Source organism: Streptomyces sp. NPDC111516, from assembly GCF_055635345.1.
In genome coordinates this window covers 286,018-342,234 of the sequence record NZ_JBVKBV010000005.1, presented here as the reverse complement: position 1 = coordinate 342,234, position 56,217 = coordinate 286,018, and the positions used below count along the sequence as shown (strand labels likewise).

Here is a 56,217-nt window from a genome sequence, read left to right as displayed (position 1 = left end):
CTTCGGCTATATCGCGGACTACAGCGGCTCGGCCGCCCTCGCCGTCGCTGCCAAGCAAGGCCTGTGGCAGAAGGCAGGACTGAGTCCCGACCTCAAGGTGTTCACCAACGGCCCGCTGCAGGTCCAGGCGCTCGGCGCCGGCGACCTCGAATTCGGCTACCTCGGCCCCGGCGCCCTGTGGCTCCCGGCCTCCGGCAAGGCCAAGATCGTCGCAGTCAACATGCTCGGCCAGGCCGACCGTGTCATCGCCCGCCCTGGCACCGGCATCACCAAGCCCGCCGACCTCAAGGGCAAGAAGATCGCCGTGGCCGAGGGCACCTCAGGCGACATGATCCTCAACCTGGCGCTCGGCCAGGCCGGACTGAAGCCGTCCGACGTCACTCGGGTCACCATGGACCCGAGCACCATCGTCACGGCCTTCTCTTCCGGCCAGGTCGACGCGGCGGCTATCTGGTACCCGCTCATCGACACCATCAAGAAGCGGGTGCCCGACCTGACCGAGATCAGCCGCACCGAGGACTACTACCCCAAGCTGACCTTCCCCAACGTCTTCGTGACCCAGCCCGACCTGCCCGACAAGAACCCGACGCTGGTCCGCAAGGTCACCTCCGTGCTGCGGCAGGCGGACGACTGGATCGCCGCCCACCCGGAGGAATCCGAGAAGGTCACCGCTGACTTCCTGAAGCTGCCCGCCGACCAACTCGCCGGCTCCACCAAGTACGTGAAGCTGCTCTCCTCCAAGCAACTGACCGACCTGACCGCCAACGGCACCGTCGACGGCTGGTTCAACGGCCTGACCGACGTCTACACGAACATGGGCAAGATCGAGTCGCCCTCCGACGCGAAGGACTACTACCTGGGCGACCTCTACAAGGCGGCAGGCAGTCCGCGGTAGTTACCTTCCCGGCGGCCCCCGACCCGTCGGCCCACCCAACGCCGCGACGTGCGGCGGAGAAAGGAATCCGCGATGCCCGACACCATCTCGCCGGGCACGCCCCTGCCGTTGGCCGGCGGCGGTGCGTGTTGCGGCCCGCACCGCAGGCCCGCCAAGGCGGACACCTTGATCCCCATCGCCGCGGCGGCGCGCGCGACGGACACGCTCCCCTCCTCCGTTCCCGTAAAGGAGCGTGAGGAGATCCTGCGAGGCATGGTCGCCATCCCCGGCGGCACCTTCTGGATGGGCGGAAACGACCCCGATGCCAACCCCGGCGACGGCGAGGGCCCGGTGCGGCAGGTAACGCTTCGTCCCTTCCACATCGACGCCACCGCCGTCTCCAACACCGAGTTCGCCCGCTTCGTCAAGGCCACCGGATACGTCACGGAGTCCGAGCGGTACGAGTGGTCGTACGTCTTCGCCGGCTTCGTCCATCCCGACGCCGGCAAGCACGTCATCAACGGCAGCGTCCCCGGCGCGCCGTGGTGGCGCGCCGTGCGCGGCGCCTGCTGGCTGGCCCCGGAGGGGCCCGGCTCCTCGATCGCCGACCGCCAGGACCACCCGGTGGTACACGTCTCCTGGCACGACGCCGCCGCCTACGCCGAGTGGGCCGGAAAGCGGCTGCCCACCGAGGCCGAGTGGGAGCGGGCCGCCCGCGGGGGGCTGGAGCACAAACGGTTCCCCTGGGGCGACGGGCTCACCCCCCGAGGCCGCCACCTCTGCAACATCTGGCAGGGCGACTTCCCCCACCGCAACACCGCCGAGGACGGCTACCTCTCGACCGCGCCCGTCAACGCCTTTCCCCCCAACGGCTACGGACTCCACAACATGACAGGCAATGTATGGGAGTGGTGCCTCGACTGGTTCAGCCCCCACTGGCATGCCGCCGATACCCCCCAGACCCGCATCGCCCCGACCGGCCCACCCAGTGGCAGCACCAGGGTGATGCGCGGCGGCTCCCACATGTGCCACCGCTCCTACTGCAACCGCTACCGGGTCGCCGCCCGCACCTCCAACGCTCCCGACAGCTCCGCCGGCCACACCGGGTTCCGCTGCGCCTACTCCGGCTGACCTGTCTCCTTCCCTGAGTTGTCCGATTCCGCCTCTCGGCGCCGCCGCCCGACCACCGGCGCACCACCCCGCGACACCTCAAGTCGCGGTAGCACCACCTGCCGCACCATCCCCAACGCAACAGGAGGAACCAGCATGTCGCAACGCCCCGCCGGCCTACGCATCGCATCCGTCCTCGCCGCCGGCGTCGGTCTGGTCACCGGCCTTCTCACCGTGCTGCCCGCATCCGCGGCCGAGGACAGCGTTGAGACGCAGCACGGCATCAGTGCGGGCCCCACGCCGGAGCAGGCCTTCTTCGACGACTTCTCCTACACCGGCTCGACCGATCCCCGCCTGGCCGAGCGTGGCTGGAGCATCAAGACCGGCCATGCCCGCCCCGGCGACCCGGGCGCGACATGGTCGGCGAGCGGGGTGACCTTCCCGACCAACGGCAGCCGCCACCTGCTCCAGCTCAGTTCCAGCACCAACGGCACCCCGGCCGGCACCACCCAGGCGCAGCTGAGCCAGCAGCAGAAGTTCTTCTCCGGCACTTACGCCGCACGGGTCCGCTTCAGTGACGCGCCCATCAAGGATGGCCCGGACGGCGACAAGGTGGTGCAGGCCTTCTTCACCCTCTCTCCACTCGCCCGTCCCATGGACCCGAAGTACAGCGAACTGGACTACGAGTACTTGCCCAACGGCGGCTGGGGCTCTCCGGGGAGCACGATGTACACGACCTCCTGGCACACCTACCAGCTGTCGCCCTGGGTCGCCGTCAACACCCACACCGAGCTCGCCCAGAGCTACGAGGGCTGGCACGACCTGGTGATCCAGGTCGGCGACGGGCACGTGAAGTACTACATCGACGGCGCGCTGTTCGCCGACCACAGCGGGAAGTACTACCCGCGCACCCCGATGGCGATCGACTTCAACCAGTGGTTCATCCCTGGCGGCCTCCTGGGTACCAGCACACCCCGTACCTACCGTGAGCAGATCGACTACGCGTACTTCGCGAAGGACACGATCCTGACCCCTCAGCAGGTGCACGCGCAGATCGTCGCCTACCGCAAGGCGAACGTGGACTACACGGACAACGTGACGTCCCCCTGATCTCCCAGGAGTCGAAGGCCGGCGAGCGGCGACCATCTCCGGGAGCTCTTTCCGTGCGCCGAGCGTGGCTGCTCAGGACCGTTCGTGACGTGCGTCCTGGCAGCCGACGCCGGTGCTGCGGCACCAAGAGTGTTTACGCTCAGGTCCGCGCTCAGGTCCGCCTCCGCATGGCGGGAGAAGACGCACTCCAGCCCCAGCGAACGGGCGTTCATCGGCCTGGATGCTCATCGAAACGGCATCGCGGCCGGTGTCCCGCCCGGGGCACCGGCCGCAGTGCGTCGTGCACGCCGGAGGCTCAGCGGGGCGCCACCGCCAGGTGGAGGCCGAGCGAGGCCAGGGCAGGCACGGCCCGCGCCGCGGTGATCCGCACCCGGACACGGGTGGCGGTCACCGGGGCGGGCAGGGCCAGGAGGCGGCTGTACCCGATGGTGGTGCCGGAGCCCGCTTCCTGCCAGCCGGAGCCGGTCCACAGGTCCACCGCGAACCCCTCGACGAGCTGGCCGTGCCGGATGTTCTCGCCGAGGCGGATCCGGTCCAGAGTGCGCGGGCCGGCGAGGTCGACGGTGAGCGCACCGGTGGTGCCGCCGTCCGCCGGGCGCCATGCGGTGGTGAGCGCGGGGCTGGTCAGCGCGAGGACCAAACGGTCGCCCTTGGGGGCCCGCCCACGGCTGTCGGCGCCCTCGGTGACGCGGCCGCCGACCAGCAGGTTGGTGCCGTACGTGGTGCGCACCGCGTCGCCGAAGGAGCGCAGCACGGACACGTCGCCGTCCTCGACCCGCCCGCTGCGCGCCGGCGGGACGTTGAGCAGCAGCACGGCGTTGCGGCCGACCGACCTCTCGTACAGCGACACCAACGCGGCTGCGGACTTGGGCTGCTGCGACGCGTGGTAGAACCAGCCCGGCCGCAGCGAGACATCGCACTCCGCGGGGTACCACTGCAGGAACCGCACGCCCGGCGAGGCCAGCGCCGCCCGCGAGCCGATGTCGGCGGCGTTGGAGCCGCCGAGCAAGGCTGCTCCGCCGTGGGCGGTGTCCGGGTCCAGCTTCTCGGGCGTGACGCTCCACTCCTCGGTGCGGGCGACGCCGTTCTCGTTGCCGACCCAGCGCACTCCCTGCGGGCCGCCGAAGACCACGGTGTCCGGGGAGAGCGTCCTGATCAGGGTGAACCAGGCGGTGAAGTCGTAGGGCTGGCTGATGCCGGAGGAGGCCCAGGGGTTGGCGCCGTCCAGCCACAGCTCGTCAATCGGGCCGTACTCGGTGAACAGCTCGTACAGCTGGTTGAGGTAATAGGCGTTGTAGTCGTCCACCGAGAAGGTGAAGGTCGGCAGGGTGCCAGCGGCCACCGCGGCAGCGCGGTCGTCGCCCTCGACGAGGGTAGGCACGGTGACGGCGCGCCGGGGGCTGCCGTTGCCGTACCGGCCCTGGCCGGAGGGGGAGTGGCCGCCGTCGGCGAGGGTGGCCTGCTCCATGATGCCGAGGTACTGCCCCGCGTCCTGGCGGGCCCGCAGCTGCTCCACGAAGGCGGCGTGCCAGGCGTGGGGGAGCTCGGCGCCGTCGGAGGGGGAGAGGTAGACGCCGGTCTTCAGGCCGGCGGCGCGGGTCCGGTCCAGGTAGCTCCGCAGCAGGTCGCCTTGGGGGTTGGCGCAGCCGCCCGCGTTGCGGATCTTCCAGAAGGCGGCCGGGTCGGTGCTGCGAGCGGCCTGCGCGGCGGCGCGGGCCGCCGCGCACTCCTCCTGCTGCTCCAGGGAGACGTGGCCGTCCCGCACCCACCAGGGGCTGGCGACGACGGAGTGGTTGGTGTACCGGCTCGGGTAGAGCACGAAGCCGTCGTGGTGCTTGGCGGTGAGCATGGCCAGTCGGGCGCCCATCGTGCGGTAGGCGCTGATCCACTGGGAGGTGTCCACTTCGGCCGGGGCGAAGACGGTCTCGTCCTCGGCCCCGGAGCCCCACTCCCGGTCGGTGAAGGTGTTCATGCCGAAGTGGGTGAAGGCGGTGACCTCCAGGCGCTGCCACGCGACCTGGGCCGGGCGCGGGACGACAGCGGCCGCCTTGGCCACGATCCGCTCGGCGCTGTCGCCCGCGTCGACGGGCAGGATCGGGGCCGGTGTGATGCCTCCGTCCCCGCCTCCGCCTGCCGTGGGCGCGACAGCATCGACCGCCGCCGCAGTCGGCATGCCGAGGGCGAGGGCGGGCAGCATCCCGGCGGCCAGCGCCGTGAATGTTCTGCGGGACAGGGTCATCGGGTTCCCCTCAACAAGTTTGGGCAGCTGATACATCGGATGTCTTGTCGTGTGCCGGGCGCCACATTGCGGCCGTTCATACGCAAAAGGTCGCCTCGGCGCCCGTGCGGGCTGGTGTTGGTCGCCCGCCGGCGGGGACGGGGTTCCCGTCGGCGGGCGGCGTGGACGCCGTCTCGGTCGCGGGCGGCACCGCCGACCTGGGTCCGGACAGGTCGATACCTCGGCCGTGTGCCTGAAACAATGCGCCGTGGGCCTGGAGTTGCGGATTCCGAGCCCATGGCCGGTGACTCTCCCGGACATCGACCACAGAGGGATTCCCCGGCGGCATCGGCTACTGCAGACTGCCGATCTCCTTCAGACGGTCGACGTAGTTCTGGGGTATCCGACCGCTGAGGTCAGGACCTACGTTCAGCAGGAAGAGGGAGTTGCCGGCATTGGCCTTGTGCAGGTTGTCGACGATCTCCTGGGCCGAACGCGGTTGCCCTGTGGATGTGGTGTGGAACCAGGTGCGGTTCGTGTCCAGAGTGTCGCTGCTGTCGGTGGGACGCGCATTGGTGGCCGGAGGCATGCCTTGGACGGGAACCTCGTAGACGATGACGTCCGTCGTCTGCAGTGTGCCCAGGTGGTCGTTGTTGGCCACGACGGTGTGCGGCGAGACCTCATGGATCACGTTGCGTACAGGCTGGTAGGGAATCTCGGAGTACGGAACGTGCCAGCCCCAGCCGTCGAACCACAGATAGTCGATCTGACCGTACTTGGTGAGCAGCTCACGCAACTGGTTCTCGATCAGCTCTCTGCTGTTGCCGTTGTGCCGGTCCCAGATGGAGAAGTACAGGCCCACCTTCAGGCCGTTGGCGTGCATGGCGTCGACGTACTCGCGGACGATGTCACCCTTGCCGCCCCGGTACGGGCTGCCCGCGATGTCGTGATCGGAGTAGGCCGTGTCCCACAGGCTGAACCCGTCGTGATGCTTGGCGGTGAGCACGCCGAACTTCATGCCGGCCGACTTCATGGACTTCGCCCACTGATCGGGGTCGAGGTCGGTGGGGTTGAACTTGGCAGGCGAGGCGTTGGGGTCCGCCCACTGTGTGTTGTCATACGTCGACATGTTGAAGTGCATGAACATGCCGAAGTTATTGCGCTGCACCCAATCCTGTGCCTGCTTGGACAACCTGATCACCTGGTTGCCGAACGCCTGGACCTCGGCAAGCGCAAGGTAGTTGGTGCCCTCGAGCTGTACGCGTATGTAGCGGGCCGAACGGTTGAGTGTGACGTCGGCCGACGGGCCGTCCATCGTGCCCACTCTCCAGGAGCTCACGCCCTCCTGTGCGCGAGCCTCGTCGAGCCTTCCGGCCTTGATGGGCTTGTCGGACACCAGCACCCAGAAGTTCGACAACCGGTCGGTGCAGCAGTCGGAGCGATTCCACACGACCACTCTGTTGAGCTTCCGGGTCTCACCGAGATCGGTCTGCCACCAGGGCTGTGTCTCCAGCGCGGTGTGCGAAATCGAATTCCCTCCGTAGTTGCCGTCGTGGTTGCCGTCCGTGGCCCGCTCGGCCGCCCCGCCGTACGCGGTGCTGCTCTGCGTCGCAGGGGCACCGAACGCGAGGTTCCGCGGCTCGCTGCCGGCCGGAGGGGGATCGTCCTGCGTTGTGGCAGCAGCACTGAAGACCGCTGCGGTTAACAAACTCACCGCAGCCAGAACGCTGACCAGAAACGTTTTGAAGGAACGCGTCATACCTACCTCCTGATAGGGATATCTATATGATTCTGAGGTCGTCGCGGGGAAGTCAATGGGCGGGACAGCCCTCGCTCCGACGTGGTCCGAGCTCGCTGCGCAGCAGGGCGGACAGCTGTGACCCCATGCGCCCGAACCCTCTGGAAACTGGACAACTATGCACTAATGCACATTGATTGACGGTGGATTGGCGGCTTGGAGCGCTTCTCGCGTGCGTAATCTGGGCTGCTGGTGCCGGTTCATTCACTATTGGCGCCGCTCGGATCCTTGACGCGGGGGATCGTGCCAGCGCAGCATCTGCGCGAGAAATCCTATCGAATTTTCAGCGAGGTTCGGCGATGAAGCAGCTCAGCTCATGCCCGGCCGGAGCGGTCAACAAGGCCGACTTCTGCCCCTCCATCAACGTGGCACTTGTGGCATACAAGGCGCTCAGGCCGACATCGAGTCAATTGGCGGCAAAGGCACCCCGGTTCATCTGACCGGCAACAACGGGGACTCCGACACCGTTGCGCATCAAAGGTGTCGCCGAGGCTGGCGAGGAGGCCAAGGGGAGGTCACGTTGCTGCAGACCATCACCGACTTCGACATGGGCCTCCAGACGGCGCAGAAGGCGGTGGTGGACCTGCTCGCCGCCAAGGGCAAGGACTCCCAGGGCATCGTCTCCACCGCTCGCATCCCGGAGCCGTCCTCCGGAATGCGAGCGGTGGTTTCACGCCGCTTCTCCGTGGTGCAACGGGGTCGCATGGTCAGCCGCTGGAGTCGGCTCTCCCGTCAGGATGCTCCGTTCTTCCCGCCGGGCACGTCGGAACGGTGGTCATCAGCCCCGTTCCTTGCGGGTCACCGGCCGATACGGCGCCACTGCTGTCCCTTTCCCCCGTTGGCCGCCTGCTGCTCGACCGTCGCGCCGTCGGCCGTGGAATCCCCGGTGACGCCGAGAACCAGGCCGCTGCGGGAGCAGGTGACGGTGACACAGCCGTCGCCGGCTTCGGTGATCTTCCACTGCTGACTGGTGCCGTGTTCGGGCGTCCATTGGACGATCTTCGCGCCGGCGGCCGTGGCGCCGCCCGAGACGGACCAGACCAGGGGTGTGCTGGCATGGGTGGTGTAGATCTCGTACAGTCCCTCGCCGACGGGGATGAACCGGAACTGCTGGTTCACGGCCGAGTTCCGGGTGTACTGGATCAGACCGGTGCCGTTGGCGGTGGAGGCACCCGGGACGTCGACTGCCTTGCCCGTCTTGCGGTTGACCAGTTGGAAGACGGTGTGCTGGGCAGGTGGCGCGACCGTCACGGATCCGGCGGAGGGTATCGTGATCTGGCTGCTCCAGTCGCCGAAGACGACCACGGTGGACCTGCCCACGGCCCCCCGCAGCGTCGCATGGGTGACCTGGCCGTCCTTCCACTTCATGTCGAGCGTGAAGCCGCCGCGCACCCCGATTCCCGTGACGGACCCGGCGGCGGCCCAGGCCCGCGGCAGGGCCGGCAGCAGCTCCACCCGTCCGGGCCGGGACTGCACCAGCATCTGGATCATCGCCACTGGTGTGCCGTAGTTGCCATCGATCTGGAAGACCGAACTGCTGCCGAAGCTGTACATGTTGAACATGTTGATCGCGCTGCCGTGACTGAAGTTCACCGACGGCTTCAGCACGTCGAGGACGAGCTGGTATGCCTTGTCCGGATTCTTCAGCTTCGCCCAGCACATGGCCCGCCAGGCACTGCCCCAGCCGAAGCTGGCCATGCCGCGTGCCTCGAGCAGCTTGGTGGCGCCCGAGACGAGGGCCGTCGGTGAGTGTTCGACGGCGATGCGGTCACCGGGGAAGAGGCCGATGAGCGGTGAAAGGTGGCGATGGGTGGTCTCGCCGAGGTTGTCGTCGCTCATCCACTCCTCGAGCCAGCCGCTGGTGGCGCTGACCTCGGGCATGTACAGCCGGTCCTGAAGCGCGGAGACGGTGGAGGCATAGGTGGAGTCCTTGCCCAGCGCAGCCGCGGTGGACCGGTAGTTCTGGAACAGCTGCCAGACCAGCTCCTGGGTGTAGGTGATGCCCCGGGCGTTCTCAGGTCCGTGCTCGGGAGACCAGTCGTGGTCGTCGACGAGGACCTGTCGCGTGCCGCCGGTCGCGGGGTCGGACACGGTCATGGTGATCAATCGCGACTCCCAGAACTCACAGGCGCCCTTGAGCAGGGGGTAGATCTTGGCCAGGTGGGCCGTGTCCTGGGTGTACTCGTAGTGCTCGTAGAGGGAGTTGCATATCCACGCGTTGCCGGCCGGGTGCCACCACCAGCCGTTTCCGCCCCAGATGTTCGTGGAAATCGCCACGGTCCAGCCGGCCACCTTGCCGGAGGTGTTGCGGAACCGGTTGCGGGAGTCCTGGAAGAGGTTCTTGGTAGTGGCCTGCCAGCCGGGCAGCTGAGTAACGCAGTAGTCGGTGAACGCCTCGAAGCACTCGGGCAGGCCCGCCCGGTCCGGCAGCCAGTAGTTCATCTGGACGTTGATGTCGCTGTGGTAGTCGCTCATCCAGGACGGAGTGTTGCTGTCGATCCACAAGCCCTGAAGGTTGGTGGGAAGACTGCTGCGGGAACCGCAGATCGTCAGATAGCGGCCGAACTGCAGGTAGGTCGCCTCCAGCTCCGGGTCCGGTGTGGAACCGGCCGACGCACGGGCAGCAAGCCGAGCCGGCGTGTCCATCGCTCGCTGCGCGGCGGACGACGTGCCCAGGTTCACCGTCATGTGCTGTTGGAGGCGCCGGAAATCGGATACATGCGTGGCCAGCAACGCCGTACCGGCGACCGCCGACGCCGACGCCTTGGCCTGTGCCGTGTCCAGGGGCACGAGCGAGGTGTCCTTGTACGACTGGGACGCGTCGGCCTTGTAGTTGGTGCCACCCGAGATGATCAACAGCACCTCGGTGCAGTTGCTGAACGTCACCGCCGTACCGGCCGCCGAGACGGTGCCGCCCTTGCCGACGGCCTTCACGACCGTCGCGTACTTCAGGTCGTTCGGCAGCGCCGCCGAGAACGACGCCTCCGCGGCACCCGCATCCACCGTCACGGTCTCGCCGCGGGTCCCCGACAGTGTCATGGACCCGGCGTAGGAGCCGCCGCCGCTCTGCGACAGCCGCACAACGATCACGTCGTCCGGATGGCTGGCGAACACCTCACGCCGGTACGTCGCACCGCCGAGCCGGTAGGACGCGGTCACCAGGCCGTTGCTCAAGTCCAGCGTGCGGCGGTAGTCGCGGACGGCGCCGGCTGTGTGTGCCGGAATCTCGAGAAAGGCCTTGGCCAGCATCCCGAACGTACCGAACTTTCCCGTGTCGTACGGGAACTGCCCGTCCGACTGGAGTGCGGCGTTGGCATGGCCGGTCCACAACGTCGCATCCGCCAGGACCATCACATCACGCGACTGGTCGCCGGTGACGAGGGCACCCAGTCGGCCGTTCCCGATCGGCAGCCCCTCCTCGGTGATCCGGTTCTCCGCGCCCGGCTTGGTGTACCAGAGCGTCATCGCGTCGCGCTCCGGCACCAGCGACAGAGTTGTCGGCCGCGTCACCGCGGCAGCGTTCGTGGTGAACTCCGGCAGCGAGGACAGCGCGAAAAGCGCACCCAGCGATGCCGCCGTGCGCAGTACGCCGCGACGCGACATACCGCCCGCGTCTTCGGCAGGGGGCTGGAAAGGTGTACGAGGGGACATGGGCGTGCGGCTCCTTCTGGGCAGGCGGTACCGGGTGCGAGGGCGTCCGACGGTCTTGAGGTGGCGTCTGGGCAGAAGTGCAGTGGCATGGGGACGTACTGTCAATGACTTCGACAGAATTTCCTATATAATCTTGCGTCTACTCAGGCGAGCGATGTGCCTGACTTGCAAGCCCCCTGCAGGCAACGCCGAGTCGCGGTCACGCGTCGCGACCACCCCAGGGACTGAGCCTTCAACCTGAGGATTTGTTGCTCATGGGTTCCTGGCGCCATCTTCCCTCCATCGACATCAAGGCTCACCGGGAGATGAATCGCGCCACGGGTCTTGACTGGGCTCCCTTGCTGGTCAACCATCACCCTCAGCAATTTCCTATTTGATTATCAGGGCGTGGATGAGATGCGTCTTCGGATCAGAACTGTTCTGCCGGGCGTCCTCGCCGTCGTTGTTCGAGCTCCGTTGCGTGCACCGTGAAGACCTCGGACGATCCCACCGGCGACGGGACCTGAGCCTCTGTCAAGGCCGACGCCCGTACAGCCGAGCTCGCCGACGGATCCGGTACCAAGGTGGCACTCGTGCCTGGTGGCGCCCACCCGTACTTCCAGCCGTGGAAGACAGCAGGGGTAATCGCCCGGAAGACGTACGGCCTCGGAGGCGTGACCTTCGACGAGACCGCCGAGTGGGACCAGCAGAAGCGGAACAACCTGCTGTCCACGCTCGCCGCGCGCGGTGACAACGCTTTCGGTGTGTTCGGGTATCGCCGACCGACGGGACTCGGGGCCGTCTCACGTCCGAGACAATCCCGGGCTCTGTCGTCACCTCGCTAAACTGCGAGTGTCCCGACAAGCCCCGAGCAGCAGGAGAACGGATGCCGCCGCCCGACCGTTCCGCAGGCAGCGCAGGGGAGCCGAGCGGAAATCAGGGCTCGCCTCCTGCCCGGCAGGTGCTCTCGGACAGCGTCTACGAGGACATCAAGGCCAGGGTCATGGACCACGAGATCGCACCAGGTGCCCGGGTCGGCATCGAAGCCCTCTCGCGTATCCTCGGCGTGTCGCCGACCCCGGTGCGCGAAGCCCTGGCCCGGCTCGAGGCCGACGGTCTGGTGGTGAAGCGATCTCTTTCGGGATACCGCGCGACCGAGTTGCTGACCCGCCAGGGGCTTGAGGAACTCTTCGAGATGCGTCTGCTGCTGGAACCGAGGGCCGCAGCGCTGGCCGCGGCCAACGCGACCGAGGAACAGCTCGACGCCATCGAGCGGATCGTGGAGGAGATGCGGGCCCATCCGGGGCCGACCGGTCGGTACGCGGACTACCGTGACTTCGCCGCTCTGGACCAGCGGTTCCACGACGCAATCGCCCAGGCATCGCATAGGCCGCTGCTCGCGGACGCGGTGGAGCGGCTCCACTCGCATCTGCACGTCTTCCGGCTCACCAACGTCAAGGTGGCCGAGGACCCGACGCTGGCGGAACACGAACGAGTCGTACGCGCCATTCTGCGCAGAAAGTCCGATCGCGCCGCGGAAGCCATGGCGGAGCATCTGACACACAGCCTCGAGCGCCAGCTCAGCCAGGAGTCGAGTTCCTGACTCACGCACAGGGGTCACCGTGCCGAAACATCGCCCTGCCTGCCCTGATCCGGGAACAGCTGCGGGAAGAAGCTTGGCGGTGCGGGAGCACTCGAGGGATCCGCGCCAGTCGCACGGGCGACGCCACGACCCGCGCGGATCCTTCGTGATCTCGAAGCCTCGGTGCCCACTCGCGGGTTACGCCGGGTCGGGCTCCGGGCTCATGGAACGAACTTCCAGGCGCCACAGCGAGTAGCCCCAGCCGGTTGTCCGCTTGATGCCTTGCATCCGCACGTACCGGGCGGTCACCGGATCGAAGGTGAGCTCGTCCACGCGGGCGCCGGACGGCTTGCCGCGAACCGAGGCCACCGTCTTCCAGTTGGCGGCGTCGTCGGAGACCTGGATGTCGTAGTCACGACCGGAGGCGTTCTCCCAGTCGAGCAGGACACGCCGGACGGTCTGCGGGGAGCCGAGGTCGACCTGGATCCATTCACCGTCGCGGTAGGCACTGGCCCATCGGGTCCTGCCGTCGCCGTCGGTCGCGTTCTCCGGTCCCAGGCTCGCCACTTCGGCCGAGGACGCGGTGGTCGGCCGGTGCAGCGCCAGGTCCGGCACCTCGAAGACGCGCATGCTCCACAAGGCGTACCCGTTCTGCTTCTTGCCCGCCTGCGTGCCGACGAGCCGTACGTGCCGTGCCGTGACCGGATCGAACGTCAGAGTGTCGACTCCCGCGGCTTCGCGGCCGGTACGGCTCGCGACGGTGGTCCACTTCTCGCCGTCCCGTGACACCTGGACCTCGTAGTCCCGCCCATAGTCGGGTGCCCAGTCCAGCTCGACCTTGCTGATCGCGACCGGCTTGCCGAGGTTGACCTGCAGCCATGCCTCATTTCCTGGACCGCTGGCCCAGTTGGTGGTGCGCACCCCGTCGAAGGCCGCGGCCGCCTCACCGGCGGAGGCGGTCGCCTCCTTCCCCAGGCTCACCTCTCCCGACGCCGACGCGGCGAGTGTCGTTGCGACCTTCGTCAGCCCGGTGCCCACGCCAAGCTTGCGGACCGTGTCGAGGAAGGCACTGTAGGGCACTCCGGCCTTGCTCCCGCTCCACATCTTCTGCGCGAGCGTGCCGAATGTGGGCTCGACCAGCCGGTGCACGTCCAGCTCCGAGTAGTCGTCCAGGGTCAGGTCGTTCCACACCGCCGACATGGCTCCGAGCAGCTGCGGGTCACCGGGGGCCACGCTCTGCCCGTCGGGGAAGACATTCGGCTCCCACTGGTCGTAGAGGTACTTACCGTCCAGCCCGTGGCCGTGGTAGTAGTTCGCGAACGGGACGATGTAGAGCAGGGCGTCGTTGGTGTTGATGAAGGAGTAGCCGTCCCGCTTGAGCGCTTGCGGCCCGTACCAGCCGTTGTTCCAGCTGTTCATGGTCACGTCGCGGTCGTAGCCGTTGCTGTTGGCTGCCATGACCGACAGGCTGCCCCAGGCCCGCGGCTGCTTGCCGAGCGTGCGGATGTGGGCGGCCATCTCGTTGAAGTAGTCCTTGTAGCGGGGCTTGTCCACCGTGTACTCGTCGGCGCCGAAGTGCACATCGGGACTACGGAACCAGGGCACGAACTCGTCGAACACCGACTTCATGAACGCGGTGGTCTCAGGCTTGGACAGATCGAGGTGGTCGGAATCGCCGTTGTTGAGGCCGAGCGACGGGCGGAACCGGATGAACGCCAGCGAGTGGGCGGGCGCGTCGAACTCGGGGATGATCGTGACGCCGTTCGCGGCGGCGGTGTCCTCGAAGGAGTCCCAGTCGGCGCGGTCGTAGGACCCGTCCTCGGAAGCCAGCCCGGCCAGCTCGGGGTTGTCGGTCTTGAGCCGGAAGCCGGCCTGCACCTCACTCCAGGGCTTGTCGCCCTTGAAACCGTTGTCGTTGAGGTGCAACTGCAGCTGGTTGAGTTTGAACCAGCCCATCACCCGAAGGTAGTCGCGGATGTAGTCGGCGGTGAAGAACCGCCGTCCGACGTCCAGCATGAAGCCGCGGACCTTGTAGTTGGGCCAGTCCACGGCCGTGCCCACGGGGACGGAATCGCGGCCGTCGTCGAGCAGAAGGATCTGCAGAAGGCTGCGGGTGCCGTAGTAGACACCCTTCGCGGTCGGCGCGGCGATCCTCACGTTGCGATCGGTGGCTGTGAGGGTGTAGCCCTCCTCGGCGAACCGGGCGCCACCCGTCGCGTCGGCGAGGGAGGGATCGATCGACAGGACGATGTCGCCGTCCTGCGGGATCCGGGGGGACATGGCCGGCTTGTGCCCTGTCACCTCTTCGATCTCTGCTGAGAGTTGCGCGCCCTGGTCGCCGAGTTCGTCGGCCTGCTTCTTGGCCAGCACGATCCGGCTGTGCTTGCGCAACTCGAACGAGCCCGTTCCGCCCTGCCACTGCTGAAGAGCGGGCACCACGGCGGGTCGGGGGTTGACGTCGGTGTTCGCGGGGACGGGTTCGGCGCTTGCTGACGGTACTGCCAGGAGAGGCACGAACAATCCGAGCGCGATCGCTCTGACCAGTCGAGCAGCATGCCTGTTTATGCGCACTCCAACCTCCGTTCGAGCGGAATTGAAGAAGGTATACCCGAGTTTCCAACCGAGGTCTAGACCACTTGGTCCAGACCCGCAAGGCACCGTCGCGCTGACCCGGCACGGACACCGGCGGCCTTCGGATCCGAAGGCCGCCGGTGCTTCATCGTGCGGCGTCGCGCCCGGTGAGTCGACGGGTCACCATTCCGAAGCGAACCGGACCTTGACGTCCCCGGTGGTGAATCCGCTGAAGAGGAACGGCGCGTCCGCGGCAGAGCTGTTCTCGGCCTCGGCCAGTACACCGAAGCGGGCATCGCCGAGCCAGGACGCGTCGAGTGGTCCGCCGACAGCGGTGAAGGTCGTGCCGTCGAGGGAGTACGAGGCGGTCACGCTCGTGCCGGTGCGCTGCAGTCGGAGCCAGACGTCCTCCTGAGCCGGATCGGGGATACGGGCCGGCTCCGCCGGGGACCCGCCGTGTTCGGTCGAGACGGTGAGGGTCGGTGCGCCCTGGTTGTGCTTGCGCTGGAGGGCGATGTAGTCGTTGTCGCCGCGGTAGAGGATGAGCCCGGCCTCCATGTAGCCGCGGGTGGTACGTCCGGTCATCTTCACCGTCGTGGTGCCCGTGCCGTTACCGGCACCGGTGAGGAGGACGTTGCGGGCGCTGTTCTGTCCGGCCCACAGGAATCCGTGGCCGGTGGGCGTCAGCGCCAGCGTGTCCGTCGGTCGCACGGTGCGGTGGTCGGGCTGGTCCCGAACGACCGACCAGTCGCCGGTGTTCAGGCTCAGTGGGGGCTCGGCGCAACCGGACGAGGAGGGGTCCCCGCCGATGTGCAGGGTGACCGGAATGCCGGTGACGCTCCCGAGTTGGCTGGGCGCGCTCGGGGTGAGGGTGACCGTGCCGGCCGCCTTCGCCGTGACCTTCCCGCTCCCGTCGACAGTGGCGACCGCGGTGTCGCTGCTGGCCCAGGTCGTCGACGGGAGCAGCGGGAGGATGTGGTCGGCGCCCCGGACCACCTCGTCGCTCGTGACCTGCGCGGTGTCGGTGGCGTTCAGATCGGCGCGCAGATTGAGGCCGTTGTCGAAGTTGTTGCCGTTGATCGAGGCGCCGGACGAGCCCCAGTAGCTGAACAGCGAGGTGGAGTACGTCGAGGCGGTGGCGGTGGCACGCACCTCCGTGGTGGTGCCGGGTGCCGGGCAGGGGTTCTTCGCCCGGGCGGTGAAGGTGGACTCCCGGTCGAGCCGGGAGACGTCGTTGCGCGCGAAGGTGATGCCGCTGACGCTCTTGGCGTCGAGCAGCTTCACATCGCCGGTCTGAAAGGTGTTGTCCTCCACGCGGATGTTGTGGTGCACCGGCTCGGCGGCATCGACGACCTGGTTGGTGGGCTCGACGAGGATCACCGGGCCGGCGGGCCTCCTGAAGGTGTTGTGGCTGATCAGGACGTCGTTGACGGGCCCGGACTCGTACCACTGGTAAGCGTCGGAGGAGATGAAGATGCTGGACATCTGCATGCCGTCGAAGACGTTGTCCTTGATCACGACCGGCTTGCGGCTGGTGACCAGGACTCCTCGGGTGGGGATGTTGCGGAAGGTGTTGCCGCTGATGTCGACGGTGGGGGTGTACGTGGTGTTCTCGACGACGAAGTTCCCGGCCGTCACCGTGTCGGGTATCGCCTTGTCGAACGTGACGGTCATGCTGGTCAGGGACTTGTCGTGGTCGGTACCGGAAGGGCCGTCCACCGACACGACTTTCGCGGTCACACCCGGCACCGGCGCCATGGTGCGCTTGTCCACGATCTCGACCGAGTCACGGGGGTGGAACTGGGGGAAACCGGCGGTCTGCGGGTGCTTGTAGGCGAGGGTGAGCACCTTCTTGTCGGCGGGCCGCGAGGTGACCTCGACGTAGGTGCCGTGGATGTTGATCGCGTCGTCGTGCGCGCCGTCGAAGACGTTCCCGGTGACCTTCACCTGGCCAGAGATTCCGGACATCTGGACGAAGTCCGCGAATCCGGCCGTGCTGCGCCCGGAGGCCGGATCGGTGCGGAACTCGTTGCCGTCGATGGTGATGTTCTTGCTGAGCTGCCCGAGGAAGCCGAAGCCGTGCAGGTAACGGGCCTTGAGACCGCGCACGGTGATGTCCTTCGACTCCCAGAACACGGCCGATGCCGTGTCCCGGGTGTCCTCACGCATCTGGTAGACGAGCCCGCGATCGCCCGGTGCGGTGGCGGTGGAGTACTCGATGCGCAGCTTCTGCCCGCCGAGGTCGCTCATCGCGGACACGTTGTTGAACAACGGATTGGCGCCGCGCCAGGTGCGCTGGGCCGCGGGGTCGTAGGTCTGGCTGTAGCGCATCCTGTCGACGCCCGACCAGTACGGCAGGCCGGTGGCCGGGCTCGTCTCGCCGAGCCAGGTGACATGGTTGTTCGCCACCGAGAAGCCGTTGGTCGGCGGGACGGACAGCACGCGGTACGCGTGCCCGTTCGACACTCCGGCCTCGGTGACCTCGGCATCGACCACCTTGGGCGCGGTGACGTCGAAGCTGAAGTCGGTGACGGCCACATTCCGCGAACGGATCGCCACGAACGTGCTCATCAGCCCGTGGAACTGCAGGTGCGAGCCGTCGCCGTCGACGGTGACGTCATGCATGTCCTCGATCAGAATGCCTATCCGCTTGTCGCGGTAGGTCTGGTTCGCGCCCACGGTGTTGGAGAGATAGAGCTCCCGGGTCTCGGCCTGCTCCGGATAGAGCTGGTAAGTGCCGTGCGGGAACAGGATCCGCGTCGGGCCCTTCAGGCTCTTGGCATGCCGCATCGCTTGGGCGACGGCCGCGGCGCTGTCCTGCTTGCCGGTCGGATCGGCGCCGAAGTCGGTGACGTCGACGACCGTCTCGGCGGCGCCGTCCGACGCGGCCGCCGCGATCGGGACAGGCGCGCAGAGCGAGAGCAGGAAGGCCGCCGCCAGTACGGCGGTGCGCGGGCGACGGTGCGCACCGCGCGGTACCCTGCCCGCCGCGGCCGTGGTGGTGTCTGTCATCGAGACCTCATCTCTGGGTAGGGGCGACTGATATGCGGGGTCGGCCGTGGAATCCGGCGATGCCGTGGTCAGTGCGGCAGTCCGACGGGACGCTCGCCGCTGCGGCGTTGCTGAATGACGACGGCGATGACGAGGAGCGCGCCCTGGGCGACGTTCTGCCAGAAGCTGTTGATGCCCTGGACGGTGAGTCCGTTCTCGAGGCAGCCGAGGAGAGCCACGGCCAGAAGGGTGCCGCCGATGCCGCCCTTGCCGCCCTTCAGGGCGGCGCCACCGAGCGCCGCGGCGGTGATCGCCTTCAGTTCCAGGCCCTCGCTGCCCGAGGTGGGCTGACCGGACCCCGTGCGGGCGGTCAGGAGGATGCCGGCGATGGCGGCGACGATGCCGATGAGGGCGTAGACGGCGATCAGGTACTTGTTGATGTTGATGCCGGCAAGACGGGCCGCGGTGTCGTTGCCGCCGATGGCGTAGATGTTGCGCCCGATGTCGGTGTACTTGAGCAGGAGGTGTACGGCCGCCGCGACGACGACGAGGATCCAGACCATGACGGGCAGGCCGGCGATCTTGCCGCGGCCGAGGAAGATGAAGACGTCGTTGTTGAGCACGTACCCCTGGGCCCGGCCGTCGGACAGAAGCTGGGCAAGGCCCTTGTAGGCCGCGAGTCCGGCGAGCGTGGCGATGGTGGGGTTGACCCTGCCGTAGACGATGACCAGACCGTTCAGGACCCCGATGAGGAGACCGACGCCGACCGCGGCGAGCATGCCGACGAAGGCGTTGGAACCGGCCGAGGTGAAGACCATGGCACTGACCACGGACGCCACGCCTGCCTGGGAACCCACGGAGATGTCCAGCCCGCCACAGATGATCACGACGGTCTGCACGATCGCCAGCAGGCCGGTGATGGTGGCGGCCTCGGCGATCACCTGCATGTTCGACCAGCTGAGGTAGTTGCTGTTGAGGATTCCGAACAGGATCAGCACGAAGGCCAGAGCACCGATGAGGCTGATGTTCTGCCCGCCGAGGCCGGCGAACCGCTTCGGCCCGGCGGGCCGCGGGTCCTCGGGGCTTCCCTTCAGTACGGTGGAAGTCGTCGTGGTCGTCATGAGGTTGCTCCAGAGGCGCCGGCGTCGACGATGTCGTCGGCCATGGCAAGGGCGAGGATGGATTCTTCGGTAGCGTCGTGGTGGTCGAGTTCTCCGGTGATCCGGCCGCCCTGCATCACGACGACCCGGTCCGCGAGACCGAGGAGTTCGGGGAGTTCGGAGGAGATCACGAGGAGGGCGACGCCCTCGGCGGCGAGGTCGGCGATGATCTGGTAGATCTCGGCCTTGGCACCGACGTCGATGCCACGTGTCGGCTCGTCGAGGATCAGCACCTTGGGCTTGCGGGCCAGCCAGCGGGCCAGGACGACCTTCTGCTGGTTGCCGCCGGACAGCTTGCGAACCTCGTGGTTGATGGAAGGGGTACGTACGCGCAACCGGTCGGTGTACTGCTGGGCGAGTTCCCGCTCCGCGGACCGCCTGACGAACCTCAGGCGCCGCAACCGGTCCAGAACCACCAGGGAGGTGTTCTCCCGGATCGACTGCTGGAGGAACAGTGCCTGCGCCTTGCGTTCCTCGGGCGCGAGCCCGAGACCGGCGCGGATGACGGCGCCGGGGTCGCCGGCGCGCAGCGCCTTGCCGTCGAGGGTGACGGTGCCGCTGTGGACGGGCAGGTCACCGGCGAGTGCCAGGGCCAGCTCCGAGCGGCCCGCGCCGATCAGCCCGGCCAGCCCCACCACCTCCCCCGAATGGACCCGCAACGAGATGTCGGTGACGTCGTCGGTCGTGAGGTGGTTGACGTCGAGCACGAGACGGTCGGTGGCGACCTTCTGCCGGACGAACATGCTCGACAGGTCCCGGCCGACCATGAGGCGCACCAGTTCGGCCTCATTGGTGGTGTTCGCCTGCTGAACGCCGACCAGGTTGCCGTCGCGCAGTACGGCGATCCGGTCGGCGAGCCGGAAGATCTCCTGCATGCGGTGTGAGACGTAGACGATGGCGATGCCCTGCTCGCGCAGCCGCCGGATGAGTGCGAACAGCGCCTCCACCTCGTGTTCCGACAGGGACGAGGTGGGTTCGTCGAAGGCGATCAACCGCGCCGGGACGGTGCCTGTCAGGGCCCGCATGATCTCCACCAACTGACGTTGTGCTGGTGTGAGTTGCGTACCCAGGAGGTCCGGGTCGAGCACGTCGGCGAAGCCGAGTCGCTGAAGGTCGCTCTCGATCCGGCGGCGCAGCTCCGCGCGGTCCAGAAGTCGTCCGGCCTTGCGGGGCAGGGCGCCCGCGTAGACGTTCTCCGCGACGGAGATGTGCGGGATGATCTCCGGCTCCTGCGGGATGATGCGGATCCCCGCAGCACGCGCGTCGGCCGGTGAGCCCAGCAGCACGCGTTCGCCACCGATCAGCACGTGCCCCTCGGTGGGCTGATGGTCGCCGGTGAGGATCTTCAGGAGAGTGGACTTCCCCGCCCCGTTCTCACCCATCAGCGCGGTCACCTGACCGCAGGGGAATTCGAGCGTCACACCGTCGAGCGCCTGCACAGCACCGAAGCGCTTCGTGACCGCCGCGACGCCGACGGAACCGTTCGGGGTCCCCGGCTCGGGGTCCTCGCCCGCCGGGCCTGTTCGAGCCGTGTTCTTGTGAGGACTGGTCATGTATCGGTTCACCTCAAAGGTGTCGTGCAGGTCGGTGTTCAAAGGGGCGGGATGCAGCGGGCCGGCTGCGGCCTTTGACCCGCGGCAGCCGGCCGGAAGCGGCGTCAGCCGCAGTTGACGCCGGACTTCTGCCAGTTGGAGGCGTCGACCATGCTCGTGGGGGCGAAGGCCTCCTGCGGGAAGTTCTTGCCGTTCTTGAGCTTGTCGTACATCGTCTGCACGGCCAGCGCACCGACATCCTTGCCGTTGATGAACAGCGCGGCCTTCATGCCGCTGGGCTTGTCCGCCTGCCACTCCTTGCAGGCCAGGTACGCGCCCAGACCGACACCGATGACGTGGTCCGGGCCGATGCCCGCGTTCTGCAGTGCGGTGACCCCGCCCATGACGTTCTCGTCGTTGCAGCCCCACATGACCCAGTTCTTCACACCCGCGTTGGCGGTGATCGTCGCCGCGATCTTGTCCTGGGCACCGGTCGGGGTGTTGTCGGTGGGCACGTCGAGGGCCTTCACACCCGGCACGGCCGCGTCGAAGGCCTTCTTGGCGGCGGCGACCCGGTCGCCGCAGACCGTCACGTCCTGCTTCCACGCCGAGACGACACGGGTGTCGGCGGCCTTCCAGCCCGCCTTCTCGAACTCCTCCGCCGCCCGCTTGCCGACCTGCTCACCCATCTGCTGACCGCTGAAACCGATGCGCGGCACGAGGTCGTCCTTGCCGCAGGCGACCGGGTCGGGACCGGTGGTGCAGATCTGGTCGTCCGAGGTCAGCAGGGCGACCTTGCCGTCCCGCGCGGTCTGCACCACCTGGGGACCGACGGCCGGATCCGGCACGACGATGATCACGCCGTTGGCCTTCTGCGCTACGGCGGACTGCACCTCGCTCACCGTCTTGTTGGCGTCGTTGCCCAGGTTGACGACCTTCAGGTCGATGCCGAGCTCCTTCGCCTTCGCCTTGGCTCCCGCCGCCTCGCCGACGAAGTACTCCTGGTCGCCCTGCTTCTGCAGGTAGGTGAGAGAGATCTTGCCCCCTACCTTGGCCGTCGAGTCCTCTCCTCCCGCCTCCTTGCCGGAGGAACAAGCGGTGCTCAGGCCGAGGGTGAGCAGCAGGCCGGTAGCAGCGGCGATGTTCCGGCGTTGGTGTGTGGTGAACATGTCGGCTCCATTGAGGGAGAGTTCGGAACTCAGGTACGCGGACCGGGGCACTGGGCTCCAGCCGGGGCGTCGGCCACGGTTTGTGCCGTTGGTGAGGGTGGTGCGGTGGCACGGTCGAGGCGCGCGGTTCGGGCTGGTCATGTGACGTGACGCGTCGGAGCCCATGGCGGCCTTGTCGACCGCGTCCGGAGCGCCGACGTGTGCTCACGGTGTCGGTGGAGCCCTGCGCACCGTGCGCACCGCAACACCCGCACCGGAAGCCCGAGTCGGCGGCACGGGGCCGGTGGGGCCGTGCGCCGTGCCGCCTTCTCACGCGTCGTCCTGCGGAATCCTGGGCTCGACCTGACTCCCTGTCAAGGTATTTGCATAATTAATGTCCAGAGGTACGGTGTGCCGCATGACAGAGCAGACGGGCCTCCGATTCCAGGGCCGGGTGGCGTTGATCACCGGCGGCGCCGCCGGGATCGGCGCCGCGACGGCACAACGGCTTGCGGCAGAGGGTGCGGTGGTGGTGGTCGTGGACATCGCCGACGCCGCGGGCCGGGAGACGGTAGCGGCGATCAACGAACAGGGCGGCCGGGCCGAGTACCGGCACGGCGACGTGACGTCGGCGGAGATGTGGGACGACCTCGCCGCGCATATGGCGGACCGCTACGGACGGCTGGACGTGCTGCACAGCAACGCCTACTCCGTGGTCGTCAAGGCCGCCCACGAGCTGACCGAGCCGGAGTGGGACGGCCAACTGGCGGTCACGCTCAAGGCCGCCTGGCTCGGCGTGCGCGCCTTCGCCCCAGCGCTGCGCGACAGCCACGGTTCGGTGGTCCTCACCTCCTCCGTCCACGCGCTGATCGGTCTGCCGGGGCATCCCGCCTACGCCGCCGCCAAGGGAGCGCTGGTGGCTCTGGGGCGGCAACTGGCCGTCGAGTACGGGCCTCAGGTACGGGTCAACACCGTCCTGCCGGGTCCGATCATGACCGCGGCCTGGGACCGCGTGGATGAGGCCGGGCGGGCCGACAGCGTGGCCGAGACGGTGGCCAAACGCTTCGGCAGGCCCGAGGAGGTCGCGTCCGCGGTTGCCTTCCTGGCGTCGGCCGACGCCTCGTACGTCACCGGCACGTCCCTCGTGGTGGACGGCGGCTGGTCCGTCGTCAAAGCTTCCTCGTGACATGAACCAAGACCCGCGCACCGGACGTCCCGAGGGACGCCCCCGCGCTCGTTGGGGGGAGCCCACATGAACCAGCCCACACGCGGTCTGCACCAGCAGATCGTCGACATCCTCGGCGAGCGCATCGTCCGCGGCGTCCACGCACCCGGGTCGTACCTGTACCCCGACCGGATCGAGCAGGAGCTCCAGATCAGCAAGACCGTGCTGCGCGAGGCCCTGCGGGTCCTGGCCTCCAAGGGCCTGATCGACTCCCGGCAGAAACGCGGCACCTTCGTCCGGCCCCGCTCCGACTGGAACCTGCTCGACGGCGACCTGCTGCGCTGGCAGGGCAAGGGCATCCCGGACGCCGGCTTCCTGGACAATCTCGCCGAGGTCCGTGGCATCATCGAACCGGCCGGGGCCCGTCTCGCGGCCCTGCGCCGCGACGACGGCGACCTCGCGGCCCTGGCCGAGGCGCTGGAGCGCATGGCCACGGCCGGCAAGGACACCGACGCGATGGTCGAGGCCGACCTCGCGTTCCACCGGTCGCTGCTGGCCGCTACCCACAACGAACTGCTCACCCGCATGGAGGTCGTTCTCGAGGCCGGTCTCCGGGTGCGCGACCACCTCGTGCACGGCGCGAACCACTGGGCCGACTCGATCCCCGCCCACGACGCGGTCCTCGCGGCCGTGCGGTCGCAGGACCCCGACGCGGCCGAACGCGCCGTTCACGCGCTGCTCGACCAGGCCGGCGCCGACCTGCGGAACGTGATGAAGAACCGCCCCCCGGAGGAGACCGGATGAAGATCACAGCACTGGAGACGTTCCTTGTCGCCCCACGCTGGCTGTTCCTGCGCATCGCCACCGACGAGGGCATCACCGGATGGGGCGAACCGGTGATCGAGGGCCGAGCCGAGACGGTCCGCGCCGCGGTGCACGAACTCGCCGACCTGCTCGTCGGCGAGGACCCGCTGCGCATCGAGCACCACTGGCAGGTGCTCACCAAGAGCGGCTTCTACCGCGGCGGCCCCGTCCTCTCCAGCGCCGTCGCCGGCATCGACCAGGCCCTGTGGGACATCGCCGGCAAGGCACACGACGTACCCGTGCACCAACTCCTCGGCGGCGCCGTCCGCGACCGGCTGCGGGTGTACGCCTGGATCGGCGGCGACAGCCCCGAACACGTCGCCGAACTCGCCCGCGAACAGGTCGAGGCCGGGTTCACCGCGGTCAAGATGAACGGCTCCGCACAGCTACGGCCCATCGACACGCTCGCGCAGAGCCGGGCCGTCGTGGACCGGGTCACCGCCGTCCGCGAGGTACTCGGCGACGACCGCGACGTGGCCATCGACTTCCACGGCCGGATGTCCACCGCCACGGCGAAGCGGATCCTGCCACTGCTGGAGCCCCTGCACCCCCTCTTCGTCGAGGAGCCCGTCCTTCCGGAACACTCCCGCAACCTGCCCCAGCTCGTCGGCGTCACCTCGGTGCCGCTGGCACTGGGCGAACGACTGTACTCCCGCTGGGACTTCCATGACGTGCTGGCCAGCGGAATCGCCGTAGCCCAGCCGGACGTCTCGCACGCCGGCGGCATCTCGGAGGTCCGGCGCATCGCCGCGCTCGCCGAGGTCCACGACGTCGCCATGGCCCCCCACTGCCCGCTCGGCCCGATCGCGCTCGCCGCGAGCATGCAACTCGGCTTCGCGATACCGAACTTCCTCATCCAGGAACAGAGCCTGGGAATCCACTACAACCGCGGTCACGACCTGCTGGACTACCTGCTCGACCCCACACCGTTCCGCTTCACCGACGGGCACGCCGCCCGGCCCACCGAACCGGGCCTCGGCATCCAGATCGACGAGAACGCCGTCCGACGCGCGGACGCCATCGGGCACCGCTGGCGCAACCCGGTCTGGCGACACGGCGACGGGTCCTTCGCGGAATGGTGACCGGACCCGCGCTGCCCCGCCCCGTGCGGCTCCCGGTCCTGGCCGAGACCGACCCCGACCACGGCGGCCGCTGGACCTCCCTGCGCACGGGCGGCCGGGAGTGGCTGTGGCACCGCCCTGATGCGGCGCGCCACACCGTCCGCCCAGGTGACGCGTTCGTCGACGCCGGCGGATTGGAGGAGTGCCTCCCGACGGTGCGCGGCACCCCCGATCACGGCGCCGCCTGGTCCCGCCCCTGGCAGCGCACCCGCGACGGCGACGTGCTGGAATGCCCGGACTTCGTCCTGCGCCGGACCATCCGGCAAGGTCCGGACGCCCTGCGGGCCCGCTACCGGCTGACCGCCGATCCGGGATACCGTCTGCTGTGGGCGGCCCATGCCCTGCTCGACGTCGGCCGCGACGCCAGGCTGGACGCGCCCCGCACCGCGGCGACCAGGCTCTTCCCTGAGGCGGCGACGCTGCTCGACCGTGCCTGGCCCCCCGGCGCACCCCACCTCACGGGCCTTTGGCCCTCCCCGTTCGGGCTGCGGCTGGACCGGCTCGGTCCCGATGACGGCACCGCCGTCGGGGCGATCATCACCGACTGCCCGAGCGTGCGGGTCATCGACGGTCCGGACACCCTCACGCTCACCGTACACACCGATGCGGACATACCCGTGTCCGTCGCACTGTGGCGCAACCTCGGCGGCTGGCCCGACGGCGCGCCCTACCGCAGCATCGGCGTTGAACCCATGCTCGGTGCCGTCTTCGACCTCGCCGAGGCCGGACCGGACGACGCAGCCACGGTCCCGTCCTGCGGTGAGCTGTGCTGGGAACTCGAGATAACGGCCACCCGCACCCCCCGTGCACCACACACTCCGCCCCCAAAACTCGCCGGAAGTCCCTGATGAAACTCACCGACCTGTCTCACCGCACTCTCGCCATCGTGCGCGGCGGCGACCGCGAGGCCGCGCTGCGCACCGTGCTCACCCTGGCCGAAGAAGGCATCACCGCTGCCGAGGTGTCCCTCACCACCGCCGACGCGTTGTGGGTGATCGAGCGTGCTCGCCGTGAACTGGGCCCCGATGCCGCCCTCGGCGCGGGTACGGTCCTGACCGCGCACGACGCCGCCCGTGCCGCCGACGCGGGAGCCGGCTTCCTGGTCACACCCGGGTTCGTCCCCGACCTTGCCGCGGAGGGGCCGGTTCAACTCCCCGTACTGATGGGCGCGCTGACACCCAGCGAGGTGATCTCGGCGGTCCGCTCCGGCGCCCTCGCCGTGAAGCTCTTCCCCGCGTCCCTCGGTGGGCCGGCCCACCTCAAGGCACTGCGAGCCCCCTTCCCCGAGGTACCGTTCATCCCCGTCGGCGGCATCGACACCGAGCAGGCAATCGCCTTCCTCTCCGCGGGCGCCGTCGCGGTCGGTGTCGGCAGCCCACTGATCGGTGACGCGGCCAGTGGCGGCGACCTCGCCGGACTACGTGCCCGTGCGGCACGCTGGCGCGCCGCGCTGGCCGGGGCGGTGACCGCATGAGCGCGCTCCGAGCGCCCGACGTGGTCACCGTCGGCGAGACCATGGCCGCTCTCAGAGCCACAGGCCCGGTCAAGCTGGCCCGCCCCATGGAACTGTCCGTCGCCGGCGCGGAGTCGAACGTCGCCATCGGCCTGGCCCGCCTGGGCCACCACGTCTCCTGGGTCGGCGCCGTGGGAGACGACGAGTTCGGGGCTCTCGTCCTGCGCACTCTGCGCGCCGAACAGGTCGACGTGTCCCATGCCCGTGCCGACACCGAGGGGCGCCCGACCGGGCTGCTGGTGCGCGAGGACGGCATCGGCGACCTGGCCAGTGTCCGCTATTACCGCGCCGGTTCGGCCGGAGCGGCACTCCGGCCCCCGGACGTCCTGGCCGCGCTGCGCCCCGGGGTACGCGTCCTCCACCTGACCGGGATCACTCCCGCCCTCGGCGCGTCCGCCGCGGAAACCGTCCTGGTCGCCGCCGAGCGGGCGGGGGAGCTGGGGGCGACAGTCTGTCTGGATGTCAACTACCGTGCCCGGCTGTGGTCGACGGAGCAGGCCAGACAGACTCTGCTGCCACTGACCCGCCGCTGCGACATCCTCATCGCCTCCGCCGACGAACTGCACCTGGTGGGAAGCGACCCGTCCCTCGCCGAGGAGGAGGCCGTCGCAGCCCTGATCGCCGAGGGGAGGCGTGAGGTGGTGATCACTCGCGGCGGCGACGGCGCCTGCGTCACGACCGCCGAGGGCACGGTCGACTCCGGCGTCCGCAGCGTGCCCGTCCGCGATGTGGTCGGAGCGGGCGACGCCTTCGTCGCCGGTTACCTCTCCGCACTGCTCGACGACCTGGACGTCGCCGAACGCCTGCAACGGGCGACGGCCACGGGCGCCTTCGCAGTCGCCACCCGCGGCGACTGGGAAGGGCTGCCCACCCGCTCCGAACTCGCCCTGCTGGACAGCCCGGCGGGCACGACCCTGCGCTGACGCACCGTTTGGAGAGACACCTGAATGAACCGACATGAGTCACCAGCCGACATCTGGGCCGACGGCGACCACGAGCTCGGCGAGGGCGCCCGCTGGGTCGACGGACGTCTGGTCTACGTCGACATCCTCGCCGGACGACTGTTGGAGGTTTTGGAGGACGGGAAGCGCACACCACGCGAACTGCTACGGCTCGACGTCCCCCTCGGCGCGGTCGCCCCGGTGCACGGCCGCCCCGGCCACTGGATAGCCGCCGCCGGCACCGGCATCGCCCTGCTGACTCCGGATGGCCGACCCGAGTGGCTGGCCCGCCCCGAGGAGCAGTCCCCCGTTCCGACCCGCATGAACGACGGGGTGTGCGACCCGCAGGGCCGGTTCTGGGCGGGCAGCATGCCCTACGACGGCACACCGGGCGCCGGCTCCCTCTACCGCACCGATCCCGACGGCTCCGTACACCGCGTCCTCGACGGCATGACCATCGTCAACGGCCCCGCCTTCTCCGCCGACGGCGACCTGCTCTACGTCGCCGACAGCGCTGCCGGTGTCATCCACCGCTGCACCCTCGACAGGGATGGAAATCCGACGGGCCGCGAGGAGTTCGCCCGTGTCACTGCCGGTGGCAGCCCCGACGGCATGACCGTGGACGACACCGGGCGGCTCTGGGTGGCGGTGTGGGGCCACGGGGTCGTCCATCGATACCGGCCCGACGGCACACTCGACGCGACCATCCCGCTGCCCACCCCACAACCCACCTCGGTGTGCCTGGTCCCGCAAGGCGGCCGCCTGCTCATCACCACGGCCCGGCACGGACTGACAGGGGCCATGGGTGTCGCCGGTGCCGTCCTCGCCGTCACGGTCGACGCGACGGCTCCGGCCGCCCGAGCCTTCGGCGCACAGTGACACGCCGCTTGTTCCGGCGCAGCCCGGCGAGAGCACGCTGCCAGTGACCGGATCCGCGTGCCGCCGGTTTCGGCCGGCGGCACGCGGATCTTTTGCGGGCGACTCATCAGGACTCCCCGTGGGGTCTCACACCCTTACGGGGTGGTGATCTTTTCGGCGGACGTCCGGGCGATCGACGGTGAGTCCGTTGTCGTTCCGCCCTCCCTTCGGCGGCGTCCTCGGCGGCGCCCGAGATTGCTACTGCCAGTTTTCCGCGGGCGGTGTTGTGCGGGTCTTCATCGAGAAGCAGGGATCAACGTCGCGGAGGTGGTACGTCTTGTCCCTGCCGCTCTTTGCCAAACAGGAGACAGAAGACGGCCCCTGGCCGGCGTCGCCGCCGGCCAGGGGCTCCTTTTCGGGATCAGCCCATGTCAGCCGTCGGACTCCGCCGACGGGATGAAGGCGCCCGGCACGTCCTCCGGCGCGAAGATCTTGTCCTCTCCGGGGTACGGCTTCGACCACTCGTGCGTCTGGTACCACGTGAGGTGGTTCAGCTGCGCGGGGTTCGCGAAGTCGGGCACCGCGTTGGGCCCGGTCAGCCGCTGGTGCGACTTCCAGTTGTCCCACTTCGCCGCGAGCGCCTGCTTGGCCGCCGGCACCTTCGCCGACGGCGCGGGTGCCGCGCTCGGGTTCTGCGGCGCCGGGGTGTCCAGGCCGCAGGAAGGCGGGGTCTTCAGACCATCGGTCAGCGAGGTCCGGTTGGGCAGAGCGGTGAACGGTGTGAAGTCCGCGTGCTGGGTGAACGCCCCACGCATCGGGCTGGCCGCGCTGTCCTTCTGGTTCATCGGGTGGATCCCGAGGATCTGCTCGATGGTCCGGATCATCGTGATCTGCGAGTAGTAGCGGCTGTCGACCTTGCCGTGCTGCGCCCACGGGCTGATGATCTGGATCGGGGCACGGTGGCCGTCGACGTGGTCGAGGCCTGCCTGGGAGTCGTCCTCGACGACGAAGATCGCCGAGTCCTTCCAGTACTTGCTGTGCGAGATCTCGTCAACCATCTTGCCGACCGCGAGGTCGTTGTCCGCGACAGCGGCGGCGGAGTTCGTCGGACCACCGGTGTGGTCGTTGGAGAACCAGAACATGTTCAGGTTCGCCGGACCGTTCTTCTCGAAGTCCTGCTTCCAGATCTCGTGCTTGTAGATGTCCGGGACGTCCATGTCGAACTTAGGGAAGCCGGGCACCGACACCTTGTTGAGCGACGGGATCGCCGAGCCCGTTTGTATGGGGTAGGCGGTCTTCTGCCCGGTCGCGTCCATGTTCTTGGTGTCGCAGTACAGGTTCTGCCAGCTCGCGCCGGCCGGCTTGCTCTCGAACGACTGGAACTGGCCGAAGTCCCGCACGGTCTTCCCGGCCGCCTGCGCACCGGTCCAGATGAAGCCGGACTTCTGGTGGCCGAGAGCGTCGTCCTGGGTGTCGTAGCTGCGCGTGTACTCACCGGCCGAGGACTCGGTGTACTCCGGGTTGTCGGCCTGCATCAGCCAGTTGTGACCCTCGGCGGAGTTCGTGCCGATGTCGTACGTGTTGTCGTACAGCCCGAACTGCCGAGCCAGCGCGTGCTGGTTCGGCGTCACGTTCTCGCCGAACTGCGCCAGCGACTTGTCTCCGTTGCCCTGCGGCATGTCACCGAAGACCTGGTCGTAGGTCCGGTTCTCCTTGACGAGCAGGAAGACGTGCTTGATCGTCGAGGGGTCGCCGAGCTTCACCGGGACCGGCACCGGCTTCGCGTCGCCCTTGCCCTGGGTGACCGAGCCGCCGTGCCAGCCGTTCTGGGTGAAGACCTTGCCGGTCTCGGACTTGATGACGCCGTCGTCCGGCAGCGTGAACTGCGTCAGGCTCGACGTCGTGTCGTGGGTGCCGTGCCCGGCCTTGTTGGTGGGGCGGCGGGCGTCGATACCACGGGTGTTGGAGACGACCACATTCTTGCCGACGGTGGTGATCTCCGCGGGGAAGTAGTCCGTCGGAAGCAGGCCGACGTAGCTGGCCGGCTCCTGCGGGGAGGTGTACCGGTAGACGGCGACCGCATTGGCGCGGCCGAGCGTCACCAGCAGGCGACCGTCGTCGGTGAGCGTCACCGCGTTGGGCTCGTAGCCCACCGATGCCTCCGGCCACGGCCGGGTGGCGATGGTCTGCACGACCTTGTCGTTGGCGGTGTTGATGACCGACACGTCGTTGTCGGCGGTGTTGGTGACGAACACCGCCCCGTTCTTGGCGTACACCGCGGTCGGGTGCAGACCGACATCGATGCTCCCGACGGCGGTGGACGCGTCCGCCAGGTTGATGACGCTGACCGTGCCGGTGGTGGTGGCACCGGTGTCCGGGTCGGCCGGCACCTGGGTGCCGTAGGAGTTGATCGTGGTGTCGCCGGCCTTGGCCGGACGCCCGCCCTCGTTGCTGACGTAGAGCTTGTCGCCGACCATGGCGATGCCACGGGGGGCATTGCCCACGGTCCAGCTCTGCTTGATGGTCCCGGTCGCCGCGTCGATGGCGACCACCCGGTTCTGGCCGTTGACCGCGGAGTACACGGTGGAGCCGTCGGCCGAGAAAACCGCCGCACCCACCAGTGCGCGCTTGGAACCGTCGGCCGGGATCGGGATGAACGTCGGGTTGGCGACGCTGCCGTCCGGGTTCACGGTGAACTTGCGGTAGCCGTCAGCCTGACCCAGCCACAGCTGCGAACCGTCGGGCGAGTACGTGGGGCCTTCCTGGCCCACGTCGTTGCCGCTGATGCGCAGATCCGCCGACGCGTTGTTACCGACGCGCTGCTTCACCTGCCCGGTCTTGAGGTCCATGACGACCAGCGCCATCCCACCGTCGGTGACCGAGGCCGCGAGGTGGGTGCCGTCCGGGCTGACCGAAGACGACATGATCTTGCCGTCGTTGATGACGGCGCGGCTGCCATACGGGGCGATGTACTGGTCGGCAGAGACGACCTGACCATTGGCGGTGACCTGGCCGACCTGCTGGGTGCCGAACTGATGCGTCTGGGCAACAGCGGTGCCGGTGACGGCGAGAGCGACAGCGACGCCCGCCGATACCAGAGTGGTCCGGCGGCCGACGCGCCTGCCGAAAAGGCTGATCTGTTCCTTCTCGTCAATCCGACGCTGCCGTGTTACCTGCATGGAGTTATCCCTTCGGGGTGGTGGAAAGAAGCTCGACGTTGCCGTCGAACTGCCAAAGCGGGTTCGGTGCGTCTCCGGTCGGGGTCCGCACCAGGAAGTAGCCGTTGACTTCCTTCGGTCCGTCGCCGTCGGCCACGAACCGCCCGTCTGAGGCGATGTCGAGCTGGTAGATGGCCGTCCCTGCGGCCGCGACGCCGGGGAGATGCCAGGTGACGACGCAACGCCAGTCGTTGCCCGCCCCCTGGGGGGCGACCTGGCCGCCGCCCTTGTTGCACGCCGCCGTGACCCGCAGCTGCGCCTCGGTGACGGCGGGGCGGTTGAGCTGCTGGGTCTGTATGCGGTAGAGGTGGGCGAATGCCGTGGCGACCGACCGCTGGACCTTGTCCTGCTCGATTCCGGAGCCCATCGACGGGGTCGCCACGGCGACCACCACGACGGTGAGGGCCGTCAGTCCGACCAGCGGCAGGACTCCGGCGGTGACCGCGCGGCGCCCCGAGCCGTCGTAGCTCAGGTTTGTGAAGTCGCGCCGCAGGAAAAGGAGGTACGCCAGCGCTGTCGCGATCACGGCCCACACCAGACTGACCGCGATGCCGATCAGGAGCGGGCCGAGCTGTGCCGGGCTGGTGAACAGACCGTTCCAGGCGATGAAGGCGTAGCCGGGCAGGGCGAGGCGCACGGCCACGGGCAGCGGCAGCATCTGGGCGAGCTGCATCGCGAGCGCGACGAGCGCGGGCAGCAGCAGTCCCATCGGGGACCGCCCCAGCGCGATGGACCCGAGTAGTCCGATTGCGGCGAGGGCCACCGTCGGGGCGAGCACGCAAACCCAGGCCAGGAGGACCCCACCGGCGGTCTCCGACGGCGTCAACAAGTGGCCGTCGAGCCCGACCAGCGGCTGGTTGCCGACCGCCAGGACCCCACCGACCGTGCTGGAACAGGCCAGTCCGGCCACGAGCAGCAGGATGACGGTGAGGCTGGCCAGTGCCTTCGCCACGAAGATCCGTCGAGGTGACCGGACCGCCACCAGCAGGTGGCGCCAGGTGCCGAGCCGGTCCTCGGAGGCGAACACGTCGCCGGCTACCAGCGAGGTCAGCAGCGGGAGCGCCCAGGTGCCCGCGAAGCCGAGCACCACCAGCGATCCGGCCCACCCCGTGGCGTGCATCCAGCGACCGAAGAGGGTGTCGGAGGGGAGCGAGCTCTGCTGGCTCACCGCGGCGACGAAGAGCGCCGGCACGATCCAGCAGGCGAGAACCACCAGCCGGATACGCCATTGCGAGACCAGTTTGACCAGCTCGAAGCGGTAGCTGCGCGCCACCGAAACGGGGTGGACCCCGGCAACCGCAACGTCGTCGTCAGTAATGGTCGCGGTCATCGGCCGGCCTCCTGCTGCTGCTCGGTGAGGGCAAGGAATGCGGCCTCGAGCGGCGACACCACGGGGGCGAGCTCGCGCACCGCGATGCCCCCGTGTACGAGCCGCACCACCAGTTCGTCGAGGGCGGGCACCAGCGCGCGTACGACGAGTACCTCGGCGTCGTGCCATGCGCCGGCGTCGTCGACGACGGTGATGCCGGCCATGTCGACAGCCAGCTCGCGGGCCGCCTGCGGGGCGGAGGTGAGCAGCCGGTAGTCGAGTTCACGGTTCTCGGCGGCCAGCTTGCTCAGCGGACCGGAGAAGACGGCCCGTCCGGTGGCGAGGATGGTGACCTCGGAGCACAGTGCCTCGAGGTCGTCCATGCGGTGGCTCGAGAGCACGACGCAGGTTCCGTCCGCCGCGAGCCGGGTCAGGACACCGTGGACGTGCTTCTTCCCTGCCGGGTCGAGACCGTTGGAAGGTTCGTCGAGCACGAGCAGCCGCGGCTTGGTGAGCAGGGCGGCGGCGAGCCCGAGCCGCTGACGCATGCCGAGGGAGAAGCCGCGGGCCCGGTCGTCGGCGACGTCGGTGAGCCCGACCTGGTCGAGCACGTCATCGATCCCCGTTGTCCGCGAGTCGCGGCCGCGCAGAGCGGCCAGCGCGGCGAGGTTCTGACGGGCGGTGAGCGAGGGGTAGAGACCTGGCCCGTCCACGAAACCGGCGACACCGTCGGGAGCGGCGAGCGACCGCCCGACCGGCCTGCCCAGGATCTCGAGGCGACCGCGGTCGGCGACGGCCAGGCCCAACAGGAGGCCGAGCAAGGTCGTCTTGCCGGCGCCGTTCGGTCCGACCAAGCCGTGGATCTGACCCTGCGCCATGTCCAGATCGATGCCGTCGAGTGCGACGACGTCGCCGAAGCATTTTGTGATCCCGCGAGCCCGGATTGCGAAGCGTGCGTTCATGAACCCCTCCTTTCGAAACCTTCAGTGACCTTAGGGAGGGTGCACAACGCTGACAGGGGCGGCCGATTGAACGTTTATGGAACGGGAGACGACCGGCATCCGCTGCGCCGACGACCCGCCGATAGCCGTCGAAATTTCGACCGGCACCTTTAGTCGGCCGGATCGCGGAGCACACCGGGCCATCGGAAAGGTGCGATCGCGAGCATCGCCGCCGGTTGGATCGTGATCACGCCAGGCAAGTCACTGCGCACGAAGTGGTCGGCATCGAGCCGGACTTGGGCAACGCCTGGATGAACCGAGTCCGTACGAAGTACCGTGCCCACAATCCGGTGCCCTACCAGCACGATGCGCGCCCGCGGCGCACTGTGCAGGCGCTGCACCGGTGTCGAAGGCGGCGGGTTCGGCAACGCCCTGGCCTCCAGCGGCACTTGCATGCCTGCCGCGAATGGGGATGCCTCGTCTCCTGATCTGCTCACCTGCCGCACGAGTACATCGTGTGGCGCCGTCCCCACGCCAGGGCCGAACGGCCCAGGGCCGAACGGCCCAGGGCCGAACGGCCCTAGCGGCGTCGGACCTCCGATGGGTTCACTGCGGTACATCGCATGCTGCGGCCCGGTCCGATATCGGCTCCTGGGCCGGGCCGTGGCATGCGGGAGCGTTCGGACGGTGCGGGTGCGCGCAGGAGGGAAACGTGGTGATCGCAGTCGTCGGGCACAGAGACCTCGGCAACAGAACCCTGGAACTGGTGGAAGCTGAACTGAGAGCGTGGCTGGACCGCTTGGCAGAAGGTGCAACTGCCTTGGTGCGGGTCGGGGCGGGGCTGCCGCTCGTGTTCGGGCGGGCCGCCCGGGAGGCCGGGCGGAAGCTGACGGTGCTGCTGCCGGCCCAGGGTGCTGTTCCAGCCGTGCTGCCCGAGCGGGACCGGTCGGCCGCAGGCGAACTGTTGGTCCTGGCCGAACATGTACGGCTGCTGGCTTTCGATCCGGCCGACCGCAACGCGTGTGTCGGCGCCGATGAACGTTTGGTGGAGACATGCCGGACCGTGCTCGCCGTGTGGGACGGATCGCCGTCGGACGGCCGGGATGCCACCGCACATCTGGTCGCCTTCGCGCGTGCGCGAGGAATCCGGGTGGAGGTCGTTTGGCCGGACGGTTCCGTACGGGGGCGGACATGAAACTGTCGGAGCGTACGGCGGGGAGGGTGGCGGAAGGAATCGAGGCCGACGACCGGGTCTGCGCCGGTGCGTCCGGTACGGGCCACGACCTGGAGTGCGTCGGGGCGAGACGGGGGTTCGCGTGGCTGTTGGTTGTCACCGCCGCGCTCGGGCTGCTCGGCTCGTTCGTCATCACGATCGACAAGTTCGAACTGCTCGCCGACCCCGCTTTCGTGCCCGCCTGCTCGCTGAGCCCCGTGGTGTCCTGCACGAATGTGATGCGCAGCGAGCAGGCGTCGGTGTTCGGTTTTCCCAACCCGCTCATCGGGCTGGTTGCCTTCGGGGTGGTGACGGGGACCGGCGCGGGCCTGCTTGCAGGCGCACGCTATCGGCGCTGGTACTGGTTGGGGCTGAACCTCGGCACACTGTTCGGCGTCGGCTTCTGCATGTGGCTGATGACGCAGGCGCTGTACGACATAGGCGCGCTCTGCCTGTGGTGTGTGCTCGTGTGGGTGGCCACCATCTTCATGTTCTGGCACACCACGGTGCACAATCTGCGCCATGGCGTCCTGCCCGCCCCACGCGCCCTGGTCGCGGCGGTGCTGGAGTTCCCGCTCGTGGTGCCGGTGACCTGGTGCCTGGCCATCGTCATGCTGATAGCAATCCGGTTCTGGTCGTACTGGCAGACGTTTCTGTGACCGCGACGATGCCGGTGGTCTCGTGATGGATGTGTGCGGCCGGTACTCCGGCGGCGACCAGCCGCTCGGCGACGGCCCGCGCCGGCCCGGTCGTGGAGGCCTCGGGGGCCAGGGCCAGAAAGGCGTGCTGCCGGGCGACGGCCCCAGGATGCGGGGTCAGTGTTCCGTTCAGGGCCCGCAGCCCGGCACCCGCGAAGCGGGCATCCGTCGCATCGGCCGCGATGACGGTCAGCCAGGGGCGTCCGCGCCGGAACGTCTCGAGATACGCCGCGTCGTACATCTCTTCGGCCGTCGCCCTCTCCTCCGGCGCGGTGAGACCCAGCAGCAGCCGTACCCGGTGCGCACGGGGCCGGTGGGCGTCGATCCGCTGGAGCAGTGCCTTCATCGGAGCCCAGCCCGTACCGGAGGCGATCAGCAGAATGTCCGCGGACGGAGTGTCATCGGGCAGAGTCAGCGCGCCGCGCGGGGCGCTGAGACGGACGGCGCCGCCCGCCCGCGTACCGTGCACCAGCGCATCGCTCACGCCGCCGGCGCCCCGGGCCCGTACATGGAACTCCAGCTCACCGTCCGGATGCGGCGCGCCGGCCAGATAGTAGGGACGCCATGCCTGTTCCAGCAGCGGCGACTCCAAGGACGCGTACTGCCCGGCCTCGAAGGCGTAGGGCTGATGGGGCCGTACCCGCAGCACCGCGAGATCGGGCGTGCGGAGTTCGTGCGAGGTCACTGTCGCCTCCCAGCTGGGCGGTTCGGCGATCGCCTCGTCCGCGCCCCTGACCATCGCCGTAACAGCCAGCCGCAGCATCCGCAGCCAGGCACGCTCAAGCGCTCTGGTCCACCGGGCCCCCGCGCGCACGCGCAGTGCCTCGATCAGCGCCGCCTCGAAGGCCTCGAAATGCGCGGGGCGCACACCGAGCTTGCGATGGTCGCGCCCCAACTGCTCGAAGACGCCGATCATCTCGTCCGTACGGTGCAGATTGCTGATCAGATGGCGGAAGATCCCTACGAGATGGACCTGCTGGAACGCCATCGATTCGGGGAACAGCGACCGTAGATACGGATGCCGCTCGAACAGCAGTCGGTACAGTTCGGCGATCAGCTCCTCCAACGGGCTCACCAGTGACAGGGAGTCGCTGATCAGCAACTGGTCGGCCGTTCCGTCGTATGCCTGTGGGGCCTTGGCGCTCCACGGTTCGGAGCGGCTGTCGGACGGGGCCAGGATGCGTCGTCGCAGCCGCATCGCGTCGTGCCGTGCGAGCAGTGCGTGGTAGTCCTCGCTCGGGGTGTTCATGGGCCGGTGACTCCTCGGTGCAGCGCAGTGGGGTGGCCGGGAATGGGAGATGTCCGTGGTGCCCGGACGATCTTGGCGGGCGCCAGTATGGCACCGCGTCCGGCCCGCTGACCGGCCCCGGTCGCAGGGGCCTTTCGGCCCTGTTCAAACACGGTTTGCCGTGCGGTGGCACCCCGGCGGGAACGGGACTGCGGACGGGCACATACTGGTTCCGGCCCTCTCCCCGAACCGATCGAGCATGATGTGAACGAGTCCGCGAAGTTCCCTCTGAGCACGCCCCCGTCGCATTCCGCGGCCCCCGTACGTGTCTTCATCCTCGATGACCACGAGGTCGTACGGCGCGGCGTACGCGATCTGCTGGAAGCCGAGGACGGCATCGAGGTGGTCGGCGAGGCGTCCGACGCCCGGGAGGCGCTGGCTCGCGTGCCGGCCAGCAGACCGCAGGTCGCCGTCCTGGACGTACGCCTGGGCGACGACCAAGGTGGTGACCACGCCGGTATCGAGGTATGCCGGGAACTGCGTGCTCTGATGCCCGAACTCGCCTGCCTGATGCTGACGTCGTTCGACGATGACGAGGCGCTGTTCGACGCCATCATGGCGGGCGCTGCGGGGTACGTGCTGAAGCAGATCAACGGAGCCGATCTGGTCGCCGCCGTACGCACGGTCGCGTCAGGCACCTCGATGCTCGATCCACGGACGACCGCCCGTGTGATGGCTCGGCTGCGCGGCACCGAGCGAACCCCTGCCGAGGCGTCGGAGGCATCGGAACTGGACGGACTCACGCCCAGGGAAAGGCAGATCCTGGATCTCATCGGCGAGGGCCTCACCAACCGTGAGATCGCGGAACGTCTCTTCCTGGCCGAGAAGACCGTCAAGAACCGCATCTCCTCGATCCTCGCCAAACTGGGCGTGGGCCGCCGGATCCAGGCCGCGATGCTCGTCGGCCGCATCAAGGACCGTCAGAAGTGGCCCCCGGTCGCGACGAACTGACGGTCACTCAGGTCAGTCGTGGAGCGGCACGCGCCAGATGATCCGGGTGCCGCCGTCCGCCGGCCGTTCGATGGCCAGTGTGCCACCGCACAACTCTGCCCGCGTACGCATATTGGCCAGCCCTCCGAGGCGCCCGGCCGCCGGTTCGTCGGCATCGATCGCTGCCCCTGTCCCGGGCGCGGTCGTGACACCGTCCCGGATTCCGATGCCGTTGTCGGTGACGGTCAGGGTCACCGCGTCGTCGGCCGACAGCACGATGCCGATACGAGTGGCGCGGGCATGGCGAGAGGCATTGGACACCGCCTCGGCGGCGACCGCCACCACGTGTTCGGCCAGTTCGTCCGGCACCGTGGTGTCCACCGGTCCGTCGATCCGCACCGAGGGCCGGAAACCAAGGGCGTGTGCCGCCGTGCGAGCGGTCTCCGTCATCCGGTGCCGCAGCCCGCCGCGGCCCGAACCGTCGGCTGTCCGCAGATCGAAGATGGTGGACCGGATGATCCGGATCGTGGTGTCCAGATCATCCACCGCCCGGCTGACCCGCTCGGCCGCGTCCGGCCGGTCCGCGATGGCACGCGTGGTGCTCTGAAGAGTCATCCCGGTCGCGAAGAGACGCTGGATCGCCAGATCGTGCAGATCGCGGGCGATCCGGTCCCGGTCGTGCATGACGGCGAGTTCCTCGGACTCGGCCCGCCTACGGGCCAGTTCCAGGGCGATGGCCGCCTGGTCGGCAAAGCCCGAGACGAGCGCGACCTCGGTGTCGTCGAACGGCGGGCGGTCCACCGGCCGCCCCAGGCGCAGTGCGCCGCTTGCCCCCGTGTCGACTCGCAAAGGTACCGTCACCACCGGACCCAGACCGTCCTCGGTACCGGCGCCGAACGGGTGGGCCCGGGGATCGGTACGGACGTCGGCGCAGTGCACCGGTGTCCCGGTACGGGCGGCGAGTCCGGCCAGTGATCCCCGCGCGGGTACGGACAGCCCCGTTACGCGTTCGGAGTCCCTGCCGTGGGCGACCGCAACGGTGAGACGTGCCTCAGCCCCGGATGTCTCCGAAGCTCCGGAGCGGGCCACGGGGGGCGTCGGCAGCAGGATCGCAGCCCGGTCGGCCCCCGCCACCTCCATCGCCCGCTCGGCGATCAGATGCAGCACCTCGTCGGCGTCCGTCCCCGAGAGCAGAGTGCGAGTGATCTCGCCCAGTGCCTCCAGACGCCGCTCCCGGCGACGGCTCTCGTCGTACATGCGGGCGTTGTCGATGGCGACCCCGGCCGCGATCGACAAAGTGGTCAGCACCGCCTCGTCGTCGGCGTCGAAGCTCACCCCGCCCCGCTTCTCGGTGAGGTAGAGGTTGCCGAACACCTCGTCGCGAACCCGCACCGGCACCCCGAGGAAGGTGCGCATCGGGGGATGATGGGGCGGAAATCCGAAGCTGCGCGGATGGCTGCTCAGATCGGTGAGCCGCAGCGGTTCCGGGTGACGGATCAGCTCACCGAGGATTCCGCGCCCGCACGGCGTCTGGCCGATCACGGCGGCGAGCTGCTCCGATATGCCGACCGGCAGGAACTCCAGCAGCTTCTGCCCGTCCCCGACGATGCCGAGCGCTCCGTACTCCGCGTCGGTCAGGGTGACCGCGGCCTCCACGATCCCGCGGAGCACCTCGGGCAGTTCCAGGCCACGCCCCAGACTCATCACGGCATCCAGCAGACTGCGCATCCTGTCCGGCCGGCTGGGCTCGGGCCAGATCGCCGGACCGGGGCAGGGGGCTCCGGGCGAGTCGAGGGCGGGGGAGTCGGAGCCGGGAGAAGGGACTCCGGAAGGGGAGTCGGGCGCCGTAAGTGCTGTCTCTGTCATCGGGGCGCCGCTCTCTGGGTCCGTGTTGCCGTATGCCGGGAAATTGCTCACCGGATCAACGCAGGGCTGGGACCGGTCCACGGACGGTCAGCCTACGACAGCCACGGTGCCGAGGGTCCGGCGGTGCACTGCCGCCTCCGGGACCGGCTGGGGTGAGGCCGGTCGGCTGCCTGACGGATCGACAGTAGGGCCGGTCGGCCCCGTGGAAGGTACCTGTCGGTCCCTGGAGGGCTTCGAGGGTCACGGCCGGCATGGTGCGGCCGGGAAGGTCCGGTCCGTCCCCTCGTGATCCGCCGGACCTTTCCGACTGCTCCCCTTCACCCCGTGCGGCCGGGGAGTGCTCGGAGATCCGCAACAGTTGGAGGACACGGTCCGGTGGACGCAATGGAATCGCAGGGCAGTCAGGCCGCCCCCGCGCAGGGGCCCAAGCCCCCTGACCCCGGGGCTGCCATCGCCGACGCGCACTCCACCAGGAACGGACGCCGGGCCACCCTGGCCGGCACGAAAGAGCCGGCGACGCAAGCCGGAACCGATCTGCCGGGCCGTTCGTCTCGCGGGCGGGTCGTCGTCTCGTGGCTCACGACGACCGATCACAAGCAGATCGGCACACTCTATCTCGTCACCGCGTTCGTCTTCTTCCTGATCGGCGGCGCGATGGCACTCGTGATGCGCGCCGAACTCGCCCGTCCCGGGACGCAGATCCTCCTGGTCTTCCCGGTGCTGGCCGCGGCGCTCTTCGCGCTGGAGATGGACCGGAAGTTCGGCTCACACATCTTCGATCCCGCCAACGGAGGCGCGCTTCTGTGGCAGCACCTCTTCTGGTTCTTCGGCCACCCCCTGACCGGAGTCATCCTGGCCTCACCACCACTGGACTTCCATGTGTCCGACTCGTACTTCGTTGTCGCCCACTTCCACTACACGCTCTTCGGTACGGTCGTGTACGCCATGTTCGCCGGATTCCATTTCTGGTGGCCGAAGTTCACCGGCAGGATGCTCGACGAACGCCTGGGCAAGATCACGTTCTGGGTGCTGACGGTCGGCTTCCACCTCACCTTCCTCGTGCAGCACTGGCTCGGAGCCGAGGGAATGCCGCGCCGGTACGCGGACTATCTCGCCACTGACGGTTTCACCGCTCTCAACACCCTTTCCACCATCGGCTCGTTCCTCCTCGGACTCTCGTTCCTTCCCTTCTTCTGCAACGTCTGGAAGACCAGCCAGTACGGCAGGAAGGTCACTGTCGACGACCCCTGGGGTTATGGCCGCTCCCTGGAATGGGCCACGTCCTGCCCTCCGCCCCGGCACAACTTCACTTCCCTGCCCCGTATCCGCAGTGAGTCCCCGGCCTTCGATCTGCACCATCCGGACGTCGCACTCGAGCTCGAACCCGCTGTGCCGCACTGACCCTTCCATCTCGCCCCGCAAGCCCCGCCCTCTTTCCGGTACGGACCGCCGGCCCGGTCCGGGCCACCGAGGACGAGCAATGAGCCGCCCCTCGGGTGGGGCCGGAGAGCGTACGCGGCGCGTGCGGTGCGAGCAGTAACGAAGATCACGACTGGGCGCCGTGTAGATCATTTAGGGTGGGGCATCCTCGTAGCGCCTCCCGATTCAACGTTCGCACCACGAAGCTCAGTTCGAGTGTGCGGGCGGTCGGCGCGGCCGCTCGTTCGCAGGGAGGGGGACTCTGCGTTCCGTCTCCCGAAAGGAAGCACATGCCTCAGGACGTCCGGTTCGACCTGCCCTTCGACGCCCCAGTCAGCCCACATCTGGAGTACGCCCGCGACCGCCATCTGCTCTGGGTGCGGGAGAGGGGGCTGGTGCGCAGCCGGGCCGGCTTCGAGGAGTACCAGTCCTGGGACCTCTCACAGGCTGCGGCCCGCACCTACCCGCACGCCTCGGCGGACGACCTGGTCGTCCTGATGAACTGGTTCTCGTTGGCTTTCCTTTTCGACGACCAGTTCGACGCCGGCCAGCCGGACCGTGCGGACCGGATAGCGGAGGTGGCGCGGGAGCTGATCGCCACACCACTGCGTCCGGCGGGCACCGTGCCACGGGTGGAATGCCCCATCACCCTGGCCTGGGTGGAGGTCTGGGAGTATCTGTCGAATGGGATGTCCCTGACCTGGCAGGCGCGGTTCGCCGCCTCCTGGGGGCGGTTCCTGGTGGCGCACTGTGAGGAGGTGGACCTTGCGGCCCGCGGGCTGGCCGGGACGCTCGGGCTGGACGCGTACGCCGACTTTCGGCGCCGTACCGTCGGCATCCATCACAGCATCGACGCGGGTGAGCGCAGTCGCGGCTTCGAGGTGCCGGCCGCGGCGATGGCGCATCCGCTGATGGAACGGATGCGGGACCTGGCCGCGGACACCATCGGGTTCATGAACGACATCCACTCCTTCGAGCGCGAGCGGCGTCGCGGGGACGGCCACAACCTCATCGCCGTCCTGCGCCGGGAGCGGGACTGCTCGTGGCAGGAGGCCGCTGACGAGGCGTACCGCATGACGACCGGCTGCCTCGACGAGTACCTCGGCCTTGAGGCCCGCGTCCCGCAGATGTGCGACGAGTTGGGCCTCGACGCGGACGAGCGGGTCCGGGTGGGGATGGGCGTGGAAGGCGTCCGGCACTGGATCAGCGGCAACTACGAGTGGGCGCTGACCACCGGTCGGTATGCCGCGGACAAGGACGGTCCGGTGGCCACGGCCGAGCTGGCCGGCCGTGGATCGGTGGACGACCTGTTGACCCTGTGAGGCGAGTGCACCGCCCGCCCGGCCGGGCGGGCGGTGCTGTCAGACGGCGAATTCGACCAGCAGGCTGTCCAGCCGCGACTCCCAGGTGGAGGCCGTGGAGGTGAGTTCCGACGGTGGCACCGCCAGGCGCAGCCCCGGCAGCCGGTGCAGCAGGACGTCGACCGCCGTCTCGATTATGGCCTGGCCAATGTTCTGTCCGGGGCATTCGTGCGGCCCGGCGCTGAAGGCGAGGTGCGAGGCGTTGCCCTGGACGGAGATGCCGGTGTCGGGGCGGATCTCGGGGTCGTGGTTGCCGGCTGCGAGGCCCAGCACGAGCAGATCGCCCTCTTTGACCGGGCAGCCACCGAGTTCCAGGTCGGCGGTGGCGAACCGCCCCGGCAGCACGGCGAGCGGGGGGGAGTTCCACATCACCTCCTCCACGACCGTGGACAGGTTCAGCTGCCCGCTCACCAGGCCGGACAGCCAGGAGGTGTCGGTGAGCACGAGCTGGAGCGCCCGGGCCAGCAGGTTACTGGTCGTTGTGTGGGCTGTGATCAGCACCAGACGCAGGTGGTTGACGATCTCCTCCTCGTCGAGACCGGAGTGGTGCTCGATGAGGCCGGAGGCGAAGTCGGATCCGGGCTCCTTGCGTTTGCGCGCGGCGAGTTCACCGAGGATGCCCATGATGCGCTCGTTGTGCGCGAGGGCGTCCGCGCCGCCCTTGATCACCTCCTTGCTGGACTCGGCGAGGTTGCGCCCCTCCCTCTCGGCGAGACCGAAGACGCGGGTGAGGACCAGCATCGGCAGGTACTCGGCGAAGTCGGCCACCAGGTCGGCCCGGCCGGCGTCGGCGAACGCGTCGATCTGCTTGTTCGCGAAGTGCGTGATATGACGGCGGATGCCCCGGCCGGCCACGGCGTACAGGTTGTCGGTCACCGCGCCGCGCAGCCGGCGGTGCGGTTCACCGTCCTGCGAGACGCAGTCCGGGCGCCAGCCCACCATCTGCATCAGCGGGGACGTCGCGTTGATCCGGCCGTCCCTGAAGTCCCGCCAGATCCGCGAGTCGCGGCTGAACTGCAGGGGGTTGTCCAGCACCCGCCGGTTCTCCCGGTAGCCGAGCACCAGCCAGGCGGGGACGTCGCCCTCCAGTAGCACGGGCGCGACGGAGCCGTACTTCCCCCGCAGCCGCCTGTAGATGGCGTGGGGATCGGTTGCCGCCTCGGGGCCGTAGAGCCGGATGACGTCCTCACCGCCGGTGACGGGGCATCCGCCGTCGGCAGGTCCGGGCGGGGTCTGGTCGTCGTTCATCGGAGCTCCAGGGCGGCGGCCGAGCGGTCCTTCAGATGCCGAATCAGCGTGACGAGAACATCACGGCTGGCGGCCCGGTCGCGGGCGTCGAAGGAGACGACCGGCGTATCCGGGGGGATGTCCAGGGCGTCGCGGATCTCGTCGACCGGGTAGTCACAGGAGTCCGGGAAGACATTGAGCGCGATGACGAAGGGGACCTTCTGCCGCTCCATCTCTTCGATCGCCCGGAAGCTGGAGGCCAGCCTCCGGGTGTCCACCAGGACGACCGCGCCGAGCGCGCCCTTGAACAGACCGTTCCACAGGAACCAGAACCGCTCCTGGCCGGGCGTACCGAACAGGTACAGCATCAGCGAGTCGTTGAGGCCGATCTTGCCGAAGTCCAGGCTGACGGTGGTCTGTGTTTTGTCGGCGACGCCGATGAGGTGGTCGACGTCGGCGCTGGCCTGGGTGAGGGTCTCCTCGGTGGTCAGCGGCTTGATGTCGCTGACCGAGCGCACCATGGTGGTCTTGCCCGTTCCGAAGCCTCCGGCGATCATCACCTTCACCGAGCGGGTGCCCCCGGCACCCGACCGCCCGGGTTGGTCAAAGCCTTTGAAGTCCACTGAGTACCTCCTCGAGGAGCGCTAGGTCCGGCCCGCGACCCGTGTCGTGTGCCGGAATGGGGTCATGGGCTTCGATACGGCCTGCCTGGAGCAGGTCGGACAGCAGCACCGCGAGAATGTTGAAGGGCAGGTGGAGATGGGCACCGAGCTCCGCCACCGCCAGCGGATAGCGGCAGCGCCGGAGGATCTCCTCGTGCTCGTGCTGCATGCCGGGCAGGGGGACGGCCCGTGAGACCACGAGGGTCGCCACGTCGAGAGTCGATGCCGAACCGCCCGGTCCGCTGCGCCCTCCGGTGAGGACGTAGTAGCGCTCGAGACCGGACGGGTCGGCCGGCCGACGGGGAGAACTCATCCAGAGCGCTCCTCCAGGCGCGGCGTGGTGCCGAGGAGTTCACCCATTCTGCGGGCGAGGTCCCTCATCTGGTGGCCGAGCAGGCCCTGGTCGAGGCCCTCGCGGGCGAGGACACCGAGATACGTCTCCATGCCCGCGCGGACGACGAAGAGGTGCCCGCCGTCCACTTCGATCATTGCCAGCCGCAGCTGCCCCGCGTGTTGCGGGAACTGCTCGGCGACCGGTTGGGCCAGGGCCTGCAGCCCGGCCACCACGGCGGCGAAGCGGTCCACGTCGTCGGGGTCTTCGGCGCCGTGGGCGGTGATGGCCTTGCCGTCGCTGGAGGCCACGAGGGCGAAGCGGATCTCCTGGATGCTCTCCACAAGGTCGCGCAGCGCCCAACTCACGTCTGTTCCCTGGTGCGTCATGGGGACTAGTCGCTCTCTTCAGTACGGGGTTCGGTGGACGCTCCACCGGTGGTCGTGTCGCGGTCGCCGGCGGCCTCGGGTGTCGGGGACGCGCCGGCCGACGGGCCGGGGTCGCGTCCAGCGGTGGCAAAGGCGGCGAGGCCGGCGAAGGAGGCGTCCGACGGAACGGCGGAGACGGTGGCCCGGTCGGCGCGCTCGGTCGGCGCCGTCCCGGCGGCCGGCTCGCCACGTCGGCTCCGGCGCCGGGGCAGACCGCCAGGCGTGGTCTCCACGGCGTCGTCGGCGAGGGCAGAGCCGGTGGCCGGTCCAAACTCCGGGGCCGCCTGTGCGGCGGCGGGCGGGGCGTCCCCGGCCGACGGGGCCTCCGGAGCGGTGACGGCGGGCGCGGGGGCCGAGGCGAGAGCCGGTAGCGGGCTGAAGTACTTGTGCGGCACGACGACCACGACGGAGGTGCCCAGCCACGGCGAGTCGGCGAAGGTGACGCGGATGCCGTAGCGGCGCGCGAGGTTACCGACAACGCGCAAGCCGATGTTCGCGTCCTCCGAGATGCCGCCGAGGCCCGCGCCGGGCGCGGAGCCCGCGAGGGCGTGTTCGGCCTCGCTCTTCTTCTCCTCGCTCAGGCCCTTTCCGGAGTCCTGGATCTCGATACCGACGCCGTTCGGGACCTCCTTGCCGGAAACAACCACCGGCTCGGTGGGCGGCGAGTACCGCGCGGCATTGTCCAGCAGGTGGGCGAAGATCAGCGTCAGATGGTCCACCAGGCCGCCGTCGACGCCCAGTTCGGGCAGATGGCGGAGCTGCACGCGGTGGAAGTCCTTGATCCGGCCTATGCCGCCGCGCACCACACTCAGCAGACGCTGCGGCTCCTGCCACTGCCGGCCCGGGCGATCGGAGCCGCCGAGCACGCCGATGCTGGCGGCGAGGCAGTCGGCGGGGCCGATGGCCTGGTCAAGCTCCATCAGGCCCCGGGCGACGGTCGGCAGCTGGCCGTGCTCGCCCTGCATATCGTGCAGTCGGCCACGGAGATTGCTGGTCAGTACGTGGATGCGGTTACCGACACCGATGACGGCCTGTTCGGCGGAGGTCGAGCGGTCGAACTCGGCCTCGATGCCGATCAGTGCGGTCCTGAGGACCTTGCCCAGTTCGGCCTGCAGGTCGGCACCGGTCTCCACACGCTGCTCGACGGCCGGAAGAATGTCGTCGATGGCCTCACCGGCGCGCAGCCGCCGCATCGCCTCGGGCAGTTGCTCGTCGCCGAGCCGGGACACCGCGGCCAGATAGTGGTCCAGACGCTCCTGCAGGGACTCGGCCCGCTCGGCGAGGTGGGTCTCGAACGCCGTGGCCTGCTCGGCCAGCCGCTCCTCGTGCGTCCTGGAGTGGGCCGTCAGCTGCGCCTCGTACGTCTGCGCCTGCTCGGCAAGCTGTGCCTCCTGGGCGGCGCGCTCGGCGGCGAACTTTTCCTCCAGGCCGGCCACATGCTGCTGCCACTGCTGGGAGTGCTCGGCCTGCGCGGTGCGGTGGGCCTCCTCGGCCCGGCGCAACTGCGCGCGGGTGCGCAGGAGAAGGCGTACGCACACGGTGCCTGCCGCCGTCGCCGCAACCCCGGCGACGGCCACGGATATCCGCTCCGAGCTCATGAACGTGGCAGCTATCGTCCCGCCTCCTAGGCCCAGTGGCATCAGCCACCAGCTGTACCAGGCGACGGGGGCCCGCGCAGCCGGAGGCGGAGTGGCGAGTTCCATCTGCATCCTTCGAAGCGAAACGATCGAACAGGGGAGGGGTGCGCAAGGAGACTGACCGCACTCATGAGTACGCACCACGAGCCGATCGGTCACGATCGGGTCAACTCGCGGGCACCATGGGGAGCTTATCGGTTACGAACCCGAAAAGATCAATTCCGCGGTGCTGCGGGAGTGAGGCTCACGCCACCCTCCGCCATCGAGCGTGTGGTCGACAGACGCCTCTGCCCACCAGGGAAGTTGCACCCTGCGACCCCCGTGATCAATCGGCGTTCCGACCGGAACGCCTGCCGGGCGATCGGCCTCGACGGTCAGATGACCGATGTGACCCGGCGCCCTGGTCGCCGACTGCAGCAGATGCGGATCTCGCGGGCAGCCGGAGACATCGAGATGGTCGGTGACACGATCGACCTCCGGCGCCTGGACGCGCACACGGAGGCGCGGTACACCGCCTTGGCCGACCGGGACCGCCCCCTCCCCGAGGACCGGACGACCGAGCCGGGTGAGGACGCCCGGTGGATCGCGGACCACCTGCCGGGTGAGCCGGGAGGGAAGTGAATGAAATGGGAATCTTTATTCTTTTCGGGTTCAGATGCCCCGCGGAAGGTCAATTGTCTGTGCCGTGCAGCTCCGACTACCCTTGATTACGAGCCGCGAGCCCGCGACGTGAAGACCTTCCCGCCTTCTGCCCGGCGTTCATCTCGGCCCTGTCCTGTCGATCTTCGTGGATCAGCCCGGGGCGTCTGGTGCGGTGCATCGCAAGGCGGAGGATCGTCCTCGTACTGGACGTACTTGGGCGACTCCGGCAACGCGGCGAGGTGCCGTGCCAGGCGTTCCGGGCCCGCGAAGATCGGCAGGACAGGCCGAGGAGTTCAGCGACTGACGCACAACGCAAGGACGAGAGCGATGACTACAGAACCGTCCCCTGAAGGTCCCGGACCCGTACCCAGCCGACCGGATCCGGTTCCGCATGACCCGCAGCCACCGTCCGAACCGGGCCCCAGTGAGCCTGAACCCCCGCCTGAACCCCACCCAGACCCGGAGCGAGCCCCGGCGCCGGACCCCGGAACCCGCCCTGTCCCCGAGCCGCCCGACTGACCGGGGCGCCCTACAGCCCTTTTTTCAGGAGAAAGGGGAACTGGTGGTGATCCGTGCACAGCGGCCGCACTGAATCAGAGACCGCAACTCGGGCAGCTGCACGCCGCATCATGCAGGAACCGGGCGGACCCATGCTGGTGGAGGGGCCGGTCGAAGTGGTCCAGAAGGACGGCACCATTGCCCGCTCGGACCGCCCTGTGGTCTTCCAGCCATCCGGTGGCCGCGATGCCAAAGGCGACGTCCGGTGCCAGATCCGGCTCCTCCTGGAGCAGGCCGGCGACGACCTCATGCCGTACGAGCTGCTCGTGCACGGCGTCGGCCTCCACATGCTCCGCGTAGAAGTGGACCGCGGCGGGTCCCGCGCCGGCCCGCTCCAATGCCTGAACGAGGCGCCGAGACCCCGGCGATGACGTGACCTCCACCGAGGCGAAGTCGTAGGAAGTACGACACGCCATCGGCGTCCACCGGCTCCAGAACGAGTTCGCCCAGGGAGCTGTCGACGTCCTCGGCCACCGGCACGTCGGCGCGCATAGCCGCCATGAACTCCCGCTCCAGCGCGGCACGCACCCTGAGAAGTTCCGGATCCCACTCCCAGGCGCCGTCCACCCCGTCGAAGCCTCGGTAGTGCAACTCGTAGCAGACGTACACGGCGAGTTGGAGACCGTCGCCGTACGGGTCGCCGCCCGCTACCAGCGGTGTGTTCGGCAGCTTGCGCCGGCCCGGTTCCCGACCGAGCGCATCAAACAGGGCGGCAGACACCTTGCCCCGGGTTTCCGGCAGCTTCATGGTGCTTCCTCTCCTCGGCCGCCCCCGCGGGTCGATCCGTGGGGCACCGTGCGGCAGGTAGTGCCCGGCGGGGCCGGCATGGAGGCGTACGCCGCGCGGCCCACCGCCCTCCTCGGCATTGACCTCCATAGGCCTTGCGTTGGCTCCCGGCTTCGCGTTCCGCCTCGTCCATATCAACGTTCGCGAGGCCTGTCCGAAGATGCCCCTGGTGTTCTCTGGCCCCGACCAGAGGACGCCAGGGGCATAGCCGTAGTCCCGGCCGAATGCTACGTATACACCATTATTGCTGATAAATGCCACGAAATTCGGATCGCTCGCAACGACGATTCCCGTTCCGGGTCCAGACGCAGGTGCGAGGCGGCAGCTCTGCGGCGTCTCGCCCCAGCCATGACGGAGCGGCGGATGTGACCCATATGGAGGCCTGTACAGACACCAAACCCCCCGTGGCTCTACGGCACGTCCCGTGCCCCGTCCAGGCAGTCCGTCATACAGCGGGTCAGGCTCTTTCGCACCGTGCCACATGGGACCAGTTCGCGCGCTCGGGATGCGTAGACCAGGACACCGGTCACTCTGGAGATGTGGCAGAGCAATGCGGTGAGTGGCGGCCTCCTGCGCAGACGTCGATCGGCTGCATACCCATGAAAAGGTGACGTACCCATGAATAACGGAAACAGGATCTTGCTTGCCGCCGCCTTGGCCGGCGGTTATGTGCTGGGCCGCACGAAGAAAGGCCGGTTCGCTCTCACAGTGGCGTCCTATATCGCCGGACGTCAATTCGGACTTGAACCGCGACAGCTCGTGACTCAGGGGATGCGCAAGCTGGGGGAGATCCCCCAGGTTGCGGAACTGGGTGAGCAGCTGCGCGGGGAGGTCATGGATGCCGGCAGGGAGGCCGTCGCCGTTGCTTTCAACCGTCGGATGACGACGCTCGCCGATTCGCTTCGTGAGCGAACACTCCAGCTCGAGAGTGGTGGGGGAGAACCGGAAGAGGAGGAGGAAGAAGAAGAGGGCGAGGGCGAGTACGCGCGCGACGAGGGAGAGGAGCCGGAAGAGGAATACGAGGGGGAAGAGGAACCCGAAGAGGAGTACGAGGAGGAAGAAGTCGAGGAAGCGGAGCCGGAGGAAGAGCCCGAAGAGCGGCCCCGCCGTCGCGCTCTCCGAGCTGCCGAGGAGCCTGCAAAGCGGGAAGCCCCCGCGAAGAGAGGTGGGCAGAAGCCGGCAGCCAAGAAGGCCACCAGGAAGAAGGCGGCCTCCGGCAGGACCGCTGCGAAGAAAGCAGCACCTGCCAAGAAAACCGTCGCGAAGAAGTCAGCACCTGCCAAGAAAACAGCCGCAAAGAAGATGGCAGCAAAGAGAACCGCGACGAATAAGGCCGCAGCCAAGAAGGCGCCTGCGAAGAAGAATGCCGCAGGGAAGAAGACTGCTCCCGCTGGGAAGAAGACTGCCAGGAAAAGCGCCAAGAAGGCATCATCACGCGTTGAGCGCCGGAGGTAACAGGTCATGTCAAAAACGGAACAGGACAACGGGAACTCGGGACTCGATCGACTGCGTGAAGAACTCGGGGACTATCTGAGGGCTCGGGTGGGGGATCTGGCAGAAAGGGCCGGCGACAAGCTGATCGACGCGACGGACCAGCTCGCCGACGTCGCCGAGAACGGCGGGTCACTCTCCAAGGTCGGAGCCAACCTCCTCGGAGGCGGCTCCCCCCTCAAGGCCGTGCTCTCCGGAACAGCGAAGAACGTCAAGGACAACGTCATAGGGAAGGCTCAGGAAGTTCTCGGCGGCGGAAAGGGGCGCAAGTCAGGAGACAAGAAGGTCACCAACATCATCGAGGTCATCGATGTCGGTGTGCCGTTGCGTACGGCCTACGACCACTGGACGCAGTACGAGAAGTTCAGCAGCTTCACCAAGGGCGTTCGGGATGTTTCTCGGACCGATGAGACGTCCAGCAACTGGAAGGCCAAGGTAGGTCCTTCGACCCGGGGTTGGAAAGCGACCGTTCAGGAGCAGGTACCGGACGAACGCATCGTCTGGACGTCCGAGGGGGCCAAAGGGTCGACTCGAGGTGCAGTCAGTTTTCATGAACTGACGCCCGGACTGACCCGCATTGTTCTGGTCGTTGAATACTACGCTTCGGGGTTCTTCGAGAAGACCGGAAATCTGTGGCGTGCTCAGGGACGTCGACTTCGACTGGACCTCAAACACTTCCAGCGCCATGTCACGTTCACCGACGAAGAGCCGGAGGGCTGGCGAGGCGAAATTCGCGACGGCGAGGTCGTACAGACCCACGAAGAGGCTCTTGAGGAAGAAGAAGCCGAGGACTACGACGTGGAGGACGAGGAAGAGGGCGACACCGACGGCGAGGAGGAGTACGAAGAGGATGGAGACCGGGAAGAGAGCGACGCAGAGCAAGAGGGTGACGAAGAAGAGGAATGAGTTGAGGCCACGTCGGGCCCTACGGTGGACGGCGCATTCAGCGAGCGCACCGGACGCGGGCCCGCCGTTGCCCGGAGAGCGGCGGGTCGGCGTCGCAGCCGTCAATGCCTCGACATGTCCATCCTTCAGTGCCTGAAGGTGTCCTTTCCCTTCTCAATTACCTGCTTTACTTTCCCCTTCGTCTTCTGAGCCCTTCCTTTTCCCTCCAGGCTTTCATTACCCACGGCCTTCCCGACCGTTTCCTTGGTTTTCCCCTCTGCTATTTTTCCAATGTTCTTTGACTTCTTTCCGATGCCCATGTCGTACTCCCTGGGATCATTCGGGTGGCGGCAGCAGAGTTCCGAGCGGTCCGAGATCCAAATTGAGATCTTCCATGGAGAGGTCGTATCGGGCGCAGAGTTCAATCATACGACTGTGCAGAATCATCAGCGTTGCTCCCAGGCGCTCCTCCTGTTCCTCGGTGAGATCTCCTGAGTCGACCCGCTGAAGGGCTTGGCGTTCCATGAGTTGTCGCAGCAGCTCGACGAGGGTAAGGACAAGCTTGATCAGGTCCCGTTCCACTGTGTCCGGGTCCGTGGCGACCCGGTGGGCCGGCCTTCGCGCCTCCGTCCCACCCCGGGACGGGACGTCCTGTGGCACCGCGGGCAGCATGCTGAAGGCGCGGGCGGCGGCGTCGGCGACCTCGTCGAGGCGGTTGACTGGTGGACGGTCCTCACCTGTCATGGTCGTCTCCTGCGGGTGCTGATATGGCATGCCACGGGGAGGGATTCTGCGCGCTGATGGAGACGATCAGCGCGCGCAGCGATATGCGTACGAGGTCGATATCGGCTATCGAAAGCACGACGTCACCGGTGAGGACCACGCCTCCGCTGAGCAACCGGTCCAACAGGTCGATCAGTGCGATCTGCCGGTCCGGCAGCGGCTCCTCGGACGTCGCCGGCAGGCTGCCCGCCGCCCTCATGGCGCGGACCTCTTCAGTGTTTCGGCCTCGGCGGGGGTGGCGAAGGAGTACGGGGCCCACGGCCCGGTGACTTCGACGCGTACCCCGGGAAGTCCTTCTGCGGCCTTCATCACGTCGGCGCGGAATCCTCCGGCATGCTGCAGCGGCACAAGGTAGGCGTCGTTGACGACGTTCTCCCCCGGCGTCCGGGCGAGTTCGCTTTGCTGCGGCCGGTGCTGGACGCGATCAACCGCATGGGCGCGGGCGACGGCCTCGACCCGCTCAGCTGCCTGTTCGGCGTCCCGATAGGCGTCTTGGCGGGCGTGTCGCTGTGCTCTGCGCCGGCTGAGGTAGGCCCGCCCGGGGCTCAGATCCGTATCTGTGGGTCGGTCGGCCGGACTCTCGGTCGCCGCGGCCGCTTCGACATAGATCTTGACGCCCCACTCCACCTGCGCTGCCAGGTCGGTCAGTCGGCTGTCAAACGCCTCGTGGCGGGCCCGGAGCATGAGTCGCACCCGCTCGTCGTCCAGGTATACCGTCGCCAGACGAAGTGGCAGGACGGTGGCGCGGGCGGCCAGCGCCTCAATCACACGGTGATGGGCGCGGGCGACTGACTCCAGCCAGTCCAAGTCCTCAAGATGGGCTCGCAGCGCGGCTTCCTGGAAGTCCCGCTCGGGTACCGGGCTCACGGCGATCACCACATCGTCGCCTTGTCCTGCACGCACCAGATGCACCGGCGTATCCGCTACCCCGGGGAGCCCGGAGAGAGCTTCCTCCAGTGTTCCGTCGGCGTCCCGTGCGACGGCGTACGCATAGGTGATGGCCTCGGTCATTGCTCGTCCCGCCTATCGCTGCGGGGGCTGGAATCTGCCCGTTTGGTGCGTGAGGTGCGATGGGGAGCCGAAGGACGACTCTCCTCGTCCTCGGTCGGTGGCAGCTCACGGTCCTCGCGCAGCGCCGCGATCTCAGCATGCAGCCGCTTGTTCTCCTCGGCGAGTGACCGGTAGCCGTCGTTGGCGCGGGAGGACAGTGCGGGGTCGTGCTCCCACCAGTCGATACCCATTTCCTTCGCCTTGTCCACCGAGGCGACCAGAAGGCGCAGCTTGATGGTAAGCAGTTCGATGTCCAGGAGGTTGATCTGGATATCGCCTGCGATGACGATGCCTTTGTCCAGGACCCGCTCCAAGATGTCGGCGAGATTGGCCGAGGAGCCTTGGCCGTACGGAGCGGACCTCGATGGGAGATCGCCCAGCCTCCTGGCGACGGGTTCGGTCACGGCCGCTGCACCTCGATTCCCTGGTATCCGGCGCTTCAACGGGAGCGTGTGGCCATGCTCCCGTTTTGCCGGCTGCCGCGATCAGGCATCAATGCCACTGACATGGGCCCTGATCTCATCCATCCGGTCCAGCAGCTCGTCCTCGCGCCGGTCGAATGTTTCCTCGTCGATGTCTCCTGCCACGAGCTGTCGCTCGAGTTCGGCGAGTTCCCGCTCGACGGGTTCTGGGTCGTAGTACTCGTTCTCCGCAGCCTCGACGACGCGCTCCATGACCCAGGCCACGCCGCGCACCGGCGCCAGCGGAAGGGTCGCGAGTTGAGTCAGCAGTCCCATGAGGGCTCCCTAGACGAAGCTGTAGGTGGGCAGCGGACCGATCAGCCGCAGGTTGAAGTCCTCGCCCAGTCCCTTGGCGAGACCCTGCTCCTCGCTGAGGAAGTTCTTCTCGTTGTCCCGCTCCACCAAGAAGGAAACACTCAGGAAGTCGTTCCCGGTCGCCTCCGACGAGCGTTCCTCCCGCGCGAATCCGCACAGCGCATCGAGGACTCCGGCCGCGAGTTGATCCTGCCGCGCCTGCACTTCCTGGGCGACCAGCTCTCCGAGGGCGAGCGGCAGTTCCGGGCTGCTGTTGCCACTTCTGATCGCGTCGTTGAGCTCGCGCGCCTCATCGGACTCCTGAAGGATCTGGCGCAGCAGCGCATTCTCGTCCTGGGCGGCCTTCAGGTGGTACTCGACGCAGCCCTCCAACGCCCGCAACCGTTCGCTGAACTCATCCGTACGGTCCTCCAGAACCGTACGGACAGCGTCGTCGTCCGTGGTGATGAAGCCGAACTGCAGTGGCAGAACCGTGCCGTCGGCCATCAGCCGCTCCTGGACAGCTTGGTGTGCGCCGAGATCCCGACGTTTGGGCCGTAGCTCCTCAGGGGCGTCGCTCACGACCGCGGACAGCTTGTCGGAGTGCACCGTGCGGAGGGTTGCCGGCGGGTCCCCCACCCCGTTGAGGCCGTCCAGGCGCTGCGGATGGGTGGTCAGGACGATGGAGTAGACGTATACGGCCATGACTCACTCCTCGCGGCGCCGGGCGGCAGGCCGACGCCTCGGCCGCTCCCGCCTCTCCTCGGGCTCCTTGCGCCTTGTTCCGGACTGCTCGGTCTCCTCGTCGTCATGGCCCCCCTTGAGGGCATCGGTCAGCACTTCAGCGGCCCCGCTCAGCGCTCCCTTGGTCTTCCCATGTGCTCCGCCCTCAGTCACCTCGCCGACCAGGTCGGTCAGTTGGGAAGGCGCCTTGCGGCCCTGCTCCAGGTCGAGGCGGTTACAGGCCTCTGCGAAGCGCAGGTAGGTGTCCACGCTCGCCACGACGATGCGGGCATCGATCTTGAGGATTTCGATACCCACCAGCGATACACGCACAAAGACATCAATTACCAAGCCGCGGTCCAGAATCAGATCGACGATGTCGTAAAGGTTCGCGGTCCTTCCTCCGCCGCCCCTGGAAATGGTTCCTCCGCCTTGCGGCACCACAGTCATGGTGCCTCCTTTCAGCGGCTCACGTCCGGCTGTCGGCGCAGCCTTGTCATTCGTCCGCGAACGGTGCTGCGGCGGTGCGATGCCGGGCTTCAGCCCCGGTCGATCTGCCCTCGGGTGTAGCGCCGGGTGCGTTCGTACGCCACCAGTTCGCCTTCCTCGTCCAGCATCACCCGGTAGCTGGCCATCACGCTGGTAGTCCCGGGGACACGTTCCAGCTCCAAGACTTCCACGTCCGCCTGCCAGCCGTCCTGCGTCGGTTTCAGCGCCGAGACGGATTCGGGAGCTTGACCGAGAAGCTCCTGGAGCTGCTCAGCCGCGTACCGCATGGCCCGCGGGGCCGAAACCCTGCGGGACGCGCGCTTCGTTTCGCTCGTTCGGCTGCCGACCCGTCCAGAGCTGGTTTTCCTGACGGTCTTCTTGGCGGGCTTCTTGCCGGACGGACGCTCTGTCTCGTCCTCTTCACCTACGGCCATGTTCCCTCTCCGGGATTCGGAGACGACATGCTGCCCGCGCCACATTTACAAGACGCCATTACATGATATACGGCCTGGGCTGACCGCATCTCGACCTGCCTCGCACGGCTCCGTACGACGCTGGGTGCAGTCTCGCAATCACGTGCCGAAGTTCCTGCCGGCTCAGTATCGCCCACTGCCCCGCGAAAAACGCTGCGACCAGTGGGCGCGCCATACCCCGAGGAGGTAATTGTCCTTCGCCGGGTCCTGGGTCCTGGGTGCCGATGGCGAGCGCAGTGGCGATCAGCGCGGTGTGCGTATCGTCCGGGGTCAAACCCCGGTGCACTCTCGATTCCTGCTCCTCCGACAGGCGATCATCGGGAGAGCCGGCCACGTGAGGATCGTTTCCACGTGGCCATTTCCCGAACAGTTGCCCTTGCGGCGCGCAGGGATCACAGTGAATAGGTAGGTATACGCGAAATCGGAGCGCACTGTGATCGTTCTCGGGATTATTTTGCTTGTCGTCGGATTCGTGACCAGTATCTCGATACTGTGGACGATCGGGATCATTCTCCTGGTGCTCGGGGCTCTCCTGTGGGTATTGGGATCGCTGGGGCATGCAGTCGCTGGTCGAAGGCACTACTGGTAGAGCGGTAGAGCCACTCGTCCGTCAGTTCCAATGCCATTGGCGTCGCTCTCCAGCGGGCTGGGCTCTCTTGGGGGAGGAGGCAGAAGAAAGAAAAACCGGGGAAGACAGGCGGGAACAGCTCCGTCCGTTCTTCGTTTTCGGCGATGCAAGCGAGGAGTTATGTCGACTGGGACCTTCATAGCGATCATCGTCCCCATCGTGGTCGTGTTGGTGCTGTGCGCACTGGTGGCGTGGACGGTCGTACGCCGACGCCACCTCAAGGAGCAGTTCGGTCCGGAG

At 68.2% G+C, this 56,217-nt stretch carries 49 protein-coding genes and 1 pseudogene (2 of these 50 cut by a window edge); 22 read left to right on the top strand and 28 right to left on the bottom strand.

Annotation, left to right across the window (positions count from 1 at the left end; translation table 11 throughout):
- From ACZ7L9_RS13695 to ACZ7L9_RS13685, 3 genes are all read left to right on the top strand, one after another.
- On the top strand, positions 1-895 hold the 3' portion of the coding sequence (locus ACZ7L9_RS13695) for an aliphatic sulfonate ABC transporter substrate-binding protein (protein WP_471415126.1). Its footprint begins 116 nt before the window's first position; only the last 895 of its 1,011 coding nucleotides appear in the window; its start codon lies beyond the left edge, outside the window; it ends in the stop codon at positions 893-895.
- Positions 896-967: 72 nt separating this feature from the next.
- Positions 968-2,005, top strand: coding sequence for a formylglycine-generating enzyme family protein (locus tag ACZ7L9_RS13690; RefSeq protein ID WP_471415125.1), 1,038 nt, complete (start codon positions 968-970; stop codon positions 2,003-2,005).
- A gap of 135 nt (positions 2,006-2,140) precedes the next feature.
- Positions 2,141-3,094 (top strand): glycoside hydrolase family 16 protein, encoded by a 954-nt coding sequence (locus ACZ7L9_RS13685; protein ID WP_471415124.1) that lies wholly within the window; start codon positions 2,141-2,143, stop codon positions 3,092-3,094.
- Positions 3,095-3,389: 295 nt separating this feature from the next.
- On the opposite strand, the gene ACZ7L9_RS13680 is transcribed toward ACZ7L9_RS13685, so the two are convergent.
- Together ACZ7L9_RS13680 and ACZ7L9_RS13675 are read right to left on the bottom strand one after the other, a co-directional pair.
- Positions 3,390-5,333: an alpha-L-fucosidase gene (locus ACZ7L9_RS13680; protein ID WP_471415122.1), complete on the bottom strand. Its 1,944-nt coding sequence runs from the start codon at positions 5,331-5,333 to the stop codon at positions 3,390-3,392.
- 331 nt (positions 5,334-5,664) lie between these two features.
- The gene (locus ACZ7L9_RS13675; protein WP_471415120.1) at positions 5,665-7,071 is read right to left on the bottom strand and encodes an alpha-L-fucosidase; all 1,407 of its coding nucleotides are present in this window, start codon (positions 7,069-7,071) and stop codon (positions 5,665-5,667) included.
- Positions 7,072-7,409: 338 nt separating this feature from the next.
- Here ACZ7L9_RS13675 and ACZ7L9_RS13670 point away from each other — a divergent pair, with 338 nt between their 5' ends.
- Positions 7,410-7,550 (top strand): hypothetical protein, encoded by a 141-nt coding sequence (locus tag ACZ7L9_RS13670; RefSeq protein ID WP_471415118.1) that lies wholly within the window; start codon positions 7,410-7,412, stop codon positions 7,548-7,550.
- Between the two features lie 358 nt (positions 7,551-7,908).
- Here ACZ7L9_RS13670 and ACZ7L9_RS13665 read toward each other — a convergent pair whose 3' ends face one another.
- Positions 7,909-10,761, bottom strand: coding sequence for a glycosyl hydrolase family 95 catalytic domain-containing protein (locus tag ACZ7L9_RS13665; protein ID WP_471415116.1), 2,853 nt, complete (start codon positions 10,759-10,761; stop codon positions 7,909-7,911).
- Positions 10,762-11,626: 865 nt separating this feature from the next.
- Here ACZ7L9_RS13665 and ACZ7L9_RS13660 point away from each other — a divergent pair.
- The gene (locus ACZ7L9_RS13660; RefSeq protein WP_471415114.1) at positions 11,627-12,343 is read left to right on the top strand and encodes a GntR family transcriptional regulator; all 717 of its coding nucleotides are present in this window, start codon (positions 11,627-11,629) and stop codon (positions 12,341-12,343) included.
- A gap of 177 nt (positions 12,344-12,520) precedes the next feature.
- Here the strand turns inward: ACZ7L9_RS13660 and ACZ7L9_RS13655 are convergent, their stop codons facing one another.
- The 5 genes from ACZ7L9_RS13655 to ACZ7L9_RS13635 form a co-directional block, all read right to left on the bottom strand.
- Positions 12,521-14,836, bottom strand: coding sequence for a discoidin domain-containing protein (locus tag ACZ7L9_RS13655; RefSeq protein WP_471415113.1), 2,316 nt, complete (start codon positions 14,834-14,836; stop codon positions 12,521-12,523).
- 237 nt (positions 14,837-15,073) lie between these two features.
- A complete protein-coding gene (locus ACZ7L9_RS13650) occupies positions 15,074-17,905 on the bottom strand; it encodes a beta-xylosidase family glycoside hydrolase (RefSeq protein ID WP_471415111.1) in 2,832 nt (943 codons plus the stop codon).
- A gap of 68 nt (positions 17,906-17,973) precedes the next feature.
- Positions 17,974-19,005: an ABC transporter permease gene (locus tag ACZ7L9_RS13645; RefSeq protein WP_471415110.1), complete on the bottom strand. Its 1,032-nt coding sequence runs from the start codon at positions 19,003-19,005 to the stop codon at positions 17,974-17,976.
- Positions 19,002-20,597, bottom strand: a complete 1,596-nt coding sequence (locus tag ACZ7L9_RS13640; protein ID WP_471415108.1) for a sugar ABC transporter ATP-binding protein — start codon at positions 20,595-20,597, stop codon at positions 19,002-19,004. The genes ACZ7L9_RS13645 and ACZ7L9_RS13640 overlap by 4 nt, the downstream gene beginning before the upstream one ends.
- Before the next feature lie 104 nt (positions 20,598-20,701).
- Positions 20,702-21,745: a substrate-binding domain-containing protein gene (locus ACZ7L9_RS13635; protein ID WP_471415107.1), complete on the bottom strand. Its 1,044-nt coding sequence runs from the start codon at positions 21,743-21,745 to the stop codon at positions 20,702-20,704.
- A 397-nt stretch (positions 21,746-22,142) separates the two neighbouring features.
- Here ACZ7L9_RS13635 and ACZ7L9_RS13630 point away from each other — a divergent pair, with 397 nt between their 5' ends.
- The 7 genes from ACZ7L9_RS13630 (at position 22,143) to ACZ7L9_RS13600 (ending at position 28,207) form a co-directional block, all read left to right on the top strand.
- Positions 22,143-22,910 (top strand): SDR family NAD(P)-dependent oxidoreductase, encoded by a 768-nt coding sequence (locus tag ACZ7L9_RS13630; RefSeq protein ID WP_471415106.1) that lies wholly within the window; start codon positions 22,143-22,145, stop codon positions 22,908-22,910.
- 66 nt (positions 22,911-22,976) lie between these two features.
- Positions 22,977-23,693, top strand: a complete 717-nt coding sequence (locus ACZ7L9_RS13625) for a FadR/GntR family transcriptional regulator (RefSeq protein WP_471415105.1) — start codon at positions 22,977-22,979, stop codon at positions 23,691-23,693.
- Positions 23,690-24,835: a galactonate dehydratase gene (gene dgoD, locus ACZ7L9_RS13620; RefSeq protein WP_471415103.1), complete on the top strand. Its 1,146-nt coding sequence runs from the start codon at positions 23,690-23,692 to the stop codon at positions 24,833-24,835. Before ACZ7L9_RS13625 ends, dgoD begins: the two co-directional genes overlap by 4 nt.
- Positions 24,829-25,722: a hypothetical protein gene (locus ACZ7L9_RS13615; protein ID WP_471415101.1), complete on the top strand. Its 894-nt coding sequence runs from the start codon at positions 24,829-24,831 to the stop codon at positions 25,720-25,722. Before dgoD ends, ACZ7L9_RS13615 begins: the two co-directional genes overlap by 7 nt.
- Positions 25,722-26,348, top strand: a complete 627-nt coding sequence (locus ACZ7L9_RS13610; RefSeq protein ID WP_471415100.1) for a bifunctional 4-hydroxy-2-oxoglutarate aldolase/2-dehydro-3-deoxy-phosphogluconate aldolase — start codon at positions 25,722-25,724, stop codon at positions 26,346-26,348. Before ACZ7L9_RS13615 ends, ACZ7L9_RS13610 begins: the two co-directional genes overlap by 1 nt.
- Positions 26,345-27,310, top strand: coding sequence for a sugar kinase (locus tag ACZ7L9_RS13605; RefSeq protein ID WP_471415097.1), 966 nt, complete (start codon positions 26,345-26,347; stop codon positions 27,308-27,310). Before ACZ7L9_RS13610 ends, ACZ7L9_RS13605 begins: the two co-directional genes overlap by 4 nt.
- 24 nt (positions 27,311-27,334) lie before the next feature.
- Positions 27,335-28,207, top strand: a complete 873-nt coding sequence (locus ACZ7L9_RS13600; protein ID WP_471415096.1) for an SMP-30/gluconolactonase/LRE family protein — start codon at positions 27,335-27,337, stop codon at positions 28,205-28,207.
- A gap of 410 nt (positions 28,208-28,617) precedes the next feature.
- Here ACZ7L9_RS13600 and ACZ7L9_RS13595 read toward each other — a convergent pair whose 3' ends face one another.
- From ACZ7L9_RS13595 to ACZ7L9_RS13585, 3 genes are read right to left on the bottom strand one after another with little or no spacing between them, the layout of a single operon-like run.
- Positions 28,618-31,365 (bottom strand): bifunctional YncE family protein/alkaline phosphatase family protein, encoded by a 2,748-nt coding sequence (locus tag ACZ7L9_RS13595; protein ID WP_471415094.1) that lies wholly within the window; start codon positions 31,363-31,365, stop codon positions 28,618-28,620.
- A 4-nt stretch (positions 31,366-31,369) separates the two neighbouring features.
- Positions 31,370-32,734, bottom strand: a complete 1,365-nt coding sequence (locus ACZ7L9_RS13590; protein WP_471415092.1) for an ABC transporter permease — start codon at positions 32,732-32,734, stop codon at positions 31,370-31,372.
- Positions 32,731-33,675 (bottom strand): ABC transporter ATP-binding protein, encoded by a 945-nt coding sequence (locus ACZ7L9_RS13585; protein ID WP_471415090.1) that lies wholly within the window; start codon positions 33,673-33,675, stop codon positions 32,731-32,733. The genes ACZ7L9_RS13590 and ACZ7L9_RS13585 overlap by 4 nt, the downstream gene beginning before the upstream one ends.
- Before the next feature lie 694 nt (positions 33,676-34,369).
- Here ACZ7L9_RS13585 and ACZ7L9_RS13580 point away from each other — a divergent pair.
- A complete protein-coding gene (locus tag ACZ7L9_RS13580; protein WP_471415205.1) occupies positions 34,370-34,849 on the top strand; it encodes a hypothetical protein in 480 nt (159 codons plus the stop codon).
- Positions 34,846-35,526 (top strand): vitamin K epoxide reductase family protein, encoded by a 681-nt coding sequence (locus ACZ7L9_RS13575; protein ID WP_471415089.1) that lies wholly within the window; start codon positions 34,846-34,848, stop codon positions 35,524-35,526. Before ACZ7L9_RS13580 ends, ACZ7L9_RS13575 begins: the two co-directional genes overlap by 4 nt.
- Here ACZ7L9_RS13575 and ACZ7L9_RS13570 read toward each other — a convergent pair.
- Entirely contained in the window at positions 35,477-36,814 is a 1,338-nt protein-coding gene (locus tag ACZ7L9_RS13570) for a globin domain-containing protein (protein WP_471415088.1), read from the bottom strand. The genes ACZ7L9_RS13575 and ACZ7L9_RS13570 overlap by 50 nt on opposite strands.
- Before the next feature lie 243 nt (positions 36,815-37,057).
- Here ACZ7L9_RS13570 and ACZ7L9_RS13565 point away from each other — a divergent pair, with 243 nt between their 5' ends.
- Positions 37,058-37,804 (top strand): response regulator transcription factor, encoded by a 747-nt coding sequence (locus tag ACZ7L9_RS13565; RefSeq protein WP_471415086.1) that lies wholly within the window; start codon positions 37,058-37,060, stop codon positions 37,802-37,804.
- Positions 37,805-37,816: 12 nt separating this feature from the next.
- Here the strand turns inward: ACZ7L9_RS13565 and ACZ7L9_RS13560 are convergent, their stop codons facing one another.
- A complete protein-coding gene (locus ACZ7L9_RS13560; protein ID WP_471415085.1) occupies positions 37,817-39,511 on the bottom strand; it encodes a sensor histidine kinase in 1,695 nt (564 codons plus the stop codon).
- A 513-nt stretch (positions 39,512-40,024) separates the two neighbouring features.
- On the opposite strand from ACZ7L9_RS13560, the gene ACZ7L9_RS13555 reads away from it, so the two are divergent.
- Positions 40,025-41,050, top strand: a complete 1,026-nt coding sequence (locus ACZ7L9_RS13555) for a cytochrome c oxidase subunit I (protein ID WP_471415083.1) — start codon at positions 40,025-40,027, stop codon at positions 41,048-41,050.
- A gap of 308 nt (positions 41,051-41,358) precedes the next feature.
- Entirely contained in the window at positions 41,359-42,390 is a 1,032-nt protein-coding gene (locus ACZ7L9_RS13550) for a 7-epi-alpha-eudesmol synthase (protein WP_471415082.1), read from the top strand.
- 39 nt (positions 42,391-42,429) lie between these two features.
- Here the strand turns inward: ACZ7L9_RS13550 and ACZ7L9_RS13545 are convergent, their stop codons facing one another.
- Genes ACZ7L9_RS13545 through ACZ7L9_RS13525 form a run of 5 tightly spaced genes read right to left on the bottom strand, consistent with a single transcriptional unit; the run spans position 42,430 to position 46,780 of the window.
- On the bottom strand, positions 42,430-43,677 hold the full coding sequence (locus tag ACZ7L9_RS13545; RefSeq protein WP_471415080.1) for a cytochrome P450: 1,248 nt from the start codon (positions 43,675-43,677) through the stop codon (positions 42,430-42,432).
- On the bottom strand, positions 43,674-44,279 hold the full coding sequence (locus ACZ7L9_RS13540) for a GTP-binding protein (RefSeq protein ID WP_471415078.1): 606 nt from the start codon (positions 44,277-44,279) through the stop codon (positions 43,674-43,676). The genes ACZ7L9_RS13545 and ACZ7L9_RS13540 overlap by 4 nt, the downstream gene beginning before the upstream one ends.
- Complete coding sequence (locus ACZ7L9_RS13535) at positions 44,260-44,631, bottom strand: DUF742 domain-containing protein (RefSeq protein ID WP_471415076.1); 372 nt, start codon at positions 44,629-44,631, stop codon at positions 44,260-44,262. Before ACZ7L9_RS13535 ends, ACZ7L9_RS13540 begins: the two co-directional genes overlap by 20 nt.
- Positions 44,628-45,038, bottom strand: coding sequence for a roadblock/LC7 domain-containing protein (locus ACZ7L9_RS13530; protein ID WP_471415074.1), 411 nt, complete (start codon positions 45,036-45,038; stop codon positions 44,628-44,630). The genes ACZ7L9_RS13535 and ACZ7L9_RS13530 overlap by 4 nt, the downstream gene beginning before the upstream one ends.
- Positions 45,039-45,043: 5 nt before the next feature.
- Entirely contained in the window at positions 45,044-46,780 is a 1,737-nt protein-coding gene (locus ACZ7L9_RS13525; protein WP_471415073.1) for an ATP-binding protein, read from the bottom strand.
- A 255-nt stretch (positions 46,781-47,035) separates the two neighbouring features.
- Between ACZ7L9_RS13525 and ACZ7L9_RS13520 the strand changes: the two genes are divergently transcribed.
- The gene (locus tag ACZ7L9_RS13520) at positions 47,036-47,335 is read left to right on the top strand and encodes a hypothetical protein (protein WP_471415072.1); all 300 of its coding nucleotides are present in this window, start codon (positions 47,036-47,038) and stop codon (positions 47,333-47,335) included.
- A gap of 614 nt (positions 47,336-47,949) precedes the next feature.
- Here the strand turns inward: ACZ7L9_RS13520 and ACZ7L9_RS13515 are convergent.
- Positions 47,950-48,661 (bottom strand): annotated as a pseudogene (locus ACZ7L9_RS13515) (iron-containing redox enzyme family protein).
- A 657-nt stretch (positions 48,662-49,318) separates the two neighbouring features.
- Between ACZ7L9_RS13515 and ACZ7L9_RS13510 the strand changes: the two are divergent.
- Entirely contained in the window at positions 49,319-50,155 is an 837-nt protein-coding gene (locus ACZ7L9_RS13510) for a histone protein (protein ID WP_471415070.1), read from the top strand.
- Positions 50,156-50,161: 6 nt separating this feature from the next.
- On the top strand, positions 50,162-51,097 hold the full coding sequence (locus ACZ7L9_RS13505) for an SRPBCC family protein (RefSeq protein WP_471415069.1): 936 nt from the start codon (positions 50,162-50,164) through the stop codon (positions 51,095-51,097).
- Between the two features lie 125 nt (positions 51,098-51,222).
- On the opposite strand, the gene ACZ7L9_RS13500 is transcribed toward ACZ7L9_RS13505, so the two are convergent.
- The 9 genes from ACZ7L9_RS13500 to ACZ7L9_RS13460 form a co-directional block, all read right to left on the bottom strand.
- Positions 51,223-51,396 carry a CsbD family protein gene (locus ACZ7L9_RS13500; RefSeq protein WP_471415066.1) on the bottom strand — a complete coding sequence of 58 codons (174 nt, stop codon included), beginning with the start codon at positions 51,394-51,396 and terminating at the stop codon, positions 51,223-51,225.
- Between the two features lie 16 nt (positions 51,397-51,412).
- Complete coding sequence (locus tag ACZ7L9_RS13495; RefSeq protein WP_471415065.1) at positions 51,413-51,820, bottom strand: gas vesicle protein K; 408 nt, start codon at positions 51,818-51,820, stop codon at positions 51,413-51,415.
- Positions 51,810-52,058, bottom strand: a complete 249-nt coding sequence (locus ACZ7L9_RS13490; protein WP_471415064.1) for a gas vesicle protein — start codon at positions 52,056-52,058, stop codon at positions 51,810-51,812. Before ACZ7L9_RS13490 ends, ACZ7L9_RS13495 begins: the two co-directional genes overlap by 11 nt.
- A complete protein-coding gene (locus ACZ7L9_RS13485; protein WP_471415063.1) occupies positions 52,055-52,870 on the bottom strand; it encodes a GvpL/GvpF family gas vesicle protein in 816 nt (271 codons plus the stop codon). Before ACZ7L9_RS13485 ends, ACZ7L9_RS13490 begins: the two co-directional genes overlap by 4 nt.
- Positions 52,867-53,313, bottom strand: a complete 447-nt coding sequence (locus tag ACZ7L9_RS13480) for a gas vesicle protein (protein WP_471415061.1) — start codon at positions 53,311-53,313, stop codon at positions 52,867-52,869. The genes ACZ7L9_RS13485 and ACZ7L9_RS13480 overlap by 4 nt, the downstream gene beginning before the upstream one ends.
- Before the next feature lie 81 nt (positions 53,314-53,394).
- The gene (locus ACZ7L9_RS13475; RefSeq protein ID WP_471415060.1) at positions 53,395-53,646 is read right to left on the bottom strand and encodes a gas vesicle protein GvpG; all 252 of its coding nucleotides are present in this window, start codon (positions 53,644-53,646) and stop codon (positions 53,395-53,397) included.
- Between the two features lie 9 nt (positions 53,647-53,655).
- Positions 53,656-54,369 carry a GvpL/GvpF family gas vesicle protein gene (locus ACZ7L9_RS13470; RefSeq protein WP_471415059.1) on the bottom strand — a complete coding sequence of 238 codons (714 nt, stop codon included), beginning with the start codon at positions 54,367-54,369 and terminating at the stop codon, positions 53,656-53,658.
- 3 nt (positions 54,370-54,372) lie between these two features.
- Positions 54,373-54,837, bottom strand: a complete 465-nt coding sequence (locus tag ACZ7L9_RS13465) for a gas vesicle structural protein GvpA (RefSeq protein WP_471415057.1) — start codon at positions 54,835-54,837, stop codon at positions 54,373-54,375.
- Positions 54,838-54,926: 89 nt separating this feature from the next.
- The gene (locus tag ACZ7L9_RS13460) at positions 54,927-55,310 is read right to left on the bottom strand and encodes a gas vesicle protein GvpO (protein WP_471415056.1); all 384 of its coding nucleotides are present in this window, start codon (positions 55,308-55,310) and stop codon (positions 54,927-54,929) included.
- 472 nt (positions 55,311-55,782) lie between these two features.
- On the opposite strand from ACZ7L9_RS13460, the gene ACZ7L9_RS13455 reads away from it, so the two are divergent.
- Entirely contained in the window at positions 55,783-55,938 is a 156-nt protein-coding gene (locus ACZ7L9_RS13455) for a DUF6131 family protein (RefSeq protein WP_471415054.1), read from the top strand.
- A 159-nt stretch (positions 55,939-56,097) separates the two neighbouring features.
- On the top strand, positions 56,098-56,217 hold the start of the coding sequence (locus tag ACZ7L9_RS13450) for a hypothetical protein (RefSeq protein ID WP_471415053.1). The gene runs 423 nt beyond the window's last position; only the first 120 of its 543 coding nucleotides appear in the window; it begins with the start codon at positions 56,098-56,100; its stop codon lies beyond the right edge, outside the window.

Coding starts and splice junctions, on each gene's coding strand:
- ACZ7L9_RS13630 (WP_471415106.1), top strand. CDS start 22,143: ATGACAGAGCAGACGGGCCTCCGATTCCAGGGCCGGGTGGCGTTGATC.
- ACZ7L9_RS13560 (WP_471415085.1), bottom strand. CDS start 39,511: ATGCGCAGTCTGCTGGATGCCGTGATGAGTCTGGGGCGTGGCCTGGAA.
- dgoD (WP_471415103.1), top strand. CDS start 23,690: ATGAAGATCACAGCACTGGAGACGTTCCTTGTCGCCCCACGCTGGCTG.
- ACZ7L9_RS13475 (WP_471415060.1), bottom strand. CDS start 53,646: ATGGGACTGCTGACTCAACTCGCGACCCTTCCGCTGGCGCCGGTGCGC.
- ACZ7L9_RS13550 (WP_471415082.1), top strand. CDS start 41,359: ATGCCTCAGGACGTCCGGTTCGACCTGCCCTTCGACGCCCCAGTCAGC.
- ACZ7L9_RS13485 (WP_471415063.1), bottom strand. CDS start 52,870: ATGACCGAGGCCATCACCTATGCGTACGCCGTCGCACGGGACGCCGAC.
- ACZ7L9_RS13605 (WP_471415097.1), top strand. CDS start 26,345: ATGAGCGCGCTCCGAGCGCCCGACGTGGTCACCGTCGGCGAGACCATG.
- ACZ7L9_RS13575 (WP_471415089.1), top strand. CDS start 34,846: ATGAAACTGTCGGAGCGTACGGCGGGGAGGGTGGCGGAAGGAATCGAG.
- ACZ7L9_RS13495 (WP_471415065.1), bottom strand. CDS start 51,820: ATGACAGGTGAGGACCGTCCACCAGTCAACCGCCTCGACGAGGTCGCC.
- ACZ7L9_RS13610 (WP_471415100.1), top strand. CDS start 25,722: ATGAAACTCACCGACCTGTCTCACCGCACTCTCGCCATCGTGCGCGGC.
- ACZ7L9_RS13650 (WP_471415111.1), bottom strand. CDS start 17,905: ATGACAGACACCACCACGGCCGCGGCGGGCAGGGTACCGCGCGGTGCG.
- ACZ7L9_RS13490 (WP_471415064.1), bottom strand. CDS start 52,058: ATGAGGGCGGCGGGCAGCCTGCCGGCGACGTCCGAGGAGCCGCTGCCG.
- ACZ7L9_RS13470 (WP_471415059.1), bottom strand. CDS start 54,369: ATGGCCGTATACGTCTACTCCATCGTCCTGACCACCCATCCGCAGCGC.
- ACZ7L9_RS13635 (WP_471415107.1), bottom strand. CDS start 21,745: ATGTTCACCACACACCAACGCCGGAACATCGCCGCTGCTACCGGCCTG.
- ACZ7L9_RS13675 (WP_471415120.1), bottom strand. CDS start 7,071: ATGACGCGTTCCTTCAAAACGTTTCTGGTCAGCGTTCTGGCTGCGGTG.
- ACZ7L9_RS13460 (WP_471415056.1), bottom strand. CDS start 55,310: ATGGCCGTAGGTGAAGAGGACGAGACAGAGCGTCCGTCCGGCAAGAAG.
- ACZ7L9_RS13645 (WP_471415110.1), bottom strand. CDS start 19,005: ATGACGACCACGACGACTTCCACCGTACTGAAGGGAAGCCCCGAGGAC.
- ACZ7L9_RS13545 (WP_471415080.1), bottom strand. CDS start 43,677: ATGAACGACGACCAGACCCCGCCCGGACCTGCCGACGGCGGATGCCCC.
- ACZ7L9_RS13500 (WP_471415066.1), bottom strand. CDS start 51,396: ATGGGCATCGGAAAGAAGTCAAAGAACATTGGAAAAATAGCAGAGGGG.
- ACZ7L9_RS13465 (WP_471415057.1), bottom strand. CDS start 54,837: ATGACTGTGGTGCCGCAAGGCGGAGGAACCATTTCCAGGGGCGGCGGA.
- ACZ7L9_RS13530 (WP_471415074.1), bottom strand. CDS start 45,038: ATGACGCACCAGGGAACAGACGTGAGTTGGGCGCTGCGCGACCTTGTG.
- ACZ7L9_RS13590 (WP_471415092.1), bottom strand. CDS start 32,734: ATGACCGCGACCATTACTGACGACGACGTTGCGGTTGCCGGGGTCCAC.
- ACZ7L9_RS13585 (WP_471415090.1), bottom strand. CDS start 33,675: ATGAACGCACGCTTCGCAATCCGGGCTCGCGGGATCACAAAATGCTTC.
- ACZ7L9_RS13680 (WP_471415122.1), bottom strand. CDS start 5,333: ATGACCCTGTCCCGCAGAACATTCACGGCGCTGGCCGCCGGGATGCTG.
- ACZ7L9_RS13510 (WP_471415070.1), top strand. CDS start 49,319: ATGAATAACGGAAACAGGATCTTGCTTGCCGCCGCCTTGGCCGGCGGT.
- ACZ7L9_RS13640 (WP_471415108.1), bottom strand. CDS start 20,597: ATGACCAGTCCTCACAAGAACACGGCTCGAACAGGCCCGGCGGGCGAG.
- ACZ7L9_RS13525 (WP_471415073.1), bottom strand. CDS start 46,780: ATGGAACTCGCCACTCCGCCTCCGGCTGCGCGGGCCCCCGTCGCCTGG.
- ACZ7L9_RS13685 (WP_471415124.1), top strand. CDS start 2,141: ATGTCGCAACGCCCCGCCGGCCTACGCATCGCATCCGTCCTCGCCGCC.
- ACZ7L9_RS13505 (WP_471415069.1), top strand. CDS start 50,162: ATGTCAAAAACGGAACAGGACAACGGGAACTCGGGACTCGATCGACTG.
- ACZ7L9_RS13660 (WP_471415114.1), top strand. CDS start 11,627: ATGCCGCCGCCCGACCGTTCCGCAGGCAGCGCAGGGGAGCCGAGCGGA.
- ACZ7L9_RS13595 (WP_471415094.1), bottom strand. CDS start 31,365: ATGCAGGTAACACGGCAGCGTCGGATTGACGAGAAGGAACAGATCAGC.
- ACZ7L9_RS13600 (WP_471415096.1), top strand. CDS start 27,335: ATGAACCGACATGAGTCACCAGCCGACATCTGGGCCGACGGCGACCAC.
- ACZ7L9_RS13615 (WP_471415101.1), top strand. CDS start 24,829: ATGGTGACCGGACCCGCGCTGCCCCGCCCCGTGCGGCTCCCGGTCCTG.
- ACZ7L9_RS13570 (WP_471415088.1), bottom strand. CDS start 36,814: ATGAACACCCCGAGCGAGGACTACCACGCACTGCTCGCACGGCACGAC.
- ACZ7L9_RS13670 (WP_471415118.1), top strand. CDS start 7,410: ATGAAGCAGCTCAGCTCATGCCCGGCCGGAGCGGTCAACAAGGCCGAC.
- ACZ7L9_RS13535 (WP_471415076.1), bottom strand. CDS start 44,631: ATGAGTTCTCCCCGTCGGCCGGCCGACCCGTCCGGTCTCGAGCGCTAC.
- ACZ7L9_RS13665 (WP_471415116.1), bottom strand. CDS start 10,761: ATGTCCCCTCGTACACCTTTCCAGCCCCCTGCCGAAGACGCGGGCGGT.
- ACZ7L9_RS13625 (WP_471415105.1), top strand. CDS start 22,977: ATGAACCAGCCCACACGCGGTCTGCACCAGCAGATCGTCGACATCCTC.
- ACZ7L9_RS13690 (WP_471415125.1), top strand. CDS start 968: ATGCCCGACACCATCTCGCCGGGCACGCCCCTGCCGTTGGCCGGCGGC.